Here is a 57,671-nt window from a genome sequence, read left to right on the forward strand (position 1 = left end):
TCAAGCGGGCCATGTTCCTGTCCGCCTTCGCCTGCATGAACGCCGACCCCGCCTCCCGCGCCTACTACGACAAGCAACGAGCCCGCGGCAAGACCCACACCCAAGCTCTCCTCCGCCTCGCCCGCCAACGCATCAGCGTCCTGTTCGCCATGCTCCGCGACGGCACCTTCTACGAATCCCGGACACCGAAGGACGTCGAGCTCGCCGCATAACCCCAGCACACCGAACCACACCAAACCCGACAGGGGCGCCTTGACGAAGGACATAGAGGCACCCCCCGCACCCGCCCGCTGAGAGGTGACCATGAGCGATGCCCCACTCTCCCCGCCGGCGGCCGGCCCGTCCGAGGAGGAGATCGACGCGCTCGACGCGCACTGGCGGGCCGCCAACTACCTGGCCGTCGGGCAGATCTACCTCATGGACAACCCGCTGCTGACCCGGCCGCTCACGCCCGAGGACATCAAGCCGAGGCTGCTCGGGCACTGGGGCACCTCACCGGGCCTCAACCTCGTGTACACCCACGTCAACCGGCTGATCAGGGCGCGCGGTACCCACGCCCTGTGCGTCTGGGGGCCCGGTCACGGCGGTCCCGCCGTCCTCGCCGGCTCCTGGCTGGAGGGCAGCTACTCCGAGACGTACCCCGATGTCAGCCGGGACGCCGAGGGCATGCGCCTGCTGTTCAAGCAGTTCTCCTACCCCGGCGGCGTGCCCAGCCACGTCGCGCCCGAGACGCCGGGCTCCATCCACGAGGGCGGCGAACTCGGCTACTCCCTGGGCCACGCCTACGGCGCCGCCCTCGACCACCCGGACCTGCTGGTCACCTGCGTCATCGGCGACGGCGAGGCGGAGACCGGACCGCTCGCGGGCTCCTGGCACGCCAACAAGTTCCTCGACCCGGTCCACGACGGGGCCGTCCTGCCGGTCCTCCACCTCAACGGATACAAGATCGCCAACCCGACGGTGCTCGCCCGCCTCCCACAGGCCGAACTGGACGACCTGCTGCGCGGCTACGGACACGAACCCCTGTACGTGGAGGGGGACGACCCCCGCACCGTGCACCGGGAGATGGCCCTCGCCATGGACCGGGCCGTCGACCGCGTCGAGGAGATCCAGGCCGCCGCCCGGACCGGCGGCGGGACGGACCGGCCCCGGTGGCCCATGATCGTGCTGCGCACCCCGAAGGGCTGGACCGGCCCCGCCGAGGTCGACGGGCTGCCCGTCGAAGGCACCTGGCGCGCCCACCAGGTCCCGCTGCCCGGCGTCCGCGACAACCCCGCCCACCTGCGTCAGCTGGAGGCGTGGCTGCGCTCCTACCGGCCCGGGGAACTCTTCGATCCCGAGGGGCGCCCCACCCCGCAGGTCCTGGACTGCGTGCCCGAGGGGACCGCCCGCCTCGGCGCGTCCCCGTACGCCAACGGCGGCCTGCTCCTGCGCGACCTGCCCATCCCCGGACTGGACGGATTCGCCGTCCAGGTGGAGCGGCCGGGCACCACCCTGCGAGAGCCGACCCGGGTGCTGGGCGGGCTCCTCGAAGCGGTCATGGCGGCCACGGCCGACCGCAGGGACTTCCGGGTCGTCGGCCCCGACGAGACGGCGTCCAACCGGCTCGACGCGCTCTACGAGGCCAGCGGCAAGGCCTGGCAGGCCCGTACGCTCCCGACCGACGAGCACCTCTCCCGCGACGGCCGCGTCATGGAGGTCCTCTCCGAGCACCTGTGCCAGGGCTGGCTGGAGGGCTATCTGCTGACCGGCCGGCACGGGCTGTTCTCCTGCTACGAGGCCTTCGCGCACATCGTGGACTCGATGGTCAACCAGCACATCAAGTGGCTGCGGACCTCGCGCCGGCTGGCGTGGCGCCGCCCCATCGCCTCGCTCAACTACCTGCTCACCTCGCACGTCTGGCGCCAGGACCACAACGGCTTCTCGCACCAGGACCCCGGCTTCGTGGACCACATCCTCAACAAGAGCCCCGAAGTCGTACGCGTCTACCTGCCGCCGGACGCCAACACCCTGCTCTCGGTGGCCGACCACGCCCTGCGCAGCCGGGACTACGTCAACGTCATCGTGGCCGGCAAACAGCCGGGTTTCGACTGGCTCACCCTCGACCAGGCCCGGGTGCACTGCGCGCGCGGCGCCGGGGTGTGGGAGTGGGCGGGCACCGAGGACGGCACCCGGGAACCCGACGTCGTGCTCGCCTGCGCCGGGGACGTCCCCACGCTGGAGACCCTGGCCGCGGCCGGCCTCCTGCGGCGCCATCTGCCGGAGCTGGCGGTGCGGGTGGTGAACGTCGTGGACATGGCCCGGCTCATGCCGCAGTCCGAACACCCGCACGGGATGCCGGACTCCGAGTACGACGCGCTGTTCACCCGGGACAGGCCGGTGATCTTCGCGTATCACGGCTACCCCTGGCTGATCCACCGGCTGGCCTACCGCCGGACCGGCCACGGCGAACTGCACGTGCGGGGCTACAAGGAGGAGGGCACGACCACCACGCCCTTCGACATGGTCGTCCGCAACGACCTCGACCGCTACCGCCTGGTCATGGACGTCATCGACCGGGTGCCCGGCCTCGGCGTCCGGGCCGTGGCGGTGCGTCAGGAGATGGCGGACATCCGGACCCGCCACCACGCCTGGATCCGCGAGCACGGCACCGACCTGCCCGAGGTGGCCAACTGGGTCTGGGAGGGCTGAGGCCGCGCCCGCCGCCACGCGGATGGGCCCGGACGGAGCGATCCGTCCGGGCCCATCCGTGAGCGTAGCGGGGCCGGCGCCTCAGTAGCGCAGGGCCGCCGCGACCCGGCCGTGCTCCTTGAGCGAGTCGTCCGCGACGAAGACCACGTCCGCGCCGCTGTCCAGCGCCGACTCGACCAGCTCGTCCACGATGTCCTCGCGGGCGTCCTCGTCCGTCAGATCCGCGTTGTCCCCGACCGGCTTCAGGTGCTCCTGGTCGACCCGGACCGTCTGCTGGTAGTGCTCCTCCACCGCCACCAGACCGGCGCGGCCCTCACGCACGGCGGCCCACACCTCGTCCAGCCCGCCGGCGAAGGTCTTGCGCCCGCGCGCCTCGTCCAGCTTTCCGTCGATCTCCGCCGCGAACCGCTTCCGCCGGGCCTCCAGCGCCGGGCGCAGCTCGGTCAGCAGGTCCCCGGGCCCCGAGTTCTCGGCCGGAGCGCCCTTGGTGACCCGGCCCGCCGCGCCCTTCGCGCTCTCGCCGACCTCGTCGAACAGGGCGAGCGCGGGGGCGAGCCCGACCAGGTACAGCGGCCGGGGGTCGGTGGCCAGGACAGCGCGCAGCTTCTCGTCCACCTCGCGCAGGAAGTTGCGGGTGTCCTCGTTGGTGAAGTTGCTCGGCGTGTCGCCGATCCGCTCCTCGCGCTGCGGGTTGGGGTCCCAGTGCGGGGCCTTCAGCGGGAAGCCGCCGATATGCGCCTCCTGCGCGGAGTCGGCCGTGCCGCTGTAGAGGGCGGCGTGGTCGGACGACACGGTGAGCGCCCAGAAGGGCTGGGCCTGCGCCTTCGCGGCGACGAGGTTGCGGGTCAGGTAACTGTCGCTCAGCACCACCCGTTCGGGTGCGGTACGCGGCAGCCGCCAGATCCGGTACTCGTCGGCCGTCGCCAGGAGCACCAGGGCGTCCAGGGCACGGCGCTGATCGAGTTCGCCCACCGCGCGGTCGAGCTGCTGCCTGATCGCGGTGCGTGCCTCGCGGGTGACCGCCGGGTCCGCGTCCAGCCTGTTGGCCGCCTCGGAGAGCAGGTTGCGCAGCCGCACGGCGTCCTGGGCGTTGTCCGGGGCGCGCCGGTGGGTCGGCATGGTCAGGGACAGGGCCGGATAGGGCTTGGCCGCGCGCAGCTCCTGCAGCAGGCCGGCGGTCAGAGCGTCCGTGTCCATCAGTTCCCTCCCGGGGAATTACGCGCACGGCGTGCGGAGCGGGTGATTCAACGAGTCAATTCATACCTTTTGATCCTAATATGGGCGAGTTGGTCATTCCGGGTGCGGGAGTCCTGCTTCCCGCGCCCCTTCAGTAGACGGAGCGTTTGTGAACCGGACCAGCCCCGTGCGGCGCGCCCTCGGTGGCCGCGCAGCCCGCAGCCTGACCCCCGCCGTGCTCGCCGCGGTGCTCGTCGCCGGTGCCGCCGCCTGCGGCAGCTCCGACACCTCGTCGCCCGGCACGGCGCGCAGCACGCGCACGCTGTCCGCCGCGCCGTCGGCGAGCCCCAGCCCGACCCCGAGCGAACGCTCCCAGGCGGACTTCGCGGCATCGGTCTCCGCCGAGGAGGAGCGCAGCAGGCAGAAGGCGGAAGCCACCCTCAAGGGCGTCGAGGGCAAGGGCGACGCCGTCGACGACGTCTCCGTCAGCGGCCTCCCGGTCGAACCGTCGGAGCGGTTCCGCAGCGCCCTGGTGCGGGTGACCAACCGCACCGACGAGGAGGCCTTCTACGCGGTGCGCGTGGAGTTCGTCGACGCGTCGGGCAAGGTGCTGGACTCCGTGGTGCTCGGCTTCTCCGACACCCCGCCCAACCGCACCGTCAGTGAGCACGCGAACAGCCGCAAGGCCGCGGGCGTCAAGACGTTCCCCCGGATCGCCCAGGCGCAGCGGGGCTGACGCCGGGGCGACCGGGCCGGGCCGTCCCCGTCACCAGATGGCTTCCACCCATTCGGGGTGGTCGATGAACGGGTTCCGGTTGTGCTGGTACTGGTCGAATATGACGTCGTTGCGCCGCTTCTCGAAGGAGTCCGGCGGGTCCTGCTGGCTCCAGGTCTTCAGTACCGAGAGCCGGCCGATGTTCGGGGCGGAGCCGTTCGACACGCTGTCGTTGGGCTCCAGATCGGCGAACGAGTCGTCGCCCTCGTAACGCACCGCCATGTAGAGGATCATGCGCGCCACATCGCCCTTGACGGCGTCGCGCGGCTCGAAGGAGTCGCTGTCGGTGTAGTTGCCCGGCGCGCCGCTCACCGCGCTGCCGCCGTTGTCGAAGTCCTTGTTGCCGCGCGTGGAGTTGACCTGGACGTCCTCCGGGCGCAGGTGGTGGATGTCGGTGCCGGGGCCGGTGGCCGTGCCGAAGTTGCCGTGGGACTTGGCCCAGACGTGCTCGCGGTTCCACTGGCCGACGCTGCCGCCGTTGTTGCTCTTGGGCTCGGAGCGGCCCGTGTACAGCTCGATCACGTTCGAGGGGTTGGCGGGGTCCTCGTCGGTGTCCTTCAGGGCGTCCCACACCTGGCTGTAGGTGATCTTGCTCTGGTCGCTGATGATCGTGTGCAGTGCGCTCTTGAGCGCGGTTCCGGTCTTGCCGACCGCGTCCTGGTAGTAGGTGTCGTCCAGCGAGGCGAGCGGGGCGGCGGTGGTGGACGGTGCGGCCGGGGCCGGTGCGGCCGCGGCGGTTCCGGTGAGCACCGCGAGTACGGCGAGCGCGGCGGGCAGGGAGCGCCGCAGGTGAAGGTGGTGACGACGGGACATGTGGGGTGTCCTCTCCGGGAAAACACACACCGCGGCGCCGTCACGAGGTGGGGGGCGGCTCCGCGGTGGTCGTGTTCGCTATGTGGTGAACGGAGCCTTCCATGCGGACCGTGACGATGTGTGAACGCGTCGTATCTATCATGTGCAGGTCAAGTGAGGGCCCGGAGCCCCCTCCCCGGCCACCGCGCGGCACCGGATGCGGCCCCGGCGGCGGAGGGCGAGAATGACGGGAAGGACAAGGAGGCGGCATGAGCGACGAGTCCGAATCCGTATCCAGTACCCGGGGCGTGACCCCGGACGCCCTTCTGCACACCGGAGCCAGCGACGACCCCTCGGCGGAGGACCTGGTGCTCGCGTCGGGGCGCGACCTGACACCGCAGAACCTTGAGTGGGCACGGCGCACCCTGGCCAGGGAGGGCCGGGCGGCCCTCGACAAGCGACTGCCGTAGGCGGCGGAGCGGCGCGGCGGCGTACGGCCGTCGCGCCGCCCGCGGGTGTACGGGCGCCGGCCCCGCTCGGTTAGCCTGAACGCACAATGAACCGTTTGACGACGTCAGGGGCCGGTTACGACCTCGCCCGCTACCCCGAGGACCCCCGCGACCCCTTCCGTGCCTGGGACGCGGCCGACGCCTACCTGCTCCAGCACCTGGAGGGGGCCGACGGGGCGGATCCGGTGGACCTCTCCGGGCGCCTCGTCGTGGTCGGGGACCGCTGGGGCGCGCTGAGCACGGTGCTGGCCGCCCACCGCCCCGTGCAGATCAGCGACTCCTTCCTCGCGCAGCGGGCGACCGGGGCGAACCTGCGGCGCAACGGCGCGGCCGCGGACGCCGTGCGCATGCTGTCCTCGCGCGACACCCCGCCGGACCGCGTCGACGTGCTCCTCGTACGGGTGCCCAAGAGCCTCGCGTTCCTGGAGGACCAGCTGCACCGGCTGGCGCCCGCCGTGCATGCCGGCACCGTCGTCGTCGGCACCGGCATGGTCAAGGAGATCCACACCTCCACGCTCAGCCTCTTCGAGCGGATCATCGGCCCCACCCGCACCTCCCTCGCGGTCCGCAAGGCCCGGCTCATCCACTGCGCGCCCGACCCGGCCCTGCCCCGCACCCCCAGCCCCTGGCCCCTGCGTTACGCGCTGCCCGACGACGCCGGAGCGGTAGCCGGCCGCACCGTCACCAACCACGCCGGGATCTTCTGCGCCGACCGGCTCGACATCGGCACCCGCTTCTTCCTGAAGCACCTGCCGGACCGCAGCGGCCCCGACCGGGTCGTCGACCTCGGCTGTGGCAACGGCGTCGTCGGCCTCGCCGCCGCCCTCGCCAACCCCGACGCCACGCCCACCTTCATCGACGAGTCCCATCAGGCCGTCGCCTCCGCCGAGGAAACCTTCCGGGCCAACACCGGCCCCGGAGCCCGCGCCCGCTTCGTCGTCGGTGACGGCCTCGCCGGCGCCGAGCCCGGCAGCGCGGACCTGGTCCTGAACAATCCGCCCTTCCACTCCCACCAGGCCACGACGGACGCCACCGCCCGGAACATGTTCCACGGGGCGCGTCGCGCGCTGCGCCAGGGCGGCGAGCTCTGGGTGGTCGCCAACCGGCACCTGGGCCACCACACCGCCCTGCGCCGCGTCTTCGGCAACTGCACCACGGTGGCGGGAGACCCGAAGTTCGTCGTGCTGCGCGCCGTCAAGCGCTGACCCACCCACCGAGGGGCCGCGCCCCTTCCGGATTCTTGCAACACGTTCTACTGTGTGCGCCGCCGCACACGGGCGACGCGACCGCGAGCATCCTGGAGGGGCCGTGCACCTCGAATACACGCCGCAGCAGCAGGAGTTGCGCGCCGAACTGCGTACGTACTTCGCCGCCCTGGTCCCCGACAACGCCTACGCCCGCTACGGGGACCCGGCCGCCCAGAAACGCTTCTACCGGCAGACGATCAGGCGCCTGGGCGCCGACGGCTGGCTCGGCGTCGGCTGGCCCACCGAGTACGGCGGGCGGGGCCTGTCGCCGATGGAGCAGTTCATCTTCTTCGACGAGGCGGCCCAGGCGGGCGTACCCCTGCCGCTCATGGCCCTCAACACCGTCGGCCCGACGATCATGCAGTTCGGCACCGACGAACAGAAGGCCGCCTTCCTGCCCGGGATCCTGGCCGGTGAGACCGACTTCGCGATCGGCTACAGCGAACCCGGCGCGGGCACCGACCTCGCCGCCCTCAAGACCCGGGCGGTCCGCGACGGCGACAGCTACGTCGTCAACGGGCAGAAGATCTGGACGACCAACGGCGACACCGCCGACTGGGTCTGGCTCGCCGCCCGCACCGACCCGGACGCCCCGGCCCACAAGGGCATCACCATGCTCCTCGTCCCGACCTCCGACCCCGGCTACTCCTGCACCATCATCAACACCCTCGCCTCGCACGACACCACCGCCAGCTACTACGAGAACATCCGCGTCCCCGTCTCCCACCGGGTCGGCGAGGAGAACAAGGGCTGGCGCCTCATCACCAACCAGCTCAACCACGAACGCGTCACGCTCGCCGCCCACGGCACCATGGCCATCCGCGCCCTGCACGACGTCCGCCGCTGGGCCGCCGGGACCCGCCTCGGCGACGGTCGCCGCGTCATCGACCTCGGCTGGGTCCGCACCCGCCTCGCCCGCACCCACGCCCGGCTCGACGCGATGAAACTCCTCAACTGGCAGATGGTCTCCGCCGTCCAGCACCACACCCTGACCCCCCAGGACGCCTCCGCCGTCAAGGTCTACGGCTCCGAGGCGCGCCGGGACGCCTACGCCTGGCTCATGGAAGTCGTCGGCTCCGCCGGCCCCCTCAAGGAGGGCTCGGCCGGCGCCGTCCTGCACGGCGAACTCGAACGCGGCTACCGCTCCGCCGTCATCTTCACCTTCGGCGGCGGCAACAACGAGATCCAGCGCGAGATCATCTCCTGGATCGGCCTCGGGATGCCGCGCGTACGGCGCTGAGGCGGTGTGACGCGGTACCCGTTCCTGACGGGGCGGCGCGGGCGCGGCGCAGCGGTCCCGCCGTACGAGAAATCCCGTGGGCCCTTCGCCCTGGACGAGGCACAATTCCCTGGGAACCGGGGCGAGTCCCTGGGATTCGGGGCGAGGGGAAGCTTGTTTGGACGTGTTCGCGTGTGCCGGCTGCGGCACGGAGCTGACGGCGCCGGTGTCCCGGGTGGCCCTGCCGGTCCATACCCATCACGGGGGATGGGAGGAACTCCATCCTCCGCTGATGGAGCCCGCGACGTACGCCGTCGACCCCCGGCCCACCGGACCGCCCTGGCGGCCGTGGGAGGAGGTCGGAGAGGACGCGGCTGCCCGCCAGGGCGTGTACGCGCCGGTGCACTCCGTCTCCTTCGGCGCGCGGAACAGGATCGTCGTCGCCCCCGGCGACTCCCGGTCCATGGCCCTGATACCCGAGAAGTGCGAGGGCTACTGCCGGGGTGTGGACGGCCGGGCCGGCCCCAACCTGGCGTGCGAGGGGTGCGGGCGGGCCGTGGCGACCCGCATGGACGACTGCGGACTGTGGCAGACGGTATGGCTGGAGCCCGGCGCGGTCGTACGCCGCCCCTCCGGGCTTCCCGACGGTCCGCCTCCCGGCTGGGACGAGGTGGAGCGCGCCGGGCACCGTGTCCCGCCCGTCGAATCCGACGGGTCGTGGAGCCGTCGCTGGGAGGCGGCGGTCGGGGTCGCGCTGGCCCACCTCGTGGCGGCCACCGAGAACCGCCCCGTGATCCTTCCCGCCGGCCCCGTCGCCGAGCTGCTCGGCCACGCCGTCGCCCGGTACCTGCCGGCCGGTCCCGACGCGCGTGGTGTCGGGCTGGCCGGCCCGGGAATCCGCACACCCCGGCCCCGCCCCGACATCATCCTCGTACCCCGCCACCCCCTCACGGGTGCGCCCTGGCGCCCACCCGGCGACGACGCGCCCGTGGTGCCGCTGGACAGCGGGGTCTGGGCCTACCTCGCCCACCCGGGTGAGACCTCACCGATCCCCGCGACGGGGGTGCTTCCGGACGGTGTCCTGCGCGACGACTACCCCCTGCCGCCGCGCCCCTGGCGCCCGCTGACGCCCCACCGCCGCGCCTTCGAGGACACCCTGGCCGCACTGCCCGCCGTACGCGCCCCCCGGCTGCGCGGGTATCACGGCGGGTTGCGGTCATGAGCCCTCACCCATCGCGGGCAGCGGTTCCCGGGCCGCGTGCCAGGCGGGCGGGAGAGCGGCCACGCCCGTGCGAGCGGCGATCACCCCGCCGGCGATGGCACACGTGGTGTCAATGTCGCCGCGTCCCTCCACGGTGAACCACAGGCCCTCCTCCAGACCGTCCAGGTGTCCCGCCGCGCACCAGAGGGCGAAGGGGACGGTGTCGGGCCCGGACATCCGGTAGCCGGAGCCCAGGACCTCCGCGGCATGCCGCAGCGAGGTACGGGCCGGCATCCGCGCGGCGACCCGCACCCCCGACCGGACATCGCTGTCGGGCAGCCGAGCGGCGACCTCCTGGAGGAAGTCCGCACGGGCCGGGGCAGGTCCGCCCCGGCTGCGTGTGGCCAGCGCCGCCGCGAGGGCCACCGCCACCGCTCCGGCGACCGCCTCCGGGTGGTGGTGCGATACCTCGCTCTGGCGGGCGGCCTGCTCGGCGGCCGTATCGAGGTCGGCGGCGTGCCAGGCGCCGAGCGGGGCGACGCGCATCGCCGCGCCGTTGCCCCAGGAGCCCATCCCTTCGAACATCCCGGTCACCACGTCCCGCCACGGCTCGCCCGCGCCGACCCGGCGGAGCACGTCGTGCATCGAGGCGCCGTAGCCGCGGTGCGAGTCGGCGGCGTACGCCTCGGCGAGGCGCACCGCGAAGCGGTCCTGGTCGACGGCGCCGCCGCCCTCGGCGAGTTCGCGGACGAGCACGATCGCCTGGGCGGTGTCGTCGCTCCACCGCCACACCGGCTCCTGGGGCAGGATCCGTGCCGCCAGGGGCTCCGGGCCCTCGCGGCGCAGGATGCCGAACCAGCGGTCGCCGAAGGCATCACCGAAGGCGAGCCCGGAGAGCGAATCCAGCGCGGGGACAGGCGGGTTGGTCATCGGAGCAGTATGACAAGGCGGCGTCCCCGGCCGGGCCGCCGGCACCGGTCCGCCCGCTTCGGTGCGCCCGCGGGCGGTCCCGCTGAGCAGCTGGCAGGCCACCCGCTCGGACACCGCGGAGGCGTCCCTCCTCGCCCGGCTGCGCACACCGCCGGCCTGACGCCCTCGCCGTACGGGTGCCCACCGGGCACGCCCCCGGCCACACTGGGGGCATCCGGCGGATCGCCCCCGGACCGCCGCCGAGCCGGAGGTACCCGCACATGACGCAAGCCGACCCCGGGCTCTTCGGCCCCGCATCGGTCACCTGGCAGCTGCACGGCGACCCGATGATGTGGGTCGCCGGTGTGCGCGCCCTGTACCTCCAGGCGCTCCACCCGCTCGCGGTGCGCGGGGTCATGCAGAACTCCGATTTCCGCGAGGACGCCTGGGGCCGGCTCATGCGCACGGCGGGCTTCGTCGGCACCATCACCTACGGCACCACCGAAGCCGCCGAGAAGGCGGGCGCCCGGGTCCGTAAGATCCACCGGCACCTGAAGGCCACCGACCCGGCGACCGGGCGCACCTACGGCGTCGACGAGCCCGAGCTGCTGCTGTGGGTGCACTGCGCCGAGGCCGACTCCTACCTCCAGGTCCTGCGCCGCTCCGGCTACCCGATCACCGGCCGGCAGGCCGACCAGTACATCGACGAACACCGCCGCGGCGCCCGCCTCGTCGGCCTCGACCCGGAGCGCGTGCCCGCGACGACCGCGCAGCTGGCCGCCTACTTCGCACGCGTACGACCGTGCCTCGTCCGGACGCCGGAGGCGAAAGACGTCGACAGCTTTCTGCGCACGCCGCCCGTCCACCCCCTGCTCGTCCCCGCACGGGCCCTGCTGTGGCGGCGTGTCGCGACGCTCGCCTACCAGTCGCTGCCCCCGTTCGCGCAGGAGCTGTACGGCCGCCCCGCGCCGCCGCCGGCCGCCGTCGACCGGCGCCTGCGGGCCGCCGGCACAGTCCTGCGGGCCGTCCCCGCGCGGCTGCGCTGGCGGCTTCCGCCAGGTCACATCATGAACGCGATGGCCCGGCTCGGACCCGGCAGCCGCCCCACCCCGTACACACTGAAGAGGCAGGCAGCCATACTGGACGCTCCGGGGAGGGCGCGGCGACAGCAGGCGGAATGACGGGGGCGGCAACAGGGATGGCGGAAACCAGGCTGATCCAGAGCCGGTACCGACTGCTCGACCTGATCGGGCGCGGCGGCATGGGCGAGGTGTGGCGCGCCCGCGACGAATCGCTGGGCCGCCAGGTCGCCGTCAAATGCCTGAAGCCGATGAGCCCCCAGCACGACGAGGACTTCAACCGCATCGTGCGCGAACGCTTCCGCCGCGAGGCCCGGGTCGCCGCCGCCCTCCAGCACCGGGGCGTCACCGTCGTCCACGACTTCGGCGAGTACGAAGGCGTGCTCTACCTCGTGATGGAGCTCCTGGACGGCCGCAACCTCAGCCAGCTCCTGGCGGACAACGAGCAGCACCCGCTGCCCGTCGACGACATCGTCGACATCGCCGAACAGGTCGCCGACGCCCTCGGCTACACCCACCAGCAGGGCATCGTCCACCGCGACCTCAAGCCCGCCAACATCATGCGGCTGTCCGACGGGACGGTGAAGATCTGCGACTTCGGCATAGCGAGGCCCGGCCACGGCATCCCCGTCACCTCCCGGCTCACCGGCGTCGGCGTCGCCATGGGCACCCCGCACTACATGTCGCCCGAGCAGATCATCGGCGGCCAGGTCGACCACCGCAGCGACCTGTACTCGCTGGGCTGCGTGCTGTACGAGATCGCGACCGGGGCCCCGCCCTTCGACCTGGAGGACTCCTGGGGCATCCTCGTCGGCCACCGCGACACGCAGCCCGAGCCGCCGCGCTCGCACCGCGCCGAACTGCCCGGGTTCTTCGACCGGGTCGTCCTGGACCTGCTCGCCAAGACCCCGGACGAGCGGCCGGCCGACGCCCACGACCTGCGCCGCCGCATCGCGGTGGGCCGCACCGGCGAGCACCCCTCCCTGGAGCCGACCGGCCAGGTGCCGCTCGCCCCGCCCGCCCCCGTGCCGCTCCCCGGCCGGCGCCCCGCCGCACCGTCGCCCCCCGCATGGGCGCGGCGGATCACCGGGGGCCTCAAGGCGACGGGCACGGCGAACCCGGCCCCGGCCGGCCCCTCGGAGGCCCTGACCCGCGCCTGGACCACCGGCAGCGGCACCGGTCCACGCCCCGACCCCGCGCCGCCCGCCGCGCACGGCACCCTCGCCGGCCGCTACGAGCTGGAGACGAAACCGAGCCGCAAGGCGCGGGCGCAGGACGCGCTGCGCGAGTTCGGCCGGATCGCCGAGGCCCGCGAACGCACCCTGGGCCCCGACCACACGCAGACCGTCGCCGCCCGGCAGCAGATGGCGTACGCGCTGGGCCGGCTCGGCCGCCACGACGAGGCCCACGAACTGCACGCGGCCGTCCTCGTGTCGAGTGAGCGTGCGGTGGGGCCCGATCACCCCGACACCCTGCGCTGCCGCCACAACCTGGCCTTCAGCCTCAGCAGGCTGGGACGCCTGGAGGACTCGTACCGCATGGCCCGGGACGTGGCGGCGGCCCGCGCCCGGGTGCTGGGCGCCGGCCACCCCGACACCCTGGTCACCCTCTACGAGGTCGGTTACGCGCTCGGGCGGCTCGGCCGGTGGACGGAGGCCCTGCACACCTACCGGCAGGTCGCCGACGCGCGGACCCGGCTGCTGGGCGCCGACCACCCGGACACCCTCGCCACCCGCTACGAGGTCGGCATCAGCCTCGGACGGCTCGGCCGCAGCGCCGACGCGCTGGAGCTGTACCGCGCGCTCGTCGCCGACCGCACCCGGGCAGGCGGCCCGGACGATCCGGAAACCCTGCGCGCCCGCCACGGACTGGGCGTCAACCTCGGCCGGCTGGGCCGCTGGGACGAGGCCCTGGCCGAGGCGCAGGCGGTGTGCGCGGCCAGGGAACGGGTGCTGGGCGCCGACCACCCCGACACGCTCGTCAGCCGCCGCGAGGTCGCCGTCGCCCTGGGCTGGCTCGGCCGGTGGACGGAGGCCCTGCACACCTACCGGCAGGTCGCCGACGCGCGGACCCGGCTGCTCGGCCCCGGCCACCCCGACACGCTCGCCGGCCGCGACGACGAGGCGCACTGCCTCGAACAGCTGGGCCGCGCCCACGAGGCGGCCGGCCTCTACCGCGAGGTGGCGGCGCTCCGGCAGCAGCGCGGCCGGCCCCAGCCCTGACCGGCACCCGCTCTGGCCGGGCCGCCCCCGCCGTGCTACCAAGGGGCATGACCGTACGGGACAGCTATGACGCGGTGATCGTGGGCGGCGGCCACAACGGCCTGGTCGCGGCGGCCTATCTGGCCCGCGCCGGACAGACCGTCCTCCTCCTGGAACGGCTCGCCGCCACCGGGGGCGCGGCCGTCTCGACCCGCCCCTTCGCGGGCGTCGACGCCCGGCTCTCGCGCTACTCCTACCTGGTGTCGCTGCTGCCGCGGAAGATCGTCCGCGATCTCGGCCTGGACTTCGCCGTACGCAAGCGGACCGTCTCCTCGTACACCCCGGCCGTCCGCGACGGGCGCCCCACCGGGCTGCTCGTCGGCGGTGACCGCACCCGTGATTCCTTCGCCGCGCTCACCGGATCCGACCGGGAGTACGAGGCGTGGCAGCGTTTCTACGCGATGACCGGGCGGGTCGCCGAGCGCGTCTTCCCGACCCTGACCGAACCGCTGCCCGTCCGCGACGCGCTGCGCGAGCGGATTGATGACACGGACGCCTGGCGCACGCTGTTCGAGGAGCCCATCGGCGTCGCCGTCGAGCAGTACTTCGCGGACGACCTCGTGCGCGGCGTCGTGCTCACCGACGCGCTGATCGGCACCTTCGCCGACGCCCACGACCCCTCGCTGCTCCAGAACCGCTGCTTCCTCTACCACGTGATCGGCGGCGGCACCGGCGACTGGGACGTTCCGGTCGGCGGCATGGGCGCGCTCACCGACGCGCTCGCCGGGGCCGCCCGGACCGCCGGCGCACGGATCAGGACCGGGCACGAGGCGGTCCGCATCGACACCGACGGGACGCGCGCCGAGGTGACGGTACGGACGGAGGACGGGGAACACGCCGTCGGCGCCCGCCGGGTCCTGGTCAACGCCTCCCCGCAGGCCCTCGCCGCGCTGCTCGGCGACGAGCCGCCCGCGCCGCCCGAAGGGGCCCAGCTGAAGGTGAACATGCTGCTCACCCGGCTGCCCGTGCTTCGCGACCGGTCCGTCGACCCGCGTGAGGCGTTCGCCGGTACGTTCCACATCGCCGAGGGGTACGGGCAGCTCGCCGCCGCCCACCGGGACGCGGCGGCCGGCCGGCTGCCCGCCGCGCCGCCCTCGGAGATCTACTGCCACTCGCTGACGGACCCCTCCATCCTCGGTCCGGACCTCGCCGGCCGCGGCTACCAGACCCTCACACTCTTCGGCCTGCACACCCCCGCCCGCCTCTTCGCCGCGGACAACGAGGGCGCCCGCGCCGCCCTGCTCCGGGCCACCCTCGCCGAACTCGACGCCCACCTGGAGGAGCCGGTCGCCGACTACCTGGCGCTCGACGCCGACGGCGAGCCCTGCATCGAGGCGAAGACCCCCCTCGACCTCGAACGCGACCTGCGGCTGCCCGGCGGTCACATCTTCCACCGCGACCTCGCCTTCCCGTACGCCACGGAGACGACGGGCCGCTGGGGCGTGGAGACCGCGCACCCCAACGTCCTGCTGTGCGGGGCGGGCGCGGTCCGCGGCGGCGGGGTGAGCGGCGTCCCCGGCCACAACGCCGCGATGGCGGCACTCGGCCGCTGAACCGGGCCCCGCTGACCGGCGACGTACCGCGGGGCCCGACGCCCGCAGACCGGAGGAGCACATGCCCATACGCTGGAGTCCGACCATCGACTGCGCGCGCCCCGCGCGTCTCGCGCGGTTCTGGGCGCTCGCCCTGGGGTACGCGCCGAAGCCCCCGCCGGAGGGCTTCGGCAGCTGGGAGGAGTGGTTCGCGCACTTCGGCGTCCCCGAGGAGGAGTGGGACGACGGCGCCTACCTGGCGGACCCGGACGGCCGGGGGCCGGCCCTGTCCTTCCTCAAGGTGCCCGAGGCGAAGGCCGGGAAGAACCGACTGCACCTGGATGTGCAGGCGGGCGGCGGCCGTGACGTGCCGTGGGAGGTGCGGTGGCCGCGCGTGCGGGAGGCGCTGGCGCGGCTGACCGCCGCCGGGGCGACGGTCCTGGGGGAGCACGAGGCTCAGGGCAGGCCCGACCACTACGTGCTGGCGGACCCGGAGGGCAACGAGTTCTGCCTGCTCTGAGTCCCGGTGCGTACGCGGGGCGGCCGGGCTCATCCGCCCCGCGTACGCGGCCGTCGCCGGTGTCAGTCGGCGGAGGGGGCCCAGCCGTCGGCCTCGATGCGGCGGGCGTCCGGCGACCTGGTCTCGTCGAAGACCGTACGCCTGCCGTCCTCGACCCGGATGGCGTCCACATACGCCCCCCGGCCCACGTACAGCTGGTCGGTGGTGTAGCGCCACCTGAGGTGGACGCGGGCGCCGCGCCAGTCGCCGAGGCCGGCTTCGACGCGGTGCCAGACCCGGCCCGACCAACCGGAGAGCGAGCCCTCCGGATGCGGCTCGGGCCGCGGTCGCCGCCCCTGCCCGGTGGGGGTGGTGGTGAACGGGACCGGCTGCCAGGTGGCCCCGGCGTCCGTGGACGCCTCCAGGAGGAGGAAGTCCGACTCGGGTTCGGTGTCCCACCACAGCGCACAGCTCAGCCGGGCGCGCGAGGAGGCGAGCGCCAGCGGCGGCAGCGCCAGGGTCGCGGTGGCGGCGCCGGCCATCCCGGAGAACCAGGCCGTACGGCCGCGGTCCGGCCGGACCGCGACGGCCCGCGCCATCTGGTTGGCGGTGGCGACGCGCGGCGCGCTGCCGGAGCGCCAGTTGCGTACCGGGTGCACCGAGTTGCCGAGGACGATCAGGAACGAGTCCGTGCTCGGATCCAGGACCAGGCTGGTCCCGGTGAAGCCGGTGTGACCGGCCGTCCGGGGCGTGGCCATGGCGCCCATGTACCAGTGCTGGTAGAGCTCGAAGCCCAGACCGTGCGCGTCACCGGGGAACGCCGTGTTGAAGTCGGTGAACAGCAGGTCGACCGATTCGGCGGAGAGGATGCGGGCCCGGCCGTAGACCCCGCCGTTGAGCAGGGTGCGCGCGAGGACCGCCAGGTCCCAGGCGCACGAGAACACCCCGGCATGACCGGCGACCCCGTCCAGGCTGTACGCGTTCTCGTCGTGCACCTCGCCCCAGACCAGGCCGCGTTCGAGGCCGGACCAGGGGAGCCGGGCGTCCTCGGTGGCGGCGATCTTCGGCTTCCAGGAGGCGGGCGGGTTGTACCGGGTGCGCTGCATGCCGAGCGGAGCGGTGATCCGTTCGCGGAGCAGTACGTCCAGGGACCGGCCGGTCAGCTTCTCCAGTACCAGCTGGAGCGAGATCAGGTTGAGGTCGGAGTAGAGGTACACCGTGCCGGGCGGGTTCGCCGGCACCTCGTTCCACAGGAGTTCGAGCTTGCCCTCTCTGGTCGGCGCGTCGTAGAGCGGGATCCACGCGGTGAACCCGGAGGTGTGCGTGAGCAGCTGACGGATCGTGATGTCCTGCTTGCCGCCGCCCGCGAAGTCCGGCAGGTAGGAGGCGACCGTCGCCTCCAGCTCCAGAGTGCCCCGCTCGATCTGCTGCACGGCCAGGATCGAGGTGAACAGCTTCGAAACCGACGCCAGGTCGAAGACCGTGTCCTCGGCCATGGCGATCTGCTGGTCCGCCGGGAACTCCACCCCCGTGTCGGTGGTCTCGTCATACGCCGAGTAGCGCACCGCCTTGCCGATCGGCCGGTGCAGCGCCACCGTTCCGCCCCGGCCCGCGAGCAGGACCGCGCCCGCGTACCACGGGTGTGCCGGTGAGTCGGCGAGGTAGCGCTCCGCCTCGGTGACCAGCTGGTCGAGCGGTTCCTGAAGCAGGCCCGCGCGGGCGGCGGTGCCGCGCCGCAGGGTCGGCCGGGCGCCGTGCCCCGACCCGCTTCCCGCGCTCATGTCCGCCCCCGTTCCCGGCTCCGTGGCAGACGCCGTGCCCGCGAACGGGATGGGCGCCAGGGCGAGTGCTCCGCCCAGGGCCAGCATCCCACCCCCCAGCCGCCGCCGGCTGATGCCCTCGCCCGCCGTGTCCTGCGTCATCCGCAACCCCTTCCCACTGCCTGAAAGTAACTTTCTAAATATCTTCCGAGCATGAAACTTCCTGCCGAGGCAGAGGGTACTGTCAGCGCCCGCCGTCCCGTAGGGGCCGGAGCCACAAAGAATCTGACACCGCATCAGAAAATCTCTTCCCTCGGTCGCCGGACTGCGGCATCCTGCCGCCCATGGAGACGGAGCTGAGCCAACAACTGGGGATCGAGCACGCCATCTTCGGCTTCACGCCGTTCCCCGCGGTGGCCGCGGCCATCACCCGGGCCGGGGGATTCGGTGTGCTCGGCGCGGTCCGCTACACCGCCCCCGACGACCTCGCACGCGACCTCGACTGGATGCAGGAACACACCGACGGCAAGCCCTACGGACTCGACGTCGTCATGCCCGCCAAGAAGGTGGAGGGGGTGAGTGAGGCCGAGGTGGAGGCGATGATCCCGCCCGGCCACCGGCAGTTCGTCCAGGAGACCCTGGCCGCACACGGCGTGCCCGCGCTCGCCGAGGGAGAGGCCTCCGGCTGGCGCATCACGGGCTGGATGGAGGAGGTCGCCCGCAATCAGCTCGACGTGGCCTTCGACTACCCCATCAGACTCCTCGCCAACGCGCTCGGTTCACCGCCCGCCGACGTCGTCGCCCGCGCCCACGACCGCGGCGTCCGCGTCGCCGCCCTCGCCGGAAGCGCCCGGCACGCCCGCCACCACGCGGACGCCGGCATCGACATCGTCGTCGCCCAGGGCTACGAGGCGGGCGGCCACACCGGCGAGATCGCCTCCATGGTCCTCGTCCCGGACGTGGTCGACGCGGTCGGACCGCTCCCGGTCCTCGCTGCCGGCGGCATCGGCAGCGGCGAGCAGATCGCCGCCGGACTGGCACTCGGCGCCCAGGGCGTCTGGCTCGGCTCCCTCTGGCTCACCACCGAGGAGGCCGATCTGCACTCCCGGGCGCTGACCGCCAAGCTGCTCGCCGCCGGCTCGGGCGACACCGTCCGCTCCCGCGCCCTGACCGGTAAACCCGCACGTCAGCTGCGTACCGAGTGGACGGACGCCTGGGACGACCCGGCCGGGCCCGGCACGCTGCCCATGCCGCTCCAGGGCCTCCTGGTCGCCGAGGCCCTCTCCCGTATCCAGAAGTACGAGACACCTGCCCTGCTCGGCACCCCGGTCGGCCAGATCGTCGGCCGGATGAACACCGAACGCCCGGTACAGGCCGTCTTCGACGAGCTGACCCGCGGTTTCGAACGTGCCGTGGACCGGATCAACCGCATCGCCGGACGGAGCGCCTCATGAACCAGCCGCCCAACGGCTTCTGGGCCCAGGCCACCGCCGACCCCGGCCGCACCGTCCTGACCGCGCCCGACGGGGAGGGCTGGACGGCGGGCCGGCTGCACGCCGAGGCCAACCGCATGGTCCACGGACTGCGCGCGGCGGGCCTGGCGGAGGGGGACGCCTTCGCCGTGGTGCTGCCCAACGGCGTCGAGTTCTTCACCGCCTACCTCGCCGCCACCCAGGCCGGTTTCTACCTCGTTCCCGTCAACCACCACCTGGTCGGCCCCGAGATCGCCTGGATCGTCGCCGACTCCGGCGCCAAGGTGCTCATCGCCCACGAACGCTTCGCCGAGGCCGCGACCGCCGCAGCCGACGAGGCGAAGCTGCCCGCGAGCCACCGCTACGGGGTCGGCGCCGTCGACGGATTCCGCCCGTACGCCGAACTGCTGGCCGACCGGCCCGCGACGCCCCCGCAGGGCCGCACGCTCGGCTGGGTCATGAACTACACCTCGGGCACCACCGGCCGCCCGCGCGGCATCCGCAGGCCTCTGCCCGGCAGACTGCCCGAGGAGAGCCACCTCGGCGGATTCCTCGGCATCTTCGGCATCAAACCCTTCGACGGCAACGTCCACCTCGTCTGCTCGCCGCTCTACCACACCGCCGTCCTCCAGTTCGCCGGAGCGGCCCTGCACATCGGCCACCCCCTCGTCCTGATGGACAAGTGGACGCCCGAGGACATGCTGCACGCGATGGACACCCACCGCTGCACCCACACCCATATGGTCCCCACCCAGTTCCACCGCCTCCTCGCCCTGCCCGAAGAGGTCCGCGCGCGCTACGACGTGACGGCGATGCGGCACGCCATCCACGGCGCCGCCCCCTGCCCCGACCACGTCAAACGCGCGATGATCGACTGGTGGGGCCGGTGCGTCGAGGAGTACTACGCGGCCAGCGAGGGCGGCGGAGCCTTCGCCACCGCCGACGACTGGCTGAAGAAGCCCGGGACCGTCGGCAGGGCCTGGCCGATCAGCGAACTCGCCGTCTTCGACGACGAGGGCAACCGCCTGGGACCGGGCGAACTGGGCACCGTCTACCTGAAGATGAGCACCGGAGGCTTCAGCTACCACAAGGACGAGGGCAAGACCAGGAAGAACCGCATCGGCGACTTCTTCACCGTCGGCGACCTCGGTCTCCTGGACGAGGACGGCTACCTCTTCCTCCGCGACCGCAAGATCGACATGATCATCTCGGGCGGCGTCAACATCTACCCCGCGGAGATCGAGAGCGCGCTGCTCACCCATCCCGCCGTCGCCGACGCCGCCGTCTTCGGAATCCCGCACCCCGACTGGGGCGAGGAGGTCCGGGCCGTGGTCGAGACCGCCGAGGGGTACGAGGCGGCCGACGCGCTCGCCGACGCGATCCTCGGCCACTGCGCCGGGCTGCTCGCCGGATACAAGCGCCCCAGGAGCCTCGGCTTCATCACCACCATGCCGCGCGACCCCAACGGCAAGCTCTACAAACGCCGGCTGCGCGCACCGTACTGGGAGGACCACGGCTGACCCCCACCGGGCCCGCCGGCGGCGCCGATGGGATCAAGACCCTTGACCGAAGAGCCCCGGCCGCACAGGATCACGCCATGACCGGTGTACGCAGCAGCACAGTCGACGGAGTCGTGACCCGCAGCGCACGGCGCACCCCCGAGCGCACCGCCCTGCGGTACGCCGGACGGACCTGGACCTACCGCGAGCTCGACGAGGCCGTCGCCACCGCGGCCGCCGCCCTGACCGAGGGGCACGGGCTGCGCCCGGGTGACCGGGTCGCCTCCTACGCCCACAACTCCGACGTGTACCTGATCGCCTTCCTCGCCTGCGCGCGGGCCGGGCTCGTCCACGTGCCGGTCAACCAGAACCTCACCGGCGACGACCTGGCGTACATCCTCGGCCAGTCCGGCAGCTCCCTGGTCCTCACCGACCCGGACCTGGCCGCCCGGGTCCCCGACGGGTTCGCCGTGCGGCCGCTGCGCGACGACGAGGGCTCGCTGCTGGCCGAACTCGGCACCCCGCGCCCCTTCGTCTCCACGCACGAGCCGGCCGCGGACGACCTGGTCCAGCTGCTGTACACCTCGGGGACCACCGCGCTCCCCAAGGGCGCGATGATGACGCACGGCGCCCTCGTCCACGAGTACGTCAGCGCCGTCACCGCTCTCGACCTGCGGGCCGGCGACCGGCCCGTGCACGCGCTGCCGCTCTACCACTCGGCGCAGATGCACGTCTTCCTGCTGCCGTATCTGGCGGTGGGCGCCGAGAACACGGTCCTCGACGCGCCGGACGCGGGCCGCGTCTTCGATCTGGTGGAGTCCGGGCAGGCCGACAGCCTCTTCGCCCCGCCCACCGTGTGGATCGCCCTGGCCAACCACCCCGAGTTCACCGCCCGCGACCTCGGTGGCCTGCGCAAGGCGTACTACGGGGCGTCGATCATGCCCGTTCCCGTCCTGGAGCGGCTGCGCGAGCGGCTGCCGGACCTCGCCTTCTACAACTGCTTCGGCCAGAGCGAGATCGGCCCGCTGGCCCTCGTCCTCGGACCGGACGAGCACGAGGGCCGGATGGACTCCTGCGGCCGGCCCGTCCTCTTCGTCGAGGCCAAGGTGGTCGACGAGGACGGCAAGGACGTCCCCGACGGCACCGCAGGCGAGGTGGTCTACCGCTCGCCCCAGCTGTGCGGCGGCTACTGGGACAAGCCCGAGGAGAGCGCCGAGGCGTTCCGCGACGGCTGGTTCCACTCCGGCGACCTGGCCGTCCGGGACGCGGAGGGCTACTTCACCGTGGTCGACCGGGTGAAGGACGTCATCAACTCCGGCGGCGTCCTCGTCGCCTCCCGGCAGGTCGAGGACGCCCTCTACACCCACCCCGCCGTCGCCGAGACAGCCGTCGTCGGGCTGCCCGACGAGCGCTGGATCGAGGCGGTCACCGCCGTCGTCGTCCTGCGTGAGGCGGCGACCGAGGACGAGCTGATCGCACACGCCCGCGAGCGGCTCGCCCACTTCAAGGCCCCGAAGCGGATCCTGTTCGTGGACGGCCTCCCGCGCAACGCCAGCGGCAAGATCCTCAAGAGGGAGCTGCGCGACCGCTTCGCCTGACGGCCCCGGGCCCCCACGCGGCTACCCGCGGACGAGGCCGACCCCGACGTGGAAGCTGTCGCTGAACTCCCGGCGCTCCGGGGCGGGCGTGCCCCGGTGCCACTGCGGGGCGGTCACCAGACCCGGTTCGACCAGGTCGAGCCCCTCGAAGAACCGGGCGACCTCCACGCGCGTACGGGGGCGCAGGGTGATCCCGCTGGAGGTGTAGCGGTCGGTCTTGTCCTCGTCGGCGGTGAGGAATTCCCTGGTGAAGTGGGAGAGCACCAGGCAGCTGCCGGCCGGCAGCGCGTCCAGCAGGGCGCGCGTGACGCCGTACGGGTCGTCCTCGTCGGGGACGAAGTGCATGAGGGCGATGAGGGACAGCGCCACCGGCCGTTCGAAGTCCAGCACGGTACGGGCGTGTTCGAGGATCCTCCCCGGCTCGCGCACATCGGCTTCCACGTAGTCGGTGGCCCCTTCCGGGGTGCTGACGAGCAGCGCCTCGGCATGCCGCAGGACGATCGGGTCGTTGTCCGTGTAGACGACCCGGGCCGCCGGGTTGACCTGCTGGACGATCTGGTGGAGGTTCGGCTGCGTCGGGATGCCGGTGCCGATGTCGAGGAACTGGTCGATGCCCGAGCGCACCGCCCAGTCGGCCGCCCGCTGCATGAACGCCCGGTTCTGTGCGACACCGGCCTTCGCCACGGGCGGCATCTGCTCGCCCAGTTGCTGATCGACGGGGTAGTGGTCCTTGCCGCCCAGGAGGTAGTCGTAGACGCGGGCCGGGTGCGGCCTGCTGGTGTCGACCGGGGTGTTGGCCGGGCCTGGCGTCATGGGGAGCTCCAGAGTCTTCTGCGGGGAGAACACGCACTGCGAGCGCGCGGGCCGCACGCACCTCCCCTGCGGACAGCAACGGCCACTTGGCCTCATCCTGCCACAGCAACCCATGGGCCCATCAGGGGAGTTGTCCCCGCACCGCCGGGGGAGGGCGGGGGAGCGGGGCGGTCAGCCTCCCGGCCGTTCCCGCTCGTCCACGATCCGGCGGAACTTGCCGACCGACCTCTCCAGCGTCTCCGGGTCGAGGATCTCGACGCCGACCGACACCCCGATCCCGTCCTTGACCGCCGCCGCGACGGCGGCCGCGGCTTCCGCCCGCTGCCGAGGTGTCGCCTCCGGCCGGGCCTCCGCACGCACCGTCAGCACATCGAGCCTGCCCTCACGGGTCAGCCGCAGCTGGAAGTGCGGCGACACCCCGGGCGTGCGCAGCACGATCTCCTCGATCTGGGTGGGGAAGAGGTTGACCCCGCGCAGGATCACCAGGTCGTCGCTGCGGCCGGTGACCTTCTCCATGCGCCGGAACACCCGGGCCGTGCCCGGCAGCAGCCGGGTCAGGTCGCGTGTCCGGTACCGGACCACCGGCATGGCCTCCTTCGTGAGCGAGGTGAACACCAGCTCCCCCTTCTCACCGTCGGGCAGCACCTCCCCGGTGAACGGGTCGACCACCTCCGGATAGAAGTGGTCCTCCCAGATGTGCAGCCCGTCCTTCGTCTCCACGCACTCCTGCGCCACCCCGGGACCCATCACCTCCGAGAGCCCGTAGATGTCGACCGCGTCGATCGCGAACCGCTCCTCGATCTCGCGCCGCATCTCCCGCGTCCACGGCTCGGCCCCGAAGATCCCCGCCTTCAGCGAGGTCGACCGGGGATCGACACCCTGCCGCTCGAACTCGTCGAGGATGGTCAGCATGTACGAGGGTGTCACCATGATGATGTCGGGCCTGAAGTCCTGGATCAGCTGGACCTGACGGGATGTCATGCCACCGGACGCGGGAATCACCGTGCAGCCGAGCCGCTCCGCCCCGTAGTGGGCCCCGAGCCCGCCGGTGAACAGCCCGTAGCCGTAGGCCACATGGACCTTGTGCCCGGGGCGCCCGCCCGCCGCCCGGATGGAGCGGGCCACCACGTCCGCCCAGGTGTCCAGGTCCTTCGCCGTGTAGCCGACGACCGTCGGGCGGCCCGTCGTCCCGCTGGAGGCGTGGACGCGGCGCACCCGGTCCTCGGGCACCGCGAACATCCCGAACGGATAGTTGTCCCGCAGGTCGGCCTTGGTGGTGAACGGGAAGCGGGCCAGATCGGCGAGCGAGCGGCAGTCCTCCGGCCGGAGCCCCGCCCGGTCGAACGCCGCCCGGTAGTGGCCGACGTTCTCGTACGCGTGCCGCAGCGTGGCCCGCAGCCGTTCCAGCTGAAGCTCCTCCAGCCCGGCGCGGCTCATCCGTTCCGCCGCGTCCAGCAGAGCCGTCATGCGGACCTCCCTCGTTCCGTGCGCACCGTGCGGACGACCGATCATTCGGTCGACTCCTCCGGGAGCAGTAATTCAGGATCTTCCACCGCCTGGCAAGAGGGGTGACGCATCTCGTCCGCCCACCCGGATACGCCCGTACCGAACACGGCTGCGTCACCCGGACGGCCCTGTTTGGATGGGCCCATGCCGACCTTCCACACGTACGACGGAACCGAGCTGGCCTACCACCTCATGGGCGAGGGCGCCCCGCTGGTCTGCCTGCCCGGCGGTGCCATGCGGGCGAGCGCCTACCTCGGAAGTCTCGGCGGGCTCGCCGCCCGGCGGCAGCTGGTCCTCCTGGACCTGCGGGGCACCGGGGACTCCGCCGCGCCCGAGGACCCGGCCACCTACCGCTGCGACCGGCTCGTCGCGGACGTCAAGCGCTGCGCGTCCACCTCGGCCTGGAACGTGTCGATCTGCTCGCCCACTCCGCGGCCGGCGACCTCGCCGCGCTCTACGCCGCCCGGCACCCGGACCGGCTGCGCAGCCTCGTCCTCATCACCCCCACCACGCGCGCCGCCGGCCTCCCCCTCGCCGGGCGCGAGGCCCGCGAGGTGGCCGCGCTGCGCAGCGCGCAGCCCTGGTACGCGGAGGCGCGCGCGGCCCTGGAGGAGATCTGGGCGGGGCGGCTGACGGACGAACTGCGCGCCGGGGCCCGGCCGTTCATGTACGGGCGCTGGGACGCGGCGGCGCGGGAACACGCCGCCGCTTCGCCCGCGCAGATCAACGCCGAGGCGGCCGTGCGCTATGCGGGCGAAGGCGCCTTCGACCCGGCCGCGACCGTCCCCGTCCTGCGCGAGCTGGCGGCACCCGTCCTCGTCCTGGCCGGGGAGTACGACCACCTCACCCCGCCCGACCGGGCCGCCGAACTGGCCGCGCTCTTCCCGCACGCGGAGTTCGCCGTGCAGCGCGGCGCCGCGCACTTCCCGTGGATCGACGACGCGGGGGCGTTCGTCCGTACGGTCACGGCGTTCCTGGACCCCGAGGTCCACAGCGTGCGGGCCGGCGGGGTCCGTCTCGCCTACCGGGTCTGGGGCGACCCGGCGGCCCCGCCCGTCGTCCTCGTCCACGGCAGGTGCGGCGACAGCACCACCTGGAGGGACATCGGCCCCCGGCTGGCCGCCACCCACCGGGTGTACGCCTTCGACCTCCGCGGCCACGGGCTCAGCGACTGGCCCGGCCGCTACTCCTTCGAGCTGTTCCGCGACGACCTGCACGGCTTCCTGGAGGCCCGCAACCTCGCTGGTGCCACCGTCGTCGGACACTCCATGGGCGGTGCGGCCGCCTACCTCCTCGCCGAGCGGCAGCCCGGACTGATCGGCCGCCTGGTCATCGAGGAGGCGCCGCCGCCCCTCCCGCTCGACCCGCCGCGCCCGGTGCCCGAACGGCCCGGCGGGGAGCTGGACTTCGACTGGCCGATCGTGCCGTCCACCGACGCCCAGCTGAACGAACCCGACCCGGCGGGCCGCGAACTCCTCGGCGCCATCACCGCCCCCACCCTCGTCATCGGCGGCGGCCCGAGCAGCCGGATCGCGCAGGAGGACCTGGCCTGGATGGCCCGCCGGATCCCCGGCGCCGAACTCGTCACCATCGACGCGGGCCATCTCGTACACACCGAACGACCGGAGGAATTCCTCGCGGCCCTCCGGTCGTTCGGTGTGTGAACCGGTCCGGTGTCTGAATCAATGGGCCGGCGCCGCCTCAGTCCCGGTGCAGCAGCGTCGCCAGGACCTCGTGCAGCGTCGCCCCGGCGTCCTCGACTCCCGTCTCGGCGCGCCAGGCGACGAAGCCGTCGGGGCGCACCAGGACCGCGCCGTCCGGCTGCGTCCCGTGCGCCTCGGCCCAGTCCACTCCGTCCTCGGGCTCCAGGTCCCCGCCAGGACCGGTCCCGATGCCGAACGCGGCCAGCCGCACCCCGAGCCGGTCACCGACCCGGGCCGCGGCCCGCCGCCACACCGTGTCCGCGCCATCGGTGAGCAGCACGAAGGAGCGCTCGTACAGATCGAGGGTCGAGATCCGCTCGCCGGCCCGCCGCACCCACAGGTGCGGCGCCCTGCTGCCCGGGTCGCCCGCCAGTCGCATCCCCTCGGGGACGACCGGCTGCTCGGGGGAGACGCCCAGGACCGCGCCCCGCACATAGCGGTAGCCCAGCGCCACGTTCAGCATCCCGCCCCGCTTGCCGCCGCCCACCGACGGCGGCGGCGCGTAGCCGGGGTGGCTGTGCTCCTCCGACCGGGCCGACGCGCGCGCACTGGTCGCCCGCGCCACCGGCAGCCGCTCCTCCCCGTACGTCTCCAGCAGCCCCCGCCCCGCCTCGCCACGCAGTACGGCGGCCAGCTTCCACGCCAGGTTGTGCGCGTCCTGGATGCCGGTGTTGGAGCCGAACGCGCCGGTGGGCGACATCTCGTGCGCCGAGTCACCGGCCAGGAACACCCGGCCCCGTGAATACCGCTCGGCCACCCGCTCCGCAGCGTGCCACGGAGCCTTGCCGGTGATCTCCACATCGATGTCCTGGGCGCCCACCGCCGTACGGATGTGGCGGACGCACCGCTCGTCCGTGAAGTCCTCCAGCGTCTCGCCGCGGCCGGGCTGCCACGGGGCGTGGAACACCCACTCCCGCTCGTTGTCCACCGGCAGCAGCGCCCCCTCCGCCTCCGGGTTGGTCAGGTAGCAGACGATGAAGCGCCGGTCGCCCAGCACCTCGGCCAGAGCGCGCGAACGGAAGGTGACGCTCACGTTGTGGAACAGGTCGCCGGCCCCCGAACGGCCGATGCGCAACTGCTCACGGACCGGGCTGCGCGGCCCGTCCGCCGCGATCAGGTAGTCCGCCCGCACCGTCGTGTGCTCGCCCGTCGCGCGGTTCTTCAACGTCGCCGACACACCCGAGGCGTCCGGGTCGAACGACATCATCTCGGTGGAGAACCGCAGGTCACCGCCCTGCTCCCGGGCCCGCTCCAGCAGGACGGGCTCCAGGTCGTTCTGACTGCACAGACACCAGCCCGTCGGGCTGAAACGCGCCAGCGTCCCGCCCGGGTCGATCTGCTTGAACAGCCACTCCTGATCGTCCCCGGTCAGCGAGCCGGCCTGGAGAATCCCGTGGTTCTCCGCCAGCACCGAAGCCGCCGCCCGGATCCCCGGCTCCACACCCGCCCTGCGGAACACCTCCATCGTGCGGACGTTGTTGCCACGGCCGCGCGGATGGGTCGAGGTGGCGGCGTGCTTCTCGACCAGCAGGTGCTCGACGCCGAGCCGACCGAGGAAAAGGGACGCGGACAGGCCCACCAGCGAGCCGCCCACGATGAGGACCGGTACATGGAGGTCGACGTTCTCGTTCATCAGTTGCTCCAGCTCCGACGCCGTACAGATGCACTGTCCATGCCCGGGTCCGGGCCGTGTCGGAGCGCTTGGGGCGCCTGCTCACCTGAACGGTTCATAAATCTCGCGTCAGGCGGACCAGCGTTTCACGATCGGTCACGGAGACGACGCCCTCGCATCGGGCGGGCCGTGCGCGATCGCCGGGAGACTCCCCGTTCCGATTCCCCTCGGCAGCCGCCGGCTCCCCACCGGTCCGGCCCGCTCTCCCCGCGTCAGTGCCATTCAGCGTCGAAGGAGCTCGCAAGATGACCACCACACTCTCGGAACGGATCTCCCAGTCCGCCTTCGACGGATCCAGGCTGCGCGTCGTGCTGCTGCTGGACCTGCACGACGGCGCCCAGACGCAGTTCCTGGAGGCGTACGAGCACATGCGCAACCAGGTCGCCTCCATCCCCGGACACATCAGCGACCAGCTGTGCCAGTCCATCGAGAACCCCTCGCAGTGGCTGATCACCAGCGAGTGGGAGAGCGCGCCGCCCTTCCTGGCCTGGGTCAACAGCGAGGAGCACGTCGCCACCGTCCAGCCCCTGCACAGCTGCGTGCGCGACACCCGTTCGCTGCGCTTCAGCGTCCTGCGCGAGACCGGCAAGGGCTTCGAGACCGTGCCCGACCCGCTCAAGGGCGGCCTCCAGACCTCACCGCGCCTCGGCGACGGCGTCGTACGCCACGCCCTCACCTTCACCGTCAAGCCCGGCACCGAGGACATCGTCGCCGGGCTCCTGGCCGACTACGAGTCGCCCCGCTCGCGCGTCGACGACCACACCCGGCTGCGCCGCACCTCGCTGTTCATGCACGGCAACAGGGTGGTGCGCGCAGTCGAGGTCGAGGGCGACCTCATGGCCGCGCTGCGCCACGTCTCGCGCCAGCCCGAGATCCGCGCCGTCGAGGAGGCCATCAACCCCTACCTCGAACAGGACCGGGACCTCGCCGACCCCGACTCCGCCCGGATGTTCTTCACCCGCGCGGCCCTGCCCACCGTCCACCACGTCTCGGCCGGCCGCCACGCCCCCGAGGAACTGCGCCGGCACGCCGTGTTCTACCAGGCCAAGGAGGGCTGCGGGATGGCCCTGGCCCGGCTGCTGGCCGGTCACGACGAGGAGGCCGCCGACGACTCGGCCAGCCCCATCGACAGCAGCACCATCTTCCAGCGCGACGACGTCGTGGTCCGCCTCCTGGAGGCGAGCGGCCCGCTCGACGCGCAGCCCGCCCAGGCGCTCGGCATCCACGGACCCGACAAGGCGGCCAGGCTGGCCCGCCTCCTGGACGGGGACGCGAACGTCGTGCCGGCCACCGACCAGGACGCCGCACGCTTCCTCGCCCGGTCCGAGATGCGGCTGATCACCGACCGGCGGGCCGCGGATTCCTGACCCGCGCACCGGGACCCGGGGGGCTCTCGCTCGACCCGTCACCACAACGCGCCCAGCGCCCAGGAGGAAACCAGTCATGACCACGCACCGGCCACGCATCGTGGACCTCAGTGAGACCCAGCCCAACCGCAGGCGCGGAGGCGACCTGCGCGCCCTGCTCACCCCGACCGCGGTGGGCGCCACCAGCGGCTTCATGGGCCTGGCCATCGTCGAGCCCGGCGACCGCATCGGCGAGCACTACCACCCGTACTCGGAGGAGTTCGTCTACGTCGTGCAGGGGCTCCTGGAGGTCGACCTGGACGGTGAGACGCACGCGATGCGCCCCGACCAGGGGCTGCTGATCCCGCCGCACGTGCGCCACCGCTTCCGCAACGTCGGCGACACCGAGGCGCGCATGGTCTTCCACCTCGGCCCGCTCGCCCCCCGCCCGGAACTCGGCCACGTCGACACCGAGGTGACCGAGACCGCCGAGCGCGGCGCCCCGCCAGAACGAACCGAGGCCGCCTCATGACCCGGCGCGTGGCGGTCACCGGAGTCGGCGTCGTCGCCCCGGGCTCCATCGGGACCCCCGCCTTCTGGGACCTCCTCTCCAACGGCCGCACCGCGACCCGGGGCATCACCCTCTTCGACCCGGCGGGCTTCCGCTCCCGGATCGCCGCCGAGTGCGACTTCGACCCGGCCGCCCACGGACTGGACGACGAGGAGACCGCCCGCGCGGACCGGTACGTGCAGTTCGCGATGGTCGCCGCCCGCGAGGCGCTGGCCGACGCAGGTCTCGACACCGAGCGGACCGACCCCTGGCGGATGGGCGTCTCCCTCGGCACGGCCGTCGGCGGAACCACCCGGCTGGAGCACGACTACGTCGCCGTAAGCGAGAGCGGGGCGCGCTGGGACGTCGACCACCGCCGGGCCGGAAACCACCTGGAACGCGCCTTCTCACCCAGCTCACTGGCCTCGGCGGTGGCCGAGCAGGTCGGCGCGCACGGCCCCGTGCAGACCGTCTCCACCGGCTGCACCTCCGGACTCGACGCCATCGGCTACGCCTTCCACTCCATCGAGGAGGGCCGGGTCGACGTCTGCGTCGCGGGCGCCTCCGACTCGCCGATCACCCCGATCACGGTCGCCTGCTTCGACGCGATCAAGGCGACCTCGCCCAACAACGAGGACCCGGAGCACGCCTCCCGGCCCTTCGACTCGCGCCGCGACGGCTTCGTGATGGGCGAGGGCGGGGCCGTCCTCGTCCTGGAGGAGCTGGAACACGCCCGCGCCCGCGGGGCGACGGTGTACTGCGAGATCGCGGGCTACGCCACCTTCGGCAACGCCTACCACATGACCGGGCTGACCCCCGAGGGCCTGGAGATGGCCGAGGCCATCGACCGCGCGCTCGGCCACGCCCGGATCGCCCCGCAGGACATCGACTACGTCAACGCGCACGGCTCCGGCACCAAGCAGAACGACCGGCACGAGACCGCCGCGGTGAAGCGGGCGCTCGGTGCGCACGCCCACAAGGTGCCGATGAGCTCCATCAAGTCGATGGTGGGCCACTCCCTCGGCGCGATCGGGGCGATAGAGATCGCCGCCTGCGTCCTGGCCCTGGTCAACCAGACGGTGCCGCCGACGGCGAACTACGAGTCCCCGGACCCCGAGTGCGACCTCGACTACGTGCCGCGCACCGCCCGCCCCCTGAAGCTGCGCAGCGTCCTGTCGGTGGGCAGCGGATTCGGCGGCTTCCAGTCCGCGGTGGCCCTGACCCGAACCGGTGGGAGGACACCATGAGCACCCGAGAGGCCCGGCGCACCGTTGTCACCGGCATCGGCGTCGTCGCACCCAACGGCACGAGCACCGAAGCCTTCTGGAAGCGGACGCAGGAAGGCATGAGCGTCCTGGACCGGGTCACCCGCGAAGGGTGCGAGAACCTGCCGCTGCACATCGCCGGCGAGGTCCGCGGCTTCGACCCGGTCGCGCTCATCGAGGAGCGCTACCTCGTCCAGACCGACCGGTTCACGCACTTCGCGATGGCCGCCGCCGACATGGCCCTGGACGACGCCCGGCTGGGCCGCGCCGACTACGAGGACCGGCCGTTCGGCGTGGGCGTGGTCACGGCGGCCGGCTCCGGCGGCGGCGAGTTCGGCCAGCGCGAACTGCAACGGCTGTGGGGCCAGGGCTCCACGTACGTCGGCCCCTACCAGTCGATCGCCTGGTTCTACGCGGCGAGCACCGGGCAGATCTCCATCCGCGGCGGCTTCAAGGGGCCGTGCGCGGTGGTGGCCAGCGACGAGGCGGGCGGCCTCGACGCACTGGCACACGCCGACCGGTCCGTCCGGCGCGGCACCGACGCCGTGGTGGTCGGTGCGGCCGAGGCCCCGCTCGCGCCCTACTCCGTGGTCTGCCAGCTCGGCTACCGCGACCTGAGCGCCTGCGAGGACCCGACACGCGCCTACCGCCCGTTCACCGCGGACGCCTGCGGATTCGTGCCCGCCGAGGGCGGCGCGATGTTCGTGGTCGAGGAGGAGACGACGGCGCGCGAGCGCGGCGCCCGGATCAGGGCCGAGATCGCGGGCCACGCCGCCACCTTCACCACCGCGGCGCACTGGGAGGAGTCCCGCGCGGGCCTCGCCCACGCCATCGAGGGCGCGCTGCGGGAAGCCGGCTGCGCCCCCGAGGAGGTCGACGTGGTCTTCGCGGACGCGCTCGGCTCACCGGCCGCCGACCGGGCCGAGGCGCTGGCGCTGGCCGACGCGCTCGGCCCGCACAGCCGGCGCGTCCCGGTGACCGCCCCCAAGACCGGCACCGGCCGCGCCTACTGCGGGGCCCCCGTCCTGGACGCGGCTGCCGCCGTCCTGTCCATGGAGAACGGCCTCGTCCCGCCCACACCCAACGTCTTCGAGATCTGCCACGACCTCGACGTCGTCACCGGACGCGCCCGCACCGCCGAGCTGCGCACGGCGCTCGTGCTCAGCCGCGGCCTCATGGGATCGAACGCGGCGATGGTGCTGCGCCGCCCCGCGTGAGCCCCGACCACCCTCGTGAGAAGGAGAAGTCCCTCATGACCGACCGACTGACGTACGAAGAACTCGCCGCCCTGATGAAGAAGGGCGCCGGGCTCTCCGTCGACCCCCGGGAGATGGAGAACCGCTCCGGCACCCCCTTCGACGAGTTCGGCCTCGACTCCCTGGGCCTGCTCGGCATCGTCGGCGTACTGGAGAACCGGCACGGGCAGCCGCTGCCGGCCGACGCGGACCGCTGCAAGACGCCCCGCGAGTTCCTCGACCTCGTCAACAACAGCCTCATGACAGGAGCCTGACGTGTCCGGACACACCGAGAACGAGATCGTCATCGCCGCCCCCCTGGACCTCGTCTGGGACATGACGAACGACCTGGAGAACTGGCCCCGCCTGTTCAGCGAGTACGCCGCGGTCGACGTCATCGAGCGGGACGGGGAGCGCACCACCTTCCGTCTGACGATGAACCCCGACGAGAACGGCAAGGTGTGGAGCTGGGTCTCCGAGCGCACCACCGACCGCCCCGGGCGCACCGTGCGGGCCCGCCGCGTCGAGCCCGGACCGTTCCAGCACATGGACATCAGGTGGGAGTACTCCGAGGTGCCCGGCGGCACCCGCATGCGCTGGACGCAGGACTTCGCGATGCGCCCCGACGCTCCGGTCGACGACGCCTGGATGACCGACAACATCAACCGGAACTCCAAGGTCCAGATGGCGCTGATCCGGGACAGGATCGAGCAGCGTGACCGCGAGAGCCGCTCTGCGGCCGTCCCGGCCAACTGACCCACCGTCGCAGGCCGGCCCACCCGGCCTCCCGGCCGGGTCCCGGTCCGGGGTACCAGAGAGGCACCGCCCGATGCACCACGCTCTGATCGTCGCCCGGATGGCGCCGGGATCGGCCCCGGACATCGCGGAGCTGTTCGCCGCGTCCGACAGCGGTGAACTGCCGCACCTGGTCGGCGTCACCCGGCGCAAGCTGTTCCAGTTCGGTGACGTCTACCTGCACATGATCGAGTCCGAGCGCCCGCCGGGCCCGGAGATCGCCAAGGTCACCGAGCACCCGCGGTTCAGGGACATCAGCGAACGGCTCACCGCCTTCGTCAGCCCCTACGACCCGCAGACCTGGCGGGGGCCGAAGGACGCGATGGCCCAGGAGTTCTACCGCTGGGAGCGCGACACCACCGCGTGACCGACGACGACCGCCCCGGTCCCGGCCGCAAGCCGGAACCGGGGCGGTTCGCGTATCCGCCCGGGGGAGGGGCTCAGTCCGGCACCACGCACTCGAACGCGTGGAGGTACGGGTTGACCGGCCGGATCCCGTCGATCCGCAGCCCCGCCTCGGACAGCCGGTCCACCAGGCTCTGCCGGGTGTGCTTGGCGCCGCCCACGTTCAGGAGCAGCAGCAGGTCCATGGCGGTGGTGAACCGCATCGACGGGGTGTCGTCGACGAGGTTCTCGATGACCACGACCCGGGCGCCCGGACGGGCCGCCGCGACGACGGAGCGCAGCGCCCGGCGGGTGCTGTCGTCGTCCCACTCCAGGATGTTCTTGATGATGTAGAGGTCGGCGGCCACCGGGATGCCCTCGCGGCAGTCCCCGGCCACGATGGTCGCCCGCCCGGCCAGGGCGCCGCCCTCCCGCAGCCGCTGGTCGGCCCGGAGGATCACCCCCGGCAGGTCCATCAGGGTGCCGCTGACCGTCGGGTGCTTCTCCAGCAGGCTCGCCAGCACGTGCCCCTGGCCGCCGCCGATGTCGGCGACCACCGAGACACCGGTGAGGTCGAGCAGGGCGGCGACATCCAGCGCCGACTGCACGCTGGAGGTGGTCATCGCCCGGTTGAACACCTGGGCCGACTCGTGGGCGTCCTGGTGCAGGTAGTCGAAGAACTCCTTGCCGAACGTCTCCTCGAAGACGTTGCCGCCGGAGCGGACCGCGTCCTCCAGCCGGGGCCAGACCTCCCACGTCCAGGGCTCCGTGCACCACAGCGAGATGGCCCGCAGGCTGTCCGGGTCGTCCTCCCGCAGCAGCCGGGACATGTCGGTGTGCGCGAAGGTGCCGTCGGCGTGCTCCGTGAAGACGCCGTAGCAGGCCAGCGCCCGCAGGAGCCGCCGCAGCGGCCCGGCCTCGGTGTTCACCGCCGCCGCGAGCCGCTCCACGGTCTCGGGTGTCTCGCCCAGTGCGTCGGCGACACCCAGCCGGGCGGCGGCGCGCACGGCGGCGGACCTGGCCGCGCCGAACACGATCTCGCGCAGCCGCATGGCGGGCTGCGGGGTGGGAAGGGGCTGGACGGGAGTGGTGCCGGGGGTGGTGCTCACGGTGGTCATGCCGTCTCGCTTCTCCTCGTACGGGGGGACACCGGTCAGCACATTCCGGCCGGTGCGGAGGTCGTGCAGACATTGCCGGTGAACCGGTTGCCCGTGCCGGTGTCCCGGTCGGCCAGGTCCGCCGGCCGGTTGCCGAGGACCACGTTGCCGCTGACGGTGTTGTCGGTGTTCTTCGCGCCCACGAAGCTCTTGAAGAGCACGACGCCGCCGGACAGCGGTGTCTCGCCCACGTTGTCGCGGATCTCGTTGGACCGCACCTCGGTGGACTCGGCGCCGGTCAGGACGATCCCGGAACCCTGGATCGCGGGCAGCCGGTCCGTGGCGGCGCAGAACTTGTTGTTCCCGGTGATCCGGTTGGAGCGCAGACTCATGGCGCCGGCCTGCGGGGTCCCCTCGTCGCCCACGACGAACACGCCGCTGCAGTTGGCGGTGAAGGTGTTGTCGCGCACCGACAGGTTGCGCACCCGCCGCGCGGTGAAGCCGATCCGGTTGTCGGTCAGGGTGTTGCCCCGGACCCGGGTGCCGCCGGTGTCGGTGGCCCCGCCCTCCTCGTCGACGCTGTTGGCGACGAAGATGCCCGCGTCACCGTTGGAGCGGGCGGTGCTGTCCCGGATGTCGGAGCGGGTGGAGCGCTGCTCGGCGATGCCCCACACACCGTTGGCGTCGGCGGTCACCGCCCGGACGTCCAGCCGGTCGGTCCAGGACGCCCAGACCCCGCTGCGGGCGAACCCGGTGACACGCAGGGACCTCACGGACACGCCGTCGACGGTGCCCTTCGCCGTACCCAGGACGCAGATGCCGTTCCCCGCCCCCGCACAGGCGTTGTCCTGCCCCGCCCGGCCGGCGGCCGGCGGCGTGATGACGGTCCGGTCCCCGTAGCCCCGCAGGGTCAGACCGGGTTTGGTGATCACCACGCTCTCGCGGTAGGTGCCGGGCCGGACGACGATGGTGTCCCCGGGCCGCGCGGCGTCCACCGCCGCCTGGATGGACTGCCCCGGTGCCACCACGTGACCGGCCGCGGCGGCGGCCGGGACGGCCGGTGCCGCAGCGCCCAGTCCGGCGGCCGATGCGGCTGCGATGCTCACGAGGCGTGTGATGTGTCGTTTCCTCATGAGCCGAAGCTATGGGCGATCCCCCTCGTGTGCCACGTACGGTAAGCGGTTGGACGCGGGGCGTGCCCGAATGGCTCACGCCCCGGGCCCGGCCCCCGTCTCGGCCGCGGGCCCCGGACCGTCCACTCGGGTGACCCGGGCCCGCCCGCCCGCGCGCACCTCAGTCCTCGGCCGAACGGGCGGTGGTGAGCACGGAGCGGGCCCACCGGTAGTCCGCCTTGCCGCTGGGGGAGCGCCGGATCCGCGGGGCGATCACCAGGTGCCGGGGGATCTTGTACCCGGCCAGTCGGGTGCGGCAGTGCGCCTGTACGTCGTCGAGCGAGGGAGCCTCGGCCCCCTCCCGCACCTGCACCACCGCCGCGACCCGGTTGCCCCAGCGCGCGTCGGGGGCGCCCGCGACCAGTGCGTCGTACACGTCCGGATGGGCCTTGAGCGCCTGCTCGACCTCCTCCGGATACACCTTCTCGCCCCCGGTGTTGATGCACTGCGAACCCCGGCCCAGCACCGTGACGATGCCCTCGGCGTCGACGGTCGCCATGTCCCCGAGCAGCACCCACCGCTCCTCGCCCCTGCGGAAGAACGTCTGCGCCGTCTTGTCCGGGTCGTTGTAGTAGCCGAGCGGTACGTGGCCGCGCTGCGCGATCCGGCCGGGCTCGCCGGGGGCCACCGGCTCGTGCGTCGCCGGGTCGACCACCGTCGTACGGGAGTTGACCCGCAGCCGGAAGCCGTTGTCCGGACCGGAGTCGTCGGTCGCGGTGCCGTTGAAGCCGGACTCGGAGGAGCCGAAGTTGTTCAGCAGCATCACATGGGGGACCAGCGCCTGGAATTCCGCCCGCACCGAGTCCGACATGATCGCGCCCGAGCTGGAGACCGAGAACAGCGCCGAGCAGTCGGTGCCCTTCAGCGGGCCCTTCAGCGCGTCGATCAGCGGCCGCAGCATCGCGTCGCCGACCAGCGACACGCTGGTCACCTTCTCCTTCTCGATCGTACGGAGCACCTCGTGCGGCACGAACTTGCGGTGCAGCACGACCCGCTGCCCGAAGTCGAAGGCGATGAACGCGGTGAGTGTCGAGGTGCCGTGCATCAGCGGGGGAGTGGGGAAGAAGGTGATGCCCTCCCCGCCGGCCGCCACCCGCTCGGCCAGCTCCTCGGGCCGCTTCACCGGCTCGCCGGTGGGTGCGCCGCCGCCCAGCCCGGAGAAGAACAGGTCCTCCTGGCGCCACATCACCCCCTTGGGCATGCCCGTGGTGCCGCCGGTGTAGATGATGAACCGGTCGTCCGCCGACCGGGGCCCGAAACCGCGTCCGGGGTCCCCGGACGCCTCGGCGGCGGTGAACGCGACGGCGTCCGTGGCGGCCCCGGCCCCGGCCGGCGGGCCCACCCGCATCAGGTGGCGCAGGGCCGGTGCCTGCGGGGCGGCGGCCGCGACGCGCTCCTCGAACTCGCCGTCGTAGACCAGGGCGGCCAGATCGGCGTCGCGGTAGAGGTAGACCAGCTCCTCCTCCACGTACCGGTAGTTGACGTTGACCGGGACGATGCGCGCCTTCAGGCAGGCCAGCACCGTCTGGAGGTACTCGACGCCGTTGTACAGGTGCAGCCCCAGATGCTCGCCCGGGGCGATGCCCGTGGTGACCAGGTGATGGGCGATCCGGTTCGCGGCGGCGTCGAGCTGTGCGTAGGTGAGCCTGCGCTCGGCACCCGTACCGGGGTGTTCGACGTGGACGAGCGCCTCGCGGTCCGGGACGGCGTCGACCACCGACTCGAACAGGTCGGCAAGGTTGTACTCCACCGTTCCTCCTGACCCCGGCTGCTGAGTGACCCGGCGGTCATTAGAGCGCCGACCGGCACAAGTGGGAAGGGGGTCCGGCCAAGAAAACTGACTGACTGTCAGAAAACTATTGAACTGCCCACCCGTCTACTGCAACCTGTTCTAGCCTTGAGACGGGAGACGAACCATGGCCGGTACGGAACACCTCACCGTGCGGCGCGAAGGCGCCACACTCGTGCTCACCTTGAACAGGCCCGAGAGCAAGAACGCGCTCTCATTGCCGATGCTCGTCGGGCTCCACGACGGCTGGCTCACGGCGGACGAGGACGAGGAGATCCGCTCCGTCGTCCTCACCGGCGCGGGCGGCTGCTTCTGCGCCGGTATGGACCTCAAGGCCCTCGCCGGAGACGGCATGGCCGGCGAGCGCTACCGGGACCGGATGAAAGCCGACCCCGACCTGCACTGGAAGGCCATGCTGCGCCACCACCGCCCGCGCAAACCCGTCATCGCCGCCGTCGAGGGCCACTGCGTCGCCGGCGGCACCGAGATTCTCCAGGGCACCGACATCCGCATCGCCGGCGAGAACGCCGTCTTCGGCCTCTTCGAGGTCCGCCGCGGCCTCTTCCCCATCGGCGGTTCGACCGTCCGGCTGCCCCGCCAGATAGCCCGCACCCACGCCCTCGAAATGCTGCTCACCGGCCGCCCCTACAGCGCCGGCGAGGCAGCCGCGATCGGGCTGATCGGCCGCGTCGTCCCCGACGGCACCGCCCTGGACGCCGCCCTCGCCGTCGCCGAACAGATCAACGCCTGCGGCCCGCTCGCCGTCGAGGAGGTCAAGGCGTCGGTGTACGAGACGGCCGAGATGACCGAGACGGAGGGCCTCGCCGCCGAACTGAAGCGCGGCCGGCCCGTCTTCGCCACCGCCGACGCCAAGGAGGGCGCCCGCGCCTTCGCCGAGAAGCGCCCGCCCGTCTACCGGCGGCTCTGAAACCAGGAGGCAACCGTGCCCGACATCCTCAGCGCACCGCTCGTGGTCGAATTCCCCTTCACCCGCTCCCTCGGCCCCGTCCAGAGCGCCTTCCTCACCGGGCTGCGCGAGCGCACCCTGCTCGGCGTCCGCACCGCCGACGGCAAGACCCTCGTCCCGCCCGTCGAGTACGACCCCGTCACCGCCGAGGAGATCCGCGACCTGGCCGAGGTCGCCCCGACCGGTACGGTCACCACCTGGGCCTGGAACCCCGAGCCCCGCCGCGACCAGCCCCTGGACACCCCCTTCGCCTGGGTCCTCGTACGGCTCGACGGCGCCGACACCGCACTCCTGCACGTCCTGGACGCACCCGGCCCCGACGCCGTGCGCACCGGGATGCGGGTACGCGTCCGCTGGGCGCAGGACCGCACCGGCGCCATCACGGACATCGCCTGCTTCGAACCGCACGACGGCGAAACAGGCACGCCCGCCCCGCACGACGGCACGTTCGCCGACCCCGTCACCGGCATCGTCACACCCGCCCGACTCGACTACACCTACTCACCCGGCCGCGCCCAGAGCGCCTACCTCGAAGCGCTCGAAGGCCGGCGCGTCGTCGGTGAACGCTGCCCCTCCTGCCGCAAGGTGTACGTCCCGCCGCGCGGCGCCTGCCCCACCTGCGGCGTCGCCACCGCCGAACGCGTCGAGGTCGGGCCGCGCGGCACGGTCACCACCTTCTGCGTCGTCAACATCAAGGCGAAGAACCTCGACATCGAGGTCCCCTACGTCTACGCGCACATCGCCCTGGACGGCGCCGACCTCGCCCTGCACGCCCGCATCGGCGGCATCCCGTACGACCAGGTGCGGATGGGGCTGCGCGTCGAACCGGTGTGGTCCGAGGGCAGTCGCCACCCCGACCACTACCGGCCGGCCGGCGAGCCCGACGCCGGCTACGACACGTACAAGGAGCTGGTCTAGATGCGGGACGTAGCCATCGTCGCGTTCGCACAGAGCGACCATCTGCGGCGCACCGACGAACTCTCCGAAGTCGAGATGCTGATGCCCGTCCTGCACCGGGTCCTCGACGCGACCGGGCTCAGGACCGGCGACATCGGCTTCACCTGCTCCGGCTCCAGCGACTACCTCGCGGGCCGCGCCTTCTCCTTCACCATGGCCCTGGACGGGGTCGGCGCCCACCCGCCGATCTCCGAGTCCCACGTGGAGGCGGACGGCGCCTGGGCCCTGTACGAGGCCTGGGTGAAGATCCAGACCGGCGAGGCGGACACCGCGCTCGTCTACGCCTACGGGAAGTCCTCGCCCGGCCAGGTCCGCGACGTCCTCACCCGCCAGCTCGACCCGTACTACACCGCCCCGCTCTGGCCCGACTCCGTCGCCGTCGCCGCGCTCCAGGCACAGGCCCTCATCGACGCCGGCGACACCGACGAGGCCGCGCTCGCCGCCATCGCCACCCGCAGCCGGCGTGACGCCCAGGCCAACCCGCACGCCCAGCTCAGCGGCCCCGTGCCGGCCGGCGACTATCTCGTCCGGCCGCTGCGTACCGGTGACTGCCCGCCCGTCGGTGACGGGGCGGCCGCCGTGATCCTCGCCGCCGGGGACACCGCCCGCGCCCTGTGCGAGCGGCCCGCCTGGATCCGCGGCATCGACCACCGCATCGAGGCCCACGGGCTCGGCGTGCGCGAGCTCACCGAGTCACCCTCGACCCGCCTCGCCGCCGAACGGGCCGGGGTCTTCGACCGGCCCGTCGACACCGCCGAACTGCACGCCCCCTTCACCTCCCAGGAAGTGGTGCTGCGCAAGGCGCTCGGGCTCGGCGACGACGTCCGGGTCAACCCGTCGGGCGGCGCGCTCGCCGCCAACCCGCTGATGGCGGCCGGGCTGATCCGCCTCGGCGAGGCCGCCGCCCGCATCCACAGCGGCGCTTCCGACCGGGCCCTCGCCCATGCCACATCCGGGCCCTGCCTCCAGCAGAACCTGGTCGCCGTACTCGAAGGGGAGAGCGCACATGCCTAAGGAGCCCGTGGCCGTCGTCGGCATCGGCCAGACCAAGCACGTCGCCGCCCGCCGTGACGTCTCCCTCGCCGGACTCGTCCGCGAAGCTGCCCTGCGCGCCCTCCAGGACGCCGCCCTGACCTGGGCGGACATCGACGCCGTCGTCATCGGCAAGGCACCCGACTTCTTCGAGGGCGTCATGATGCCGGAGCTCTACCTCGCCGACGCCCTCGGCGCGGTCGGCAAACCCATGCTCCGGGTGCACACCGCGGGATCGGTCGGCGGTTCGACCGCACTCGTCGCCGCCAACCTCGTCGCCGCCCGGGTCCACCGCACCGTCCTCACCCTGGCCTTCGAGAAGCAGTCGGAGTCCAACGCGATGTGGGGCCTGTCGCTGCCCATCCCGTTCCAGCAGCCGCTGCTGGCCGGTGCGGGCGGCTTCTTCGCCCCCCACGTGCGCGCCTACATGCGCCGGACCGGCGCCCCGGACACGGTCGGCTCCCTCGTCGCGTACAAGGACCGGCGCAACGCCCTGAAGAACCCGTACGCACACATCCACGACCCTGGCATCACCCTGGAGAAGGTCCAGGCCGCACCCATGCTCTGGGACCCCGTCCGCTACTCCGAGACCTGCCCGTCCTCCGACGGCGCCTGCGCGATGATCCTCACCGACCGCACGGGGGCGGCCCGTTCACCTCATCCGCCGGCCTGGATGCACGGGGGAGCGATGCGCAGCGAGCCCACCCTCTTCGCCGGCAAGGACTTCGTCTCGCCCCGGGCCGGCCGGGACTGCGCCGCCGATGTGTACCGGCAGGCCGGAATCAGTGACCCGCGCCGGGAGATCGACGCCGTCGAGATGTACGTGCCGTTCTCCTGGTACGAGCCGATGTGGCTGGAGAACCTCGGATTCGCCGCCGAGGGCGAGGGCTGGAAACTCACCGAGGCCGGCGCCACCGAACTCGACGGCGACCTCCCGGTGAACCCCTCGGGCGGTGTGCTGTCCGCCAACCCCATCGGCGCCTCCGGCATGATCCGGTTCGCCGAGGCGGCGCTCCAGGTGCGCGGGCAGGCCGGCGAGCACCAGGTGGACGGCGTACGGCGGGCACTCGGCCACGCCTACGGCGGCGGGGCGCAGTTCTTCTCCATGTGGCTCGTGGGCGCCGAACCACCGCCCGGCTGACCCGGGCACGCCGGACGCGCGACCGAGGCCCATGGCCGCCCTGATCCGTGCTGGTGAGGGATGCCACCCGCCCGGCCGGGCTGCCGCCGCGCCCGCGTCGCACGCCACCACGAGCGGCGCCGCACCCCGTGGGTAGCGTGGCATGGGTGACAGCCGAGAAAGACCTCCGAGTCCTGCTGAGCAACCTGCGCCCCGAGCTGCGTCCGGGCCGCTACGTCTACGCGACCGCGCCCGACGGTGTACTGCCGGACGCCGTCGCACCCGTCGTCACCGTCCGCGAGACCGAGGGGCTCACCCTGGTGCTCCCCGAGGCGGAGGCCGTGGCGGCCGGGCTGCCCTATACCTACGCGGCGGGCTGGATCACCCTGCGGGTGCACTCGGCACTGGAGGCCGTGGGGCTGACCGCGGCCGTCTCGCTCGCCCTCACCGATGCCGGGATCAGCTGCAACGTGGTGGCGGGCTTCCACCACGACCACCTCTTCGTGCCCTACGAACGGGCCGCCGAAGCCGTCACCGTACTGGAACGGCTGGCGGCGGAGTCACACACCGGGTGACGGTGCGACCGCGTACGGCACACCACCGCGCACCCGGATGGTGTGCCGCGGCCGCGGTGCCTCCCCGGGCCCGGCTCGGCGAGGTGAGCCAGGACACGTAACATGTCTGCATGTCCTTCCTCCGCCGCCGTAGTGCCGCCACACCCGCGGGCCCCGACTTCGACGTCCTGGCCATGGACCCCGGTGACTGGCCCGGAAACCTCGGTGCCGGGTTGCTGCCCGCTCCCGACGGCAGCTGTCAGGGTGTGTTCCTGCGCTACGACCTCTTCGGTGGCCGCGGCCCCGCGATGATCATCGGCAACCTGCCGGAGGGCTCGCCCGCCCGCGAGACCGAGGAGGGGCAGGTCCCCTTCGAGGTGGCCCAGCTGCTCCTCGCCCTGGAGAACGACGAACCGGTCGAGGTCACAGGCACCGAGGACATGCCCGTGATGCAGGGCGACAACCTGCTCATCGTGCGCCGCGTGAAGCTCTCCGAAAGCCGGATCTCCTGCGTCCAGTTCGACCGCAGCGACGGTGTGCTCGTCACCATCGCCAGCTGGGACCGGCCCATCACCGACGACCTCTACACCCTCCTGAAGCCGCTGCCCGCCGAACTCTTCCAGCAGGGCTGACCCGGTCGCCGTCACCGGGCCGTCCGGCCCGGTGATCCCACTTCCGTCCAACTGCACGCGGCCTCTGTCCAAGAGGCCGCTTTGCCATGCGCCTTGTCCGGTCAGTCATCGGACGTCTAGCGTCATTCGGCATGACATCCGGGATGACGCGACGCACCACAGTGAAGACGGTCATGGGGGCAACCAGTGCGCTGGCGCTGGGAGTTCCCACACTTTCCGGCACCGCGGCCGCTGCCGGTACCTCCGATGAATCAGGGAACCGGCGGCGAGCCGATGAGCCGCTGCCGGACCCGGTGCTCCACTACCGCGCCCCCGCCGCCGACTGGGAGCGGGAAACCCTGCCCATCGGCTGCGGAGCCCTCGGCGCGAACATCTGGGGCACGCTCGCCTCCGAACGCCTCACCTTCAACGAGAAGACCCTGTGGACCGGCGGACCCGGCTCCGCCGAGGGATACGACTTCGGCAACTGGACCGCCCCCAGACCCGGCGCCCTGGACGGTGTGCGCGAACGCCTCGACGCCGAGGGGTCCCTCGCCCCCGACGAGGTGGCCGCCGCGCTCGGCCAGGCCCGCCGCGGCTACGGCGCCTACCAGGTCTTCGGGGAGTTGCGGCTCGACATCCCCGGTGCACCGGCCGCCCCCGACGCCTCCTACCGGCGCTCCCTGGACCTGCGCACCGCGCTCGCCACCGTCACCTACACCCAGGACGGGACCGTCCACACCCGGGAGTACTTCGCCTCCCACCCCGGCGCCGTCATCGGCGGGCGGCTCACCGCGGACCGGCCCGGACAGGTCACCTTCACCCTGCGACACACCTCGCCGCGCGACGACTTCACGGCCACCGCGAGCGGCGACCGGCTCACCGTGCGCGGCGCCCTTGACGACAACGGCCTGCGCTTCGAGGCCCAGATCCGGGTCCGCACCGCCTCGGGCACGGTCACCGCCGGCGCCGACGGCAGTCTCACGGTCACCGGAGCCGACCAGGCATGGTTCTTCCTGGCCGCCGGCACCGACTACGCGGACACCTACCCCGACTACCGGGGCGAGGACCCGCACGGCAAGGTCACCGCGGCCGTCGACACGGCCGCCGCGACCTCGTACGAGGAGGTCCGGGCCGCCCACACCGGCGACCACAGCGCCCTGTTCGACCGGGTGGTGCTCGACCTCGGCCAGCAGCTCCCCGACCTGCCCACCGACCAGCTCCTCAGCGGGTACACGGGCGGCCCCGGCGCCGCCGACCGGGCCCTGGAAGCGCTCTTCTTCCAGTACGGCCGCTACCTGCTGATCGCCTCCTCGCGGACCGGGTCACTGCCCGCCAACCTCCAGGGTGTCTGGAACAACTCCACCACCCCGCCGTGGTCGGCCGACTACCACAGCAACATCAACCTCCAGATGAACTACTGGCCGGCCGAGGTCACCAACCTCGCCGAGACCACCGCCCCCTACGACCGCTACGTCCAGGCCATGCGCGAACCAGGCCGGCGAACGGCGAAGGAGATGTTCGGCACCGCCGGCTGGGTCGTGCACAACGAGACCAACCCCTTCGGTTTCACCGGCGTCCACGACTGGTCCACCGCCTTCTGGTTCCCCGAGGCCGCCGCCTGGCTCACCCAGCAGATGTACGAGCACTACCGCTTCAGCGGCTCCACCGACTACCTGCGCTCCACCGCCTACCCGGCGATGAAGGAGGCCGCGGAATTCTGGCTGGCCAACCTGCGCACCGACCCGCGCGACGGCCTCCTCGTCGTCACCCCCAGCTACTCGCCCGAGCACGGGGACTTCACCGCCGGGGCCGCGATGTCCCAGCAGATCGTCCACGACCTGCTCACCAGCACCTTGGAGGCCGCCCGCACCCTCGGCGACGCACCCGCCTTCCGCGGCCGGCTCGAAACCGCACTGGACCACCTCGACCCCGGACTGCGGACCGGGTCCTGGGGCCAGCTCCAGGAGTGGAAGACCGACCTGGACGACCCGGCGGACACCCACCGCCACGTCTCGCACCTCTTCGCCCTCCACCCCGGCCGCCGGATCGAACCCGGCACCGCCCGGGCAAAGGCCGCTGAGGTCACGCTCGGCGCCCGGGGCGACGGGGGCACCGGCTGGTCCAAGGCCTGGAAGATCAACTTCTGGGCCCGGCTGCGGGACGGCGACCATGCCCACAAGATGCTCGCGGAGCAGCTCAAGGACTCCACGCTGCCCAACCTCTGGGACACCCACCCCCCGTTCCAGATCGACGGCAACTTCGGCGCCACCGCGGGCATGGCCGAGATGCTGCTCCAGAGCGGGCACGACACCATCGACATCCTCCCCGCCCTCCCGGCCGGCTGGCCGGACGGATCGGTGCGCGGACTGCGCGCACGGGGAGGGTTCACCGTCGACATCGAGTGGGCCCGGGGCGCGGCCCGCCGTGCGGTGATCACGGCGAGCCGCACCCGCGCGGCGACCGTCCGCTCCACGCTGTTCGCGAGCGGCGAGAAGGTCATCAGGGCCCGGGCCGGACAGCGCTACACGCTGACCCCGGACAGCTGACCCGACAGCTGACCGAACAGCGCCGCCACCTGCGCCGACGAAGTGCCGATCCCCGTGGGACCGCTCAGGTGCCACGGGGCGCCGGTGCCGCGCCGCAGGTCCTCCTCGCGGTAGCGCCGGCAGCCCCGGTGCCAGATCAGGATGCCCGCGAGCCAGTGCTTCAGCTCCTGCACATAGCCGGCGAGGGTCTCCCGCGCCTCGGCGTCGAGCTCGAAATCGTCGTACAGGACGGGCAGTTCGTGCTCGGCGACATGGAGGAACTGCCGCAGCCGCGACTTCATCAGGTCGTACAGGACCGCCATCCCCGTCGGGTAGTCCACCCCGAAGAAGTTCTGCACCACCAGCACACCGTTGTGCACCTCACCCTCGTACTCGATCTCCTTCTGGTACGAGAACAGGTCGTTCAGCAGGGCCGCGTAGTCGGCGGCCGCGTTCTCCAGGGAGCGCAGCGGACCGCTCTCGTAGATCTCCTGCGGCACCTTCCTGCCGTGCCCGACCCGGCACAGGCTCATCGTCAGATCCGAACCGAACGTCATACGCCGCATCTCGACGTAGTCCACCGGGTCGGGAATCCGGTTCTGCGCCTGGTTCGCCAGCTCCCACAGCCAGCTCTCCGTCATGTCCTCCACCGACTTGCGGAACGCCCGCCTGCCGGCGTCGTCCATCGGCCCGGTGGTGCGTTGCCACAGATCGCCCAGCCCGCGCTCCAGCGCGTTGACGGGCTCCGGCGGAGCGCTCCCGTCCAGCGGCATGAACAGCGACAGACGCTCATTGGCCAGCCGGGCCCCCGCCAGGTCGCGGCTCCGCCCGTGCACCACCGGGAACCAGTCGTCGCCGTACGTTCCCCAGGCCAGCCACCCCGACGACAGATCGAGCTCGTCCGGCGTCGCGTCCGGATGGATGCCGGCCGCGCACAGCGGCAGGTCGATCGCCCGCAGCCGCTCCTCGTCCCAGATGTGCGAACCCGGCACCCCGGGCTGCGGCTGAAGGATGCCCATCCGGTCGGCCCAGACGACCATCCGCTCCCTGGCCCCCTCCAGATGCGGGCTGAGCGTCGTGCCGAACGGCAGGTCGAAGTCGGGCAGCAGGGACGGGCCCACGTGCTGGTAGGGCACATGGCTGTGGTCGCGCAGCCTGGCGGACTCCGAGCGGCGGGTGAACCGGATGGACGCCGCCGCCATCCCGAAGCCCGGCTCGGCCCCGGCGGCCCCGCCGTCGTTCATGTAGCGGCTGGAGCGCATGTGCCACTCGTGGCCGCCGGACTGCCAGTCCTGGAGGCCCTTGACGTACGCGAGCACCGCCGCCGTCCGCGCCGGGTCCAGGCCCTTCGCCGCGCACAGGGGACCCAACTCGGTCAGCGCCGTGTTCTCGAACTGCTGGAGCCGGGACGTCAGCAGATCGTTCACCGCCTCGGCCGCCTCCTGCGTCGAGCAGTCGAGGAAGCGCTCCAGGACCAGCACGCCATTGCTGTTCTCGCCCTCGTCCTCCACCTCACGCTGGTAGGAGAAGAGGTCGTTGCGCAGATGGACACCGTCGGAGAACGCGTCGCGCAGCACCCGCAGCGCCCGCTCGTCGGCCACCGCCTCCGGCACCTCGGCCCCCGCCGCGTACTCCACCAGACCCGCCGACCAGGGGGCCCCGCCCACCTTGCGGCGCATCTCGATGTATTCGACGGGGTTCGCGATGCGGCCCTCGTTGATGTTGGCGAGCTCCCACAGCGACTCGTTGAGCAGGTTTCTCGTCGACTCCGCGAACCGGACCCGCCACGCGTCCGACATCGCCGGCACCGTCCGCGCCCACAGGTCCGCGAGCCCCGCCTCGACCGGATTCTCCGGCTCGGGCGTCGGAGCGCCGCGCTCCATCGGCATGAACGCGGGCAGCCGGTCCAGGTAGCGCTTGCCGCCCTCGCGGTCCGGGGTGCGCTTGAACAACTCCAGGAAGTGGTCGTCGAAGAAGAAGACCCACACGTACCAGTCCGTGACGAGCGACAGCGCCTCGGCCGAGCAGTCGGGATGGGTGTACGCGCACAACAGCGCGTAGTCGTGGGCTTCGAGGTCCTTCTCCTCCCAGATACCCGACCCCTCCAGCATCCCTATGGCCCGCGCCCACGTCCGCGTGTGCTGTCGGGCCTCCTCCACATGGGGGTTGAGACGCGCCGGATACGGAACATAGAAATCCGGCAGGGTGAACGGCTGAGGCATGTGCGTCCGGCCTTTCCGAGAGCCACCGCGTGAACGTCACGCGTATCGGTCCTGTCGGCGCCAGCACTACCCTTCGGCCGTTCGGGGCACGCACACCCGCAATTAGTCACACCGCAGAGCGCCCGTTCGAGGGACACGGGCACGAGCCCCGCCCCTCGTAAAACCCCGGTAACGCGCCACTGCCAGACCCCCGGAGCTCGCCGCCCTTCGCAGGTCACAGGCCCTGTCAGTGGTCTGGTCCAGTGGCTCGACATGCGGCTCCCGTTTCACTCTTGACGCCCCTTCACCTCAAGTCACAGAGTGTGCGCGCACCACCAACAGCGGGATCGGAACACGCACGCATCTCGAAACGCACGGCACCGGAGCACCAGGCTCGACGAAGGGTTGTCATGACGTCCAAGCAGAGGACCAGGCTCGCACTCGCCTTCACCACCGCCGGAGCGCTCAGCCTCGCGCTGCTCAGCCCCGCCGCACAGGCCGGCGCCGACGGTGTGCGGCCCGAGTGCCCGCGCGGCCTCGCCTGCGACTGGGTCCCCGCCGCCTACGAGCAGACCGGCGACCCGGCCGACAAGGAGACGTACGGCAACTACGACACCGCGGACCGGCCGCACAGCAACAAGATCAAATTCATCGTGCTGCACGACACCGAGGAGGACTTCGACACCACGCTGAAGATCTTCCAGAACCCGCTGAAGCAGACCTCCGCCCACTACGTGGTGCGGTCCGCCGACGGGCACGTCACGCAGATGGTGAAGAACAAGGACGTCGCCTGGCAGGCCGGGAACTGGTACGTCAACAGCCACTCCATCGGCATCGAGCAGGAAGGCGTGGCTGTCGAGGGGGCCACGTGGTACACCCCCGAGATGTACCGCTCGACCGCCGCCCTCGTGCGCTACCTCGCCGCCAAGTACGACATCCCGCTGGACCGCCAGCACATCATCGGCCACGACGGCGTCCCGCCCGTCAGCGCCGCCGGCACCCAGAACATGCACTGGGACCCGGGCACCTACTGGGACTGGAACCGCTTCATGGCGCTCCTAGGGAAGCCCACCGTGCCCACCGCCGGCAAGAACAGCCGACTGGTCACCGTCAGCCCCGCGTTCAAGGAGAACAAGCAGGCCTTCCGCGACTGCGAGAAGAACCTCGACCTCCCGGTCCAGGGGTCCAGCGCCGTCCCGCTGCACACGGCGCCCTCCGACGACGCGCCCCTCTTCTCCGACCCCGGCGTCCACCCGGACGGATCGCCCGGCACCAACTGCGCCGCGGACTGGGGCAGCAAGATCAGCGCCACCCAGCAAGCAGTCGTGGCCGGCCGGGCACCCGGCTGGACGGCGATCTGGTGGTACGGCGAGAAGGCCTGGTTCCGCACGCCCGCCCACACCCGCACCACCACCCCCACCTCCGGCTATGTCGTACGCCCGAAGGCGGGCAGGACCGAGGTGCCGGTGTACGGGGTGGCGTACCCGGAGAAGTCCGAGTACCCGGCCGACTTCGCGGACCAGCGGGTGGGAGCGCCGCTCCAGTACACCATCAAGGCCGGCCAGTCCTACCCCGGCGGCGGCCAGGCCCCCACCGGCTTCTTCTACGCGCCGACGATCGACGCCTCCTACCCCCTGGACCACGCCTACTTCCAGGGCGGGCAGAAGTACGTGACCGTCCAGATCGGCCACCGCGTCGCCTTCGTGAAGGCATCCGACGTGGACATCGTCCGCGCGCACTGAGACGGGCGACGCAGGCGGGAACACACAACAGCGCGCCGCGGACCCGGTGTGTCGGCACCGGACCCGCGGCGCGCCCCGTGGGGCGGGTCAGCGTGTGCCGACCGCTGCCCGCACGGCGCTCCGGGCCATCGCACAGTCGTCGTGCAGGCGGCGCAGCAGGAGCCGCTGCTCCTCGCCGGGCGACAGCGCGCCCGGCCGGTCATGCCCCGCTCGGGCGGGACCGGGGTCCCGCATGGCCCGCTGCACGGCCGTCTCGTACGTGCGGATCTCCCGGGTGAGCACGAGCATCAGATTCACCAGGAACGCGTCCCGCGCCGCCGGGCCCGCCAGCTGGGCCAGCTTGCTGATCTCGCGCCGGGCCACCGGCGCGTCGCCCAGCACGGCCCACAGCGTCGCCAGGTCGTAGCCCGGCAGATACCAGCCCGCGTGCTCCCAGTCCACCAGCACCGGACCGGTGGGCGACAGCAGGATGTTGGAGAGCAGCGCGTCCCCGTGACAGAACTGCCTCATGCCGTGCCGGCCCCCCGCGTGCGCGAGGCCGTGCAGCAGCTTCTGCAGATCACCCAGGTCCCGGTCGGTGAAGAGACCCAGCTCATGGAAGCGGGTGATCCGCGCGGCGTAGTCCAGCGGCTTGTCGAACAGACCCGTCGGCGGACGCCAGGCGTTGACCCGGGCGATCGCTCCGAGCACCGCCCGCAGATCAGCCCGCGGCGGCGCCTCGGACGGATGCCTGGTCAGCGCCGCCACCCGGCCGGGCATCCGCTCGATGACCAGGGTGCAGTTCTCGGGGTCGGCGGCGATGAGCCGGGGAGCCCGGACCGGCGGACGGTGCCGGACGAACGCCCGGTATGCCGCTATTTCGTGCCTGAATCGCTCCGACCACTCGGGGGAGTGGTCCAGTAAACACTTGGCGACCGCCGTCGCCCGCCCCGTCGAGCCGACGAGCAGCACCGAACGCCCGCTGCGCCGCAGCACCTGCACCGGGTTGAACTCCGGGCAGATCCGGTGCACGGACGCGATCACCATCCTCAGCTGAGCGCCCTGCGGGCCCGACAGGTCCAGCCGCCCGCTGAGCGAGGGGGTACCCGGCCCCGCCGCGCGCCTGGGCCGGCCGATGCCGGGCGCCGGGACGGTGGCGCGGGGGTCGAGGTACGGTCCGCCGCCCGCTCCGATGGGACGCAGCGGCCGGGGCGGGGCGGACACGGAGGACGATGCTGTGTACATGGGCGAGACAGATCCCTTCGCGCGCCGACAAGTTGCGTGCGCCGCCCCGGCCGGCGGCCGTTCGGCACCCTGGGGAGTACCTAGGGCTGCCGGGCGGGGTTGCGCTTTCCTACCTGACACCGGCGCGCGGGTAGTGGACCATCTGGCGCACCCTGGCGAACCCTGGCGAATAGTCGCAAGGCATCTGACGCGGGGTTACTGTCAACACAGCCGAGAACCTGGGGGCTTGACGTGACCGGAGAACCCAACACCCGCCTGTCGGACCTGTTCGGCCTAGCCGGCTGGTCCAAGGGCGAACTCGCGAGAATGGTGAACCGGAAGGCGGCGGCCATGGGCCACCCGCAACTGGCCACCGACACCTCGCGCGTGAGGCGCTGGATCGACATGGGGGAGTCCCCCCGTGATCCCGTGCCCAAGGTGCTGGCGGCCCTGTTCACCGAGCGGCTCGGCCGTGTCGTGACCATCGAGGACCTCGGGTTCGGCCGGCGCGGGCGTGTGGGGAAGCGGCGAGAGGCCGGGACGCAGGACAATCCCGACCAACTCCCGTGGGCGCCCGAGCGGACGGCAGCGGTCCTCACCGAATTCACGGGAATGGACCTTATGCTCAACCGACGCGGCTTGGTGAGCGCGGGCGCCGCGCTCGCCGCCGGCTCCACCATCGCCGGCCCCATGCACGACTGGCTGCACACCGACCCCGTACTGGCTGCCGACGCCCCGCGCGTAGGCGATCCCGCACACGCGGACCCCGCCGGCTTCGACCGGTACGAGGCCGCTCCCATCGGCTCCGAGGAGATCGAGGCGCTGGAGCGGTCCGTGGAGGTGTTCCGGGCCTGGGACGCCTCCCGGGGCGGCGGTCTCCAGCGCAAGGCGGTGGTGGGCCAGCTCAACGAGGTGGGCGGCATGCTCGCCTACCGTCACCCCGACCATCTCCAGAAGCGCCTGTGGGGCGTGGCCGCCAACCTCGCCGTGCTCGCGGGATGGATGTCCCACGACGTCGGCCTCGAACCCACCGCCCAGAAGTACTTCGTCATCGCCGCGCACGCGGCGCGCGAGGGCGGCGACCGCCCGCGCGCGGGCGAGGCACTGTCCCGCGCGGCCCGTCAGATGGTCCACCTGGGCCGCCCCGACGACGCGCTGGACCTGATGAAGCTCGCCAAGTCCGGCTCCGGCGAGAACGTCCTGCCGCGCACCCAGGCGATGCTGTACACCATCGAGGCGTGGGCGCAGGCGTCCATGGGCCGGGGCCAGGCCATGCGGCGCACCCTCGGCCGGGCCGAGGAACTGTTCGTCTCGGACAAGAGCGACGTGCCGCCGCCCAGCTGGATGCAGATGTTCGACGAGGCCGACATGCACGGCATGCAGGCCCTGGCCTTCCGCACGCTCGCCGAGCACGATCCATCGGCGGCGACCATCGCCCAGCGCCACGCGAAGCAGGCGCTCGAACTGCGGGTCAACGGGCGCCAGCGGTCCAAGATCTTCGACTACATCTCGCTCGCCTCGGCCTGCTTCATCGCCGACGACCCGGAACAGGCCGACCGCTACGCGCGGCTCGCCCTGGTCACGATGGGGGAGACCTCCTCCCACCGGACCTGGGACCGGTTGCGCGAGATGTACCGGCTGACCGGGCAGTTCGCGGGCTACGCCAAGATCGAGGACCTGCGCCAGGAGATCCAGCTCTCGCTTCCCCAGAAGAACCGCGTGGTGAAACCGAGGAGTGCGGAGATCTGATGGGCTCCGGGGCCGGATGAGTCCCGCAGGTTCATGAACGACGCGAGCTGATCCGCCGGCGCCTCGGCGAGGTCCGCCGCAGGTTCGCTATGCCCCGATGCGGGCGATCAGCACACCCGCGTCGTCCAGTCGCTCGGTCCCGCCGAACTCCTCGACGACGGCCCGGACGCACTCCTGCGCCGAACGGGCCCGGCTGAAGCGTGGTGCAAGGGCGAGCAGCGTCCGCGTGCCCGGGTGCGCACCGCCGCGCCCGTCGGCCCTGTCCCGGGCCAGTCCATCGGTGTGCAGCACCAGCACGTCGCCGGGCAGCAGGCGCACGTCGTCCTGCTCGTAGGCGACTTCGGAGGCCGCTCCGAGCAGCACCCCGTCCGGCGGGGGGAGCGGGCGCCCGGTCCCGTCACGGAAGAGCAGCGGCGCGGGATGCCCGGCCTGTGCCCAGTCGAGGGTGCGTGTCTCCGGGTCGAAGCGGCAGCACACGGCACTGCCCAGAGCGGGCTGAACGGAGGTTTCCAGCAACTGATTGAGGTGGCCCATCAGAGCCCCGGGCTCGATGCCGGCCACCGCCATGCCGCGCAGGGCGCCCAGGACCACTGCCATCGCGGAGGTGGCCTGGATGCCGTGGCCGGTCAGATCGCCGACGGTGAGCAGGGTCCTGCCGTCCGGCAGTTCCATCGCGTCGTACCAGCCGCCGCCGACCAGGGCGCTCGTCTCCGACGGGAGGTAGTGGGCGGCGATGTCCAGGGTGCCGGGGCCGTGGTCCGGGAGCCGCAGGGAGCTCTGCCACGGGGGGAGCACGGCCTCCTTCAGCTCCACCGCGATCCGGCGCTCGGCCCTGGCGATGTGCTGTTCGCGCCGCAGGGAGTCGTGCGTGCGGCGCACCACTTGCTGGCTGCGCCGCAGTGCGCTGACGTCCCGGATGACCGCCCACATGGATGCGGTGCAGCCGTCCGTGTCGAGCACGGGTTCGCCCGTCATGTGCAGGGTGCGGATGCGCCCGTCGGTGTGCGTGATGCGGAACTCGCCGTCTATCGGCTTGCCGTCGACCAGGCAGTCCGTCACGAGCGCGGTGAGTAAGGGCTGGTCCTCGGGGAGCAGCGTCGACGGCAGGTCGTCCAGCGACAGACCGCCCGCCTCCGGGGCGCGGCCGAAGATCCCGAACAGCTCGTCGGACCAGCTGACCGCGTCGGTCAGCAGATTCCATTCGGCGCTGCCCACCCGGCCGATGAGGGAGCCGGCGGGCTCGTCGGCGGCGTCCTCCTCGCTCGTACGCGCGGGCCGGCCGGCGGGTTCCGCGGGCAGACCCTCCTTGAGCTGTCCGAGGTGTGTGCCGAGATCGTCGAGGTGGTGGACCGCCAGGTCGCAGAGCGCGCGCTGCCAGCGCATCTGCGGATCGTCCTCGTCGATGCGCACGGCATCGCGCCGCACCGCGTCCACATCGCCGCGCAGCCGACGCGTCCGATGGATCAACGCATCGACGGCATCGCGCTCGGGCGGCTGGGGGGCGGGGCGGTCCGCGGAGAGGGGGGACGGCATGTCGTACTCCGATACAGGGCGGTACAACCAGTTCTGAAGGGTGGACCGCATACGACTTTCGCACAGCCGGAAGAGGCCCGTAAGTGATTTGGCAACACTCGACACGTTCTTGCATCTGGCATATGCCAGCGGCTGACTGTAGCCCATATTCTTCGAACAGCCTTGCTGCTGGCGGTGGTTGGTGCAAGTCAGTGGGTGCGTGGAGGGGGTGGCGGGCGCACGGGCGCCGTGTTCGCGCGGCGCGCGCGCCGGGCGTCGTGGCATATGCGGGTGCCGGGGTGCGGTGGGTGGGGCGGGGCGGGAATGGGGGCGGGTGCCCTCGTGTTGTACAGGGCGGAACGAAAACGAATCCCGTTCCCGAAAAGGGTGCGGGGTCGTGGTCCGCGAGCCCGGAGAGGATGCCCATGAAGTCACGAATCCACCCCGTCTCCCGTCCGGTGGTCTTCCGCGACCGTGCCGCCGGGACGGCATTCCTCACCCGCTCGACCGCCGATTCCGACCGGCGGACGACGTGGGAGGACGGCCGCAGCTACCCCGTGATCGACGTGGAGACCTCGTCGGCGAGCCATCCGTTCTACACGGGCACCCAGCAGGTGCTGGACACGGCCGGCCGGATTGAACGGTTCAACCGCCGCTACGGCGGCGAGGCGCCCTCCAAGGGGGCGTGAAGCCCCTCGCGCGCGCCCCGCGTCGTGCCCTGGATCACAGTTTGGGACAGGGGTGGCCGGGAATGGCGCGCGGTGGTTTATCGTTCACCTATATGTGGATGACGCCCTGAGCGCCCACATTCAAGCCGCCCCGGCTGGATTCCCCCGATCCGGCCGGGGCTTCCCCTTGCCCGGCTCCCCGGCCCCGGCGGCATCGTCCGGCCCGCGCCGCACCACCGTCCCGGCCAGCAGCGCTGCCCCGGCGAGCGCGGCGGGCGCCACGGCTCCCGCCGCGGGCCACAGGCGCACCATCAGGGCCGCCAGCGCGGCCCCCGCCACCACGGCGGCCAGCCGCCCCGCGACCCAGCCGTCGCTGTCGTGTCGCCTGCCCACGGCGAGCCGGCCGATGAGAGAGGTCAGGGTGCCCGTGAAGTAGTTCGTGGGTGTGGCGCGTACCCGCCCCTGAATCCCCATCGCGAGCCCCATGAGCGCCAGCAGCCCCAGCCGGTCCGTGTCCGACGTGATCAGCCGCGCCGCCCACAGCGCGGCCCCCGCCGCGAGCAGCACCACCTCCGCCAGCAGCATCACCGGCACCCGCCGCCACACCCGCTCACCCACCACTGCGGCCCCGGCCACCCCACAGCCGTACGAGAACAGCGCGGTCACCACACGCACCGCCACGCCCTCCTCGCCCGCCCCGACGGCCGACGCGCCCAGCAGCACGAGGTTGCCGGTCATCACCCCGGCGAAGACCTGTCCCACGCAGATGAAGACGAAGGCGTCCGCCGCCCCGGAGGCCGCCGACAGCAGCAACAGCGCGGGGTGGCCGTGCGCCGCCCCCGCCCCTTCGGGGCCGGCCGGACCGGTGGATGACTGGGAACGGGGAGTCGCCACCCCAGCATCTTCGCCGCAGCCCGTCCGCCCGGCCGTGTTGTGCCGCGTCCGGCGTGGCGGCCCGGGGCCACGCCGCCGCCTTCAGCCGAGCCCGCGCGCCCGCCTGAACCGGGTCAGCCCATCGGCCAGGTCCACCACCGGCTCCGGATAGTCCAGGCGCTCACGCTCAGCGCCGCGCGGCTTCCACGGCTCGTGCACGGCCGCCCCGGACAGCGACGCCAGCTCCGGTACCCAGCGCCGGACGTAGTCGCCGTCCGGGTCCAGACGCCTGGCCTGCGCCACCGGGCTGAGCACCCGGTTGGGCCGGCTGTCGGTGCCGGTCCCGGCCATCCACTGCCAGTTCAGCTGGTTGTTGGCGATGTCGCCGTCCACCAGAAGGTCCAGGAAGTGCCGCGCGCCGACACGCCAGTCCACGTACAGGGTCTTCGTCAGGAAGGAGGCGGCGAGCAGCCGGCCCCGGTTGTGCATCCAGCCCTCGTGCCGCAGCTGGCGCATCGCGGCGTCGACCACCGGATAGCCCGTGCGTCCCTGCCGCCACGCCTCGATCTCGCCGGCCGCGTCCGCCTCACGGCGCCACCGGTCGTGCTTGGTGCGGTAGTTCTCCCAGGACGCGGCCGGCCGCGCCGCGAGCACCTGGTGGTGGAACTCGCGCCAGCACAGCTGCCGGACGAACGCCTCGGCCCCGGCGCCGCCCGCGTCCCGCGCCCGGCGCACCAGCTCCACCGGGGACAGGGTGCCGAAGTGCAGATGCGGGGAGAGCCGGGAGGTGGCGTCGCCCGCCAGGTCGTCGTGCCGGTCCTCGTACGCGGCGAGCCCGTGACGCCGCCAGTTCGTGAACGCCTTGCGCGCCGCCTTCTCGCCGCCCTCCGCGAGGCCCTCCGAGACACCACGGACACCGTCCCGGGCCGGCACCCTCTCCGAGCGCGCCCCCTCAGGCACCCGCACCGTGCGCGGAGCGCCGAAGACATCGCGCAGCCGCTCGCCCGACCAGCGCCTGAAGTACGGGGTGAACACGGCGAAATGGTCCGATGACGCGGGGGTCACCGCGCCCGGCGCCACCGCGGTGATCACCCCGTCGTGCACGCGCAGCGCGCGCCCCGCGGACCCCAGGGCCTCGCGCAGCCGCTCCTCCCGGCGGCGGGCGTACGCGCTGACGCCCGCCGCGACGTGCACCTCCCGCGCGCCGGTCTCGGCGGCGACGGCACACACCTCGGCGGCCACCTCGCCCGACCGGATCACCAGCCGGCCGCCCCGGTCCCGCAGCCCGGCGTCGAGATCGCGCAGACAGTCGGCGAGGAAGGCGCGCCGGTTCGGGGCGCCGAACCCGGCCGCCTCGATCGCGCGGTCGTGGACGAACAGCGGCACTACCTCGTCGGCGCCGGCGAGTGCGGCCCGCAGCGGCGGATGGTCGTGCAGGCGGAGATCGGCGGTGAACAGGACGACCGCTGTGGTCATGGCGCAACTCCTGGTGAGGCGGGGACTGCCATGCTGCCGCCCGCCCCCCGCCCCCAATCCGCGCCGCTCAGGACGACACCGCGGGTACCGCCCGTCCGGGTGACACGGCGGTCTCGGCCGCCCGCGCGATGTTGCGGGCCATGCCGCCGAACACCAGGGCGTGGAAGGGCGAGACGCCCCACCAGTACGCGTGACCGAGCAGCCCTCGGGGATGGAACAGGGCCCGCTGCCGGTAACGCGTACGCCCGTTCTCGTCCCGCTCCACGTACATCTCCAGCCAGGCCGGGCCCGGCAGCCGCATTTCCGCGCGCAGCCGCAGCAGCCGGCCCGGTTCGATCTCCTCGACCCGCCAGAAGTCCAGCGAGTCGCCCACCCGCAGCCGGTCGGAGTCGCGCCGCCCGCGCCGCAGGCCCACGCCTCCCAACAGCCGGTCGAGCCAGCCGCGCACCGCCCAGGCCAGCGGGAACGAGTACCAGCCGTGCTCGCCGCCGATGCCTTCGACCACCCGCCACAGAGCGGCCGGTGACGCGTCGACGGTGCGCTCGCGCACATCCGTGTACAGGCTGCCGCCCGCCCAGTCGGGGTCCGTGGGCAGGGGGTCGCTGGGCACCCCCGGCACGGAGGCGGAGGACCACCGGGTGGTGACGCGGGCCTCCCGCACCCGTTGCAGGGCCAGCCGCAGCGCCGTGTCGAAGGTGAACGGCTGCCCAGCGCCGTCCGGCACGTAGCGTGCGATGTCGTGCTCCCGGCACACCACCTCGTACCGCAGGGACTCCGCGAGCGGCCGGGCGATCGGTGCCGGTACGGGGGTGATGAGCCCGACCCAGTGGCTGGAGAGGCCGGGTGTCAGCATCGGCACGGGCAGGATCACCCGGTGCGGCAGCTGGGCGACCTGCGCGTACCGCTGCATCATGTCCCGGTACGTCAGAACG

Annotated in this window: 46 protein-coding genes and 2 pseudogenes (1 of these 48 running past the window's edge); 32 read left to right on the plus strand and 16 right to left on the minus strand. The window is 72.5% G+C overall.

All coding sequences use genetic code 11. The annotated features are described in order from the left end of the window. A pseudogene (locus B082_RS0104960) lies at positions 1-212 on the plus strand (IS110 family transposase); the annotation flags it as partial. 91 nt (positions 213-303) lie between these two features. After that, entirely contained in the window at positions 304-2,691 is a 2,388-nt protein-coding gene (locus B082_RS0104965; RefSeq protein ID WP_026249434.1) for a phosphoketolase, read from the plus strand. 81 nt (positions 2,692-2,772) lie between these two features. Here B082_RS0104965 and B082_RS0104970 read toward each other — a convergent pair whose 3' ends face one another. Further along, positions 2,773-3,888, minus strand: a complete 1,116-nt coding sequence (locus B082_RS0104970) for a hypothetical protein (RefSeq protein WP_018550697.1) — start codon at positions 3,886-3,888, stop codon at positions 2,773-2,775. A gap of 148 nt (positions 3,889-4,036) precedes the next feature. Between B082_RS0104970 and B082_RS0104975 the strand changes: the two genes are divergently transcribed. Beyond that, positions 4,037-4,603: a hypothetical protein gene (locus B082_RS0104975; RefSeq protein ID WP_018550698.1), complete on the plus strand. Its 567-nt coding sequence runs from the start codon at positions 4,037-4,039 to the stop codon at positions 4,601-4,603. Positions 4,604-4,633: 30 nt separating this feature from the next. Here B082_RS0104975 and B082_RS0104980 read toward each other — a convergent pair whose 3' ends face one another. Continuing rightward, positions 4,634-5,455, minus strand: a complete 822-nt coding sequence (locus B082_RS0104980; protein WP_018550699.1) for an endonuclease I family protein — start codon at positions 5,453-5,455, stop codon at positions 4,634-4,636. A 248-nt stretch (positions 5,456-5,703) separates the two neighbouring features. On the opposite strand from B082_RS0104980, the gene B082_RS0104985 reads away from it, so the two are divergent. From B082_RS0104985 to B082_RS0105000, 4 genes are all read left to right on the plus strand, one after another. After that, complete coding sequence (locus tag B082_RS0104985; protein ID WP_018550700.1) at positions 5,704-5,904, plus strand: hypothetical protein; 201 nt, start codon at positions 5,704-5,706, stop codon at positions 5,902-5,904. Positions 5,905-5,990: 86 nt separating this feature from the next. Further along, positions 5,991-7,148 (plus strand): methyltransferase, encoded by a 1,158-nt coding sequence (locus B082_RS0104990; RefSeq protein ID WP_026249436.1) that lies wholly within the window; start codon positions 5,991-5,993, stop codon positions 7,146-7,148. Positions 7,149-7,251: 103 nt separating this feature from the next. After that, complete coding sequence (locus B082_RS0104995; RefSeq protein WP_018550702.1) at positions 7,252-8,430, plus strand: acyl-CoA dehydrogenase family protein; 1,179 nt, start codon at positions 7,252-7,254, stop codon at positions 8,428-8,430. Positions 8,431-8,587: 157 nt separating this feature from the next. Beyond that, entirely contained in the window at positions 8,588-9,631 is a 1,044-nt protein-coding gene (locus B082_RS0105000) for a hypothetical protein (protein WP_026249437.1), read from the plus strand. On the opposite strand, the gene B082_RS0105005 is transcribed toward B082_RS0105000, so the two are convergent. After that, the gene (locus tag B082_RS0105005; protein WP_018550704.1) at positions 9,626-10,540 is read right to left on the minus strand and encodes an ADP-ribosylglycohydrolase family protein; all 915 of its coding nucleotides are present in this window, start codon (positions 10,538-10,540) and stop codon (positions 9,626-9,628) included. The two genes, B082_RS0105000 and B082_RS0105005, sit on opposite strands and share 6 nt — an antisense overlap. 260 nt (positions 10,541-10,800) lie before the next feature. Here B082_RS0105005 and B082_RS0105010 point away from each other — a divergent pair, with 260 nt between their 5' ends. From B082_RS0105010 to B082_RS0105025, 4 genes are all read left to right on the plus strand, one after another. Further along, complete coding sequence (locus B082_RS0105010) at positions 10,801-11,700, plus strand: oxygenase MpaB family protein (protein ID WP_018550705.1); 900 nt, start codon at positions 10,801-10,803, stop codon at positions 11,698-11,700. A 17-nt stretch (positions 11,701-11,717) separates the two neighbouring features. Next, a complete protein-coding gene (locus B082_RS0105015; RefSeq protein WP_018550706.1) occupies positions 11,718-13,820 on the plus strand; it encodes a serine/threonine-protein kinase in 2,103 nt (700 codons plus the stop codon). Positions 13,821-13,867: 47 nt separating this feature from the next. Continuing rightward, on the plus strand, positions 13,868-15,412 hold the full coding sequence (locus tag B082_RS0105020) for a phytoene desaturase family protein (protein ID WP_018550707.1): 1,545 nt from the start codon (positions 13,868-13,870) through the stop codon (positions 15,410-15,412). Positions 15,413-15,473: 61 nt separating this feature from the next. Then, a complete protein-coding gene (locus B082_RS0105025; RefSeq protein WP_018550708.1) occupies positions 15,474-15,911 on the plus strand; it encodes a VOC family protein in 438 nt (145 codons plus the stop codon). Positions 15,912-15,973: 62 nt separating this feature from the next. Here the strand turns inward: B082_RS0105025 and B082_RS0105030 are convergent, their stop codons facing one another. Then, positions 15,974-17,812: a serine hydrolase domain-containing protein gene (locus tag B082_RS0105030; protein WP_018550709.1), complete on the minus strand. Its 1,839-nt coding sequence runs from the start codon at positions 17,810-17,812 to the stop codon at positions 15,974-15,976. A 182-nt stretch (positions 17,813-17,994) separates the two neighbouring features. On the opposite strand from B082_RS0105030, the gene B082_RS0105035 reads away from it, so the two are divergent. The 3 genes from B082_RS0105035 to B082_RS0105045 all read left to right on the plus strand — a co-directional run bounded on the left by B082_RS0105035 (position 17,995) and on the right by B082_RS0105045 (position 22,219). Next, positions 17,995-19,104, plus strand: a complete 1,110-nt coding sequence (locus tag B082_RS0105035) for an NAD(P)H-dependent flavin oxidoreductase (protein ID WP_018550710.1) — start codon at positions 17,995-17,997, stop codon at positions 19,102-19,104. Next, positions 19,101-20,642, plus strand: coding sequence for an acyl-CoA synthetase (locus tag B082_RS0105040; protein ID WP_018550711.1), 1,542 nt, complete (start codon positions 19,101-19,103; stop codon positions 20,640-20,642). Before B082_RS0105035 ends, B082_RS0105040 begins: the two co-directional genes overlap by 4 nt. A gap of 77 nt (positions 20,643-20,719) precedes the next feature. After that, complete coding sequence (locus tag B082_RS0105045) at positions 20,720-22,219, plus strand: acyl-CoA synthetase (protein ID WP_018550712.1); 1,500 nt, start codon at positions 20,720-20,722, stop codon at positions 22,217-22,219. A 21-nt stretch (positions 22,220-22,240) separates the two neighbouring features. Here the strand turns inward: B082_RS0105045 and B082_RS0105050 are convergent, their stop codons facing one another. Both B082_RS0105050 and paaK read right to left on the minus strand, forming a co-directional pair. Continuing rightward, the gene (locus tag B082_RS0105050; protein ID WP_026249438.1) at positions 22,241-23,032 is read right to left on the minus strand and encodes an SAM-dependent methyltransferase; all 792 of its coding nucleotides are present in this window, start codon (positions 23,030-23,032) and stop codon (positions 22,241-22,243) included. Between the two features lie 171 nt (positions 23,033-23,203). After that, the gene (gene paaK, locus B082_RS0105055; protein WP_018550714.1) at positions 23,204-24,499 is read right to left on the minus strand and encodes a phenylacetate--CoA ligase PaaK; all 1,296 of its coding nucleotides are present in this window, start codon (positions 24,497-24,499) and stop codon (positions 23,204-23,206) included. Positions 24,500-24,682: 183 nt separating this feature from the next. Here paaK and B082_RS35610 point away from each other — a divergent pair. Further along, positions 24,683-26,202 (plus strand): annotated as a pseudogene (locus B082_RS35610) (alpha/beta fold hydrolase). Positions 26,203-26,239: 37 nt separating this feature from the next. Here the strand turns inward: B082_RS35610 and B082_RS0105065 are convergent. Next, on the minus strand, positions 26,240-27,874 hold the full coding sequence (locus B082_RS0105065) for an FAD-dependent oxidoreductase (RefSeq protein ID WP_018550717.1): 1,635 nt from the start codon (positions 27,872-27,874) through the stop codon (positions 26,240-26,242). 284 nt (positions 27,875-28,158) lie between these two features. Between B082_RS0105065 and B082_RS0105070 the strand changes: the two genes are divergently transcribed. From B082_RS0105070 to B082_RS0105100, 7 genes are all read left to right on the plus strand, one after another. Further along, positions 28,159-29,280 carry a SchA/CurD-like domain-containing protein gene (locus tag B082_RS0105070; RefSeq protein ID WP_018550718.1) on the plus strand — a complete coding sequence of 374 codons (1,122 nt, stop codon included), beginning with the start codon at positions 28,159-28,161 and terminating at the stop codon, positions 29,278-29,280. A 76-nt stretch (positions 29,281-29,356) separates the two neighbouring features. Next, positions 29,357-29,791: a cupin domain-containing protein gene (locus tag B082_RS0105075; protein ID WP_018550719.1), complete on the plus strand. Its 435-nt coding sequence runs from the start codon at positions 29,357-29,359 to the stop codon at positions 29,789-29,791. After that, the gene (locus B082_RS0105080; protein ID WP_018550720.1) at positions 29,788-31,056 is read left to right on the plus strand and encodes a beta-ketoacyl-[acyl-carrier-protein] synthase family protein; all 1,269 of its coding nucleotides are present in this window, start codon (positions 29,788-29,790) and stop codon (positions 31,054-31,056) included. The genes B082_RS0105075 and B082_RS0105080 overlap by 4 nt, the downstream gene beginning before the upstream one ends. Then, entirely contained in the window at positions 31,053-32,291 is a 1,239-nt protein-coding gene (locus tag B082_RS0105085; RefSeq protein WP_018550721.1) for a beta-ketoacyl synthase N-terminal-like domain-containing protein, read from the plus strand. Before B082_RS0105080 ends, B082_RS0105085 begins: the two co-directional genes overlap by 4 nt. 35 nt (positions 32,292-32,326) lie before the next feature. Further along, a complete protein-coding gene (locus B082_RS0105090; protein ID WP_018550722.1) occupies positions 32,327-32,584 on the plus strand; it encodes an acyl carrier protein in 258 nt (85 codons plus the stop codon). 1 nt (position 32,585) lies between these two features. After that, positions 32,586-33,065 carry an SRPBCC family protein gene (locus B082_RS0105095; protein WP_018550723.1) on the plus strand — a complete coding sequence of 160 codons (480 nt, stop codon included), beginning with the start codon at positions 32,586-32,588 and terminating at the stop codon, positions 33,063-33,065. A gap of 73 nt (positions 33,066-33,138) precedes the next feature. Further along, complete coding sequence (locus B082_RS0105100) at positions 33,139-33,471, plus strand: TcmI family type II polyketide cyclase (protein ID WP_018550724.1); 333 nt, start codon at positions 33,139-33,141, stop codon at positions 33,469-33,471. Between the two features lie 73 nt (positions 33,472-33,544). Here B082_RS0105100 and B082_RS0105105 read toward each other — a convergent pair whose 3' ends face one another. From B082_RS0105105 to B082_RS0105115, 3 genes are all read right to left on the minus strand, one after another. Beyond that, a complete protein-coding gene (locus tag B082_RS0105105) occupies positions 33,545-34,606 on the minus strand; it encodes a methyltransferase (protein WP_026249439.1) in 1,062 nt (353 codons plus the stop codon). A gap of 35 nt (positions 34,607-34,641) precedes the next feature. Continuing rightward, positions 34,642-35,718: a right-handed parallel beta-helix repeat-containing protein gene (locus tag B082_RS0105110; RefSeq protein WP_037709484.1), complete on the minus strand. Its 1,077-nt coding sequence runs from the start codon at positions 35,716-35,718 to the stop codon at positions 34,642-34,644. A gap of 160 nt (positions 35,719-35,878) precedes the next feature. Then, the gene (locus B082_RS0105115) at positions 35,879-37,507 is read right to left on the minus strand and encodes an acyl-CoA synthetase (RefSeq protein ID WP_018550727.1); all 1,629 of its coding nucleotides are present in this window, start codon (positions 37,505-37,507) and stop codon (positions 35,879-35,881) included. 166 nt (positions 37,508-37,673) lie between these two features. Between B082_RS0105115 and B082_RS0105120 the strand changes: the two genes are divergently transcribed. The 7 genes from B082_RS0105120 to B082_RS0105150 all read left to right on the plus strand — a co-directional run bounded on the left by B082_RS0105120 (position 37,674) and on the right by B082_RS0105150 (position 45,336). Beyond that, positions 37,674-38,474: a crotonase/enoyl-CoA hydratase family protein gene (locus B082_RS0105120; protein WP_018550728.1), complete on the plus strand. Its 801-nt coding sequence runs from the start codon at positions 37,674-37,676 to the stop codon at positions 38,472-38,474. Between the two features lie 15 nt (positions 38,475-38,489). After that, positions 38,490-39,431 (plus strand): Zn-ribbon domain-containing OB-fold protein, encoded by a 942-nt coding sequence (locus tag B082_RS0105125; protein ID WP_018550729.1) that lies wholly within the window; start codon positions 38,490-38,492, stop codon positions 39,429-39,431. Further along, positions 39,432-40,484: a thiolase domain-containing protein gene (locus B082_RS0105130; RefSeq protein WP_018550730.1), complete on the plus strand. Its 1,053-nt coding sequence runs from the start codon at positions 39,432-39,434 to the stop codon at positions 40,482-40,484. Then, complete coding sequence (locus B082_RS0105135; protein ID WP_026249440.1) at positions 40,477-41,643, plus strand: thiolase domain-containing protein; 1,167 nt, start codon at positions 40,477-40,479, stop codon at positions 41,641-41,643. Before B082_RS0105130 ends, B082_RS0105135 begins: the two co-directional genes overlap by 8 nt. Before the next feature lie 146 nt (positions 41,644-41,789). After that, positions 41,790-42,197 carry an ACT domain-containing protein gene (locus tag B082_RS0105140; RefSeq protein ID WP_018550732.1) on the plus strand — a complete coding sequence of 136 codons (408 nt, stop codon included), beginning with the start codon at positions 41,790-41,792 and terminating at the stop codon, positions 42,195-42,197. 110 nt (positions 42,198-42,307) lie between these two features. Further along, positions 42,308-42,808, plus strand: coding sequence for a hypothetical protein (locus B082_RS0105145; RefSeq protein WP_018550733.1), 501 nt, complete (start codon positions 42,308-42,310; stop codon positions 42,806-42,808). A gap of 293 nt (positions 42,809-43,101) precedes the next feature. Next, positions 43,102-45,336 carry a glycosyl hydrolase family 95 catalytic domain-containing protein gene (locus B082_RS0105150; protein WP_018550734.1) on the plus strand — a complete coding sequence of 745 codons (2,235 nt, stop codon included), beginning with the start codon at positions 43,102-43,104 and terminating at the stop codon, positions 45,334-45,336. Here the strand turns inward: B082_RS0105150 and B082_RS0105155 are convergent. Then, positions 45,312-47,537, minus strand: coding sequence for a terpene synthase family protein (locus B082_RS0105155; RefSeq protein ID WP_026249441.1), 2,226 nt, complete (start codon positions 47,535-47,537; stop codon positions 45,312-45,314). The two genes, B082_RS0105150 and B082_RS0105155, sit on opposite strands and share 25 nt — an antisense overlap. A 389-nt stretch (positions 47,538-47,926) precedes the next feature. Here B082_RS0105155 and B082_RS0105160 point away from each other — a divergent pair, with 389 nt between their 5' ends. Further along, the gene (locus B082_RS0105160; protein WP_018550736.1) at positions 47,927-49,258 is read left to right on the plus strand and encodes an N-acetylmuramoyl-L-alanine amidase; all 1,332 of its coding nucleotides are present in this window, start codon (positions 47,927-47,929) and stop codon (positions 49,256-49,258) included. An 87-nt stretch (positions 49,259-49,345) separates the two neighbouring features. Here the strand turns inward: B082_RS0105160 and B082_RS0105165 are convergent, their stop codons facing one another. After that, positions 49,346-50,482 carry an aminoglycoside phosphotransferase family protein gene (locus B082_RS0105165; protein WP_018550737.1) on the minus strand — a complete coding sequence of 379 codons (1,137 nt, stop codon included), beginning with the start codon at positions 50,480-50,482 and terminating at the stop codon, positions 49,346-49,348. A gap of 231 nt (positions 50,483-50,713) precedes the next feature. Here B082_RS0105165 and B082_RS0105170 point away from each other — a divergent pair, with 231 nt between their 5' ends. Then, complete coding sequence (locus B082_RS0105170) at positions 50,714-52,210, plus strand: hypothetical protein (RefSeq protein WP_018550738.1); 1,497 nt, start codon at positions 50,714-50,716, stop codon at positions 52,208-52,210. An 87-nt stretch (positions 52,211-52,297) separates the two neighbouring features. Here B082_RS0105170 and B082_RS0105175 read toward each other — a convergent pair whose 3' ends face one another. Beyond that, a complete protein-coding gene (locus tag B082_RS0105175) occupies positions 52,298-53,743 on the minus strand; it encodes a PP2C family protein-serine/threonine phosphatase (protein ID WP_018550739.1) in 1,446 nt (481 codons plus the stop codon). Between the two features lie 404 nt (positions 53,744-54,147). Between B082_RS0105175 and B082_RS0105180 the strand changes: the two genes are divergently transcribed. Beyond that, entirely contained in the window at positions 54,148-54,411 is a 264-nt protein-coding gene (locus B082_RS0105180) for a type B 50S ribosomal protein L31 (protein ID WP_018550740.1), read from the plus strand. Positions 54,412-54,531: 120 nt separating this feature from the next. Here the strand turns inward: B082_RS0105180 and B082_RS0105185 are convergent, their stop codons facing one another. The 3 genes from B082_RS0105185 to B082_RS0105195 form a co-directional block, all read right to left on the minus strand. Then, positions 54,532-55,203, minus strand: coding sequence for a YoaK family protein (locus B082_RS0105185; RefSeq protein ID WP_018550741.1), 672 nt, complete (start codon positions 55,201-55,203; stop codon positions 54,532-54,534). Between the two features lie 162 nt (positions 55,204-55,365). Further along, positions 55,366-56,739, minus strand: a complete 1,374-nt coding sequence (locus B082_RS0105190) for a cryptochrome/photolyase family protein (RefSeq protein WP_018550742.1) — start codon at positions 56,737-56,739, stop codon at positions 55,366-55,368. A 67-nt stretch (positions 56,740-56,806) separates the two neighbouring features. After that, a protein-coding gene (locus B082_RS0105195; protein WP_018550743.1) for an SDR family oxidoreductase crosses the window boundary here: on the minus strand, positions 56,807-57,671 show its 3' portion. The gene runs 665 nt beyond the window's last position; 865 of the gene's 1,530 nt are visible here — the last part of the coding sequence; its start codon lies off the right edge, out of view; it ends in the stop codon at positions 56,807-56,809.

This window comes from Streptomyces sp. ATexAB-D23, assembly GCF_000373645.1.
Taxonomy (GTDB): Bacteria; Actinomycetota; Actinomycetes; order Streptomycetales; family Streptomycetaceae; genus Streptomyces; species Streptomyces castrisilvae.

What these genes read in the sequence shown, in the direction of transcription:
- B082_RS0104965 (WP_026249434.1), top strand. Translation starts at nt 304, where the DNA reads ATGAGCGATGCCCCACTCTCCCCGCCGGCGGCCGGCCCGTCCGAGGAG.
- B082_RS0104970 (WP_018550697.1), bottom strand. Translation starts at nt 3,888, where the DNA reads ATGGACACGGACGCTCTGACCGCCGGCCTGCTGCAGGAGCTGCGCGCG.
- B082_RS0104980 (WP_018550699.1), bottom strand. Translation starts at nt 5,455, where the DNA reads ATGTCCCGTCGTCACCACCTTCACCTGCGGCGCTCCCTGCCCGCCGCG.
- B082_RS0104985 (WP_018550700.1), top strand. Translation starts at nt 5,704, where the DNA reads ATGAGCGACGAGTCCGAATCCGTATCCAGTACCCGGGGCGTGACCCCG.
- B082_RS0104990 (WP_026249436.1), top strand. Translation starts at nt 5,991, where the DNA reads ATGAACCGTTTGACGACGTCAGGGGCCGGTTACGACCTCGCCCGCTAC.
- B082_RS0105005 (WP_018550704.1), bottom strand. Translation starts at nt 10,540, where the DNA reads ATGACCAACCCGCCTGTCCCCGCGCTGGATTCGCTCTCCGGGCTCGCC.
- B082_RS0105010 (WP_018550705.1), top strand. Translation starts at nt 10,801, where the DNA reads ATGACGCAAGCCGACCCCGGGCTCTTCGGCCCCGCATCGGTCACCTGG.
- B082_RS0105015 (WP_018550706.1), top strand. Translation starts at nt 11,718, where the DNA reads ATGGCGGAAACCAGGCTGATCCAGAGCCGGTACCGACTGCTCGACCTG.
- B082_RS0105020 (WP_018550707.1), top strand. Translation starts at nt 13,868, where the DNA reads ATGACCGTACGGGACAGCTATGACGCGGTGATCGTGGGCGGCGGCCAC.
- B082_RS0105025 (WP_018550708.1), top strand. Translation starts at nt 15,474, where the DNA reads ATGCCCATACGCTGGAGTCCGACCATCGACTGCGCGCGCCCCGCGCGT.
- B082_RS0105030 (WP_018550709.1), bottom strand. Translation starts at nt 17,812, where the DNA reads ATGACGCAGGACACGGCGGGCGAGGGCATCAGCCGGCGGCGGCTGGGG.
- B082_RS0105035 (WP_018550710.1), top strand. Translation starts at nt 17,995, where the DNA reads ATGGAGACGGAGCTGAGCCAACAACTGGGGATCGAGCACGCCATCTTC.
- B082_RS0105040 (WP_018550711.1), top strand. Translation starts at nt 19,101, where the DNA reads ATGAACCAGCCGCCCAACGGCTTCTGGGCCCAGGCCACCGCCGACCCC.
- B082_RS0105045 (WP_018550712.1), top strand. Translation starts at nt 20,720, where the DNA reads ATGACCGGTGTACGCAGCAGCACAGTCGACGGAGTCGTGACCCGCAGC.
- B082_RS0105050 (WP_026249438.1), bottom strand. Translation starts at nt 23,032, where the DNA reads ATGACGCCAGGCCCGGCCAACACCCCGGTCGACACCAGCAGGCCGCAC.
- paaK (WP_018550714.1), bottom strand. Translation starts at nt 24,499, where the DNA reads ATGACGGCTCTGCTGGACGCGGCGGAACGGATGAGCCGCGCCGGGCTG.
- B082_RS0105065 (WP_018550717.1), bottom strand. Translation starts at nt 27,874, where the DNA reads ATGAACGAGAACGTCGACCTCCATGTACCGGTCCTCATCGTGGGCGGC.
- B082_RS0105070 (WP_018550718.1), top strand. Translation starts at nt 28,159, where the DNA reads ATGACCACCACACTCTCGGAACGGATCTCCCAGTCCGCCTTCGACGGA.
- B082_RS0105075 (WP_018550719.1), top strand. Translation starts at nt 29,357, where the DNA reads ATGACCACGCACCGGCCACGCATCGTGGACCTCAGTGAGACCCAGCCC.
- B082_RS0105080 (WP_018550720.1), top strand. Translation starts at nt 29,788, where the DNA reads ATGACCCGGCGCGTGGCGGTCACCGGAGTCGGCGTCGTCGCCCCGGGC.
- B082_RS0105085 (WP_018550721.1), top strand. Translation starts at nt 31,053, where the DNA reads ATGAGCACCCGAGAGGCCCGGCGCACCGTTGTCACCGGCATCGGCGTC.
- B082_RS0105090 (WP_018550722.1), top strand. Translation starts at nt 32,327, where the DNA reads ATGACCGACCGACTGACGTACGAAGAACTCGCCGCCCTGATGAAGAAG.
- B082_RS0105100 (WP_018550724.1), top strand. Translation starts at nt 33,139, where the DNA reads ATGCACCACGCTCTGATCGTCGCCCGGATGGCGCCGGGATCGGCCCCG.
- B082_RS0105105 (WP_026249439.1), bottom strand. Translation starts at nt 34,606, where the DNA reads ATGACCACCGTGAGCACCACCCCCGGCACCACTCCCGTCCAGCCCCTT.
- B082_RS0105110 (WP_037709484.1), bottom strand. Translation starts at nt 35,718, where the DNA reads ATGAGGAAACGACACATCACACGCCTCGTGAGCATCGCAGCCGCATCG.
- B082_RS0105120 (WP_018550728.1), top strand. Translation starts at nt 37,674, where the DNA reads ATGGCCGGTACGGAACACCTCACCGTGCGGCGCGAAGGCGCCACACTC.
- B082_RS0105130 (WP_018550730.1), top strand. Translation starts at nt 39,432, where the DNA reads ATGCGGGACGTAGCCATCGTCGCGTTCGCACAGAGCGACCATCTGCGG.
- B082_RS0105135 (WP_026249440.1), top strand. Translation starts at nt 40,477, where the DNA reads ATGCCTAAGGAGCCCGTGGCCGTCGTCGGCATCGGCCAGACCAAGCAC.
- B082_RS0105145 (WP_018550733.1), top strand. Translation starts at nt 42,308, where the DNA reads ATGTCCTTCCTCCGCCGCCGTAGTGCCGCCACACCCGCGGGCCCCGAC.
- B082_RS0105155 (WP_026249441.1), bottom strand. Translation starts at nt 47,537, where the DNA reads ATGCCTCAGCCGTTCACCCTGCCGGATTTCTATGTTCCGTATCCGGCG.
- B082_RS0105160 (WP_018550736.1), top strand. Translation starts at nt 47,927, where the DNA reads ATGACGTCCAAGCAGAGGACCAGGCTCGCACTCGCCTTCACCACCGCC.
- B082_RS0105165 (WP_018550737.1), bottom strand. Translation starts at nt 50,482, where the DNA reads ATGTACACAGCATCGTCCTCCGTGTCCGCCCCGCCCCGGCCGCTGCGT.
- B082_RS0105175 (WP_018550739.1), bottom strand. Translation starts at nt 53,743, where the DNA reads ATGCCGTCCCCCCTCTCCGCGGACCGCCCCGCCCCCCAGCCGCCCGAG.
- B082_RS0105180 (WP_018550740.1), top strand. Translation starts at nt 54,148, where the DNA reads ATGAAGTCACGAATCCACCCCGTCTCCCGTCCGGTGGTCTTCCGCGAC.
- B082_RS0105190 (WP_018550742.1), bottom strand. Translation starts at nt 56,739, where the DNA reads ATGACCACAGCGGTCGTCCTGTTCACCGCCGATCTCCGCCTGCACGAC.